The 53,509-nt window shown below is 69.2% G+C and carries 63 protein-coding genes (2 of these 63 only partly in view); 40 read left to right on the plus strand and 23 right to left on the minus strand.

From position 1 onward, the window contains the following. The 3 genes in view from ACTIEW_RS01125 to ACTIEW_RS01135 are tightly spaced (each overlapping or abutting the next) and all read left to right on the plus strand, a layout consistent with a single transcriptional unit that may run on beyond the window. Positions 1-167 carry the end of a S1/P1 Nuclease gene (locus tag ACTIEW_RS01125; protein WP_439476065.1) on the plus strand. Its footprint begins 865 nt before the window's first position, so only the last 167 of its 1,032 coding nucleotides appear in the window; the start codon falls outside the window, past its left edge; its stop codon occupies positions 165-167. Then, positions 168-1,622 carry a tetratricopeptide repeat-containing sulfotransferase family protein gene (locus tag ACTIEW_RS01130; protein ID WP_439476066.1) on the plus strand — a complete coding sequence of 485 codons (1,455 nt, stop codon included), beginning with the start codon at positions 168-170 and terminating at the stop codon, positions 1,620-1,622. After that, positions 1,619-2,395, plus strand: a complete 777-nt coding sequence (locus tag ACTIEW_RS01135; protein ID WP_439476067.1) for an RNA methyltransferase — start codon at positions 1,619-1,621, stop codon at positions 2,393-2,395. Before ACTIEW_RS01130 ends, ACTIEW_RS01135 begins: the two co-directional genes overlap by 4 nt. A 172-nt stretch (positions 2,396-2,567) precedes the next feature. On the opposite strand, the gene ACTIEW_RS01140 is transcribed toward ACTIEW_RS01135, so the two are convergent. Further along, a complete protein-coding gene (locus ACTIEW_RS01140) occupies positions 2,568-3,281 on the minus strand; it encodes an NAD-dependent deacylase (protein WP_439476068.1) in 714 nt (237 codons plus the stop codon). Between the two features lie 195 nt (positions 3,282-3,476). Here ACTIEW_RS01140 and ACTIEW_RS01145 point away from each other — a divergent pair, with 195 nt between their 5' ends. From ACTIEW_RS01145 to ACTIEW_RS01180, 8 genes are all read left to right on the plus strand, one after another. Next, positions 3,477-4,583 carry an S-(hydroxymethyl)glutathione dehydrogenase/class III alcohol dehydrogenase gene (locus ACTIEW_RS01145; protein ID WP_439476069.1) on the plus strand — a complete coding sequence of 369 codons (1,107 nt, stop codon included), beginning with the start codon at positions 3,477-3,479 and terminating at the stop codon, positions 4,581-4,583. Between the two features lie 60 nt (positions 4,584-4,643). Then, entirely contained in the window at positions 4,644-5,027 is a 384-nt protein-coding gene (locus ACTIEW_RS01150; RefSeq protein WP_439476070.1) for a VOC family protein, read from the plus strand. 149 nt (positions 5,028-5,176) lie between these two features. After that, positions 5,177-6,010, plus strand: a complete 834-nt coding sequence (gene fghA / locus ACTIEW_RS01155) for an S-formylglutathione hydrolase (RefSeq protein ID WP_439476071.1) — start codon at positions 5,177-5,179, stop codon at positions 6,008-6,010. 4 nt (positions 6,011-6,014) lie between these two features. Next, a complete protein-coding gene (locus ACTIEW_RS01160; protein WP_439476072.1) occupies positions 6,015-6,287 on the plus strand; it encodes a hypothetical protein in 273 nt (90 codons plus the stop codon). 155 nt (positions 6,288-6,442) lie between these two features. Beyond that, complete coding sequence (locus ACTIEW_RS01165) at positions 6,443-7,057, plus strand: superoxide dismutase (protein ID WP_439476073.1); 615 nt, start codon at positions 6,443-6,445, stop codon at positions 7,055-7,057. 116 nt (positions 7,058-7,173) lie between these two features. Next, the gene (locus ACTIEW_RS01170) at positions 7,174-8,121 is read left to right on the plus strand and encodes an MBL fold metallo-hydrolase (RefSeq protein WP_439476074.1); all 948 of its coding nucleotides are present in this window, start codon (positions 7,174-7,176) and stop codon (positions 8,119-8,121) included. A gap of 148 nt (positions 8,122-8,269) precedes the next feature. After that, positions 8,270-8,887, plus strand: coding sequence for a 30S ribosomal protein S4 (rpsD, locus tag ACTIEW_RS01175; protein ID WP_305306341.1), 618 nt, complete (start codon positions 8,270-8,272; stop codon positions 8,885-8,887). A 173-nt stretch (positions 8,888-9,060) separates the two neighbouring features. Continuing rightward, positions 9,061-9,444, plus strand: coding sequence for a hypothetical protein (locus ACTIEW_RS01180; RefSeq protein WP_439476075.1), 384 nt, complete (start codon positions 9,061-9,063; stop codon positions 9,442-9,444). 2 nt (positions 9,445-9,446) lie between these two features. Here ACTIEW_RS01180 and ACTIEW_RS01185 read toward each other — a convergent pair whose 3' ends face one another. Next, positions 9,447-10,517 carry a sensor histidine kinase gene (locus ACTIEW_RS01185; protein WP_439476076.1) on the minus strand — a complete coding sequence of 357 codons (1,071 nt, stop codon included), beginning with the start codon at positions 10,515-10,517 and terminating at the stop codon, positions 9,447-9,449. 151 nt (positions 10,518-10,668) lie between these two features. On the opposite strand from ACTIEW_RS01185, the gene ACTIEW_RS01190 reads away from it, so the two are divergent. Further along, on the plus strand, positions 10,669-10,911 hold the full coding sequence (locus tag ACTIEW_RS01190; protein ID WP_439476077.1) for a hypothetical protein: 243 nt from the start codon (positions 10,669-10,671) through the stop codon (positions 10,909-10,911). Here ACTIEW_RS01190 and ACTIEW_RS01195 read toward each other — a convergent pair. The 8 genes from ACTIEW_RS01195 to map form a co-directional block, all read right to left on the minus strand. Continuing rightward, entirely contained in the window at positions 10,886-11,311 is a 426-nt protein-coding gene (locus tag ACTIEW_RS01195; protein WP_439476078.1) for an acyl-CoA thioesterase, read from the minus strand. The genes ACTIEW_RS01190 and ACTIEW_RS01195 overlap by 26 nt on opposite strands. Beyond that, entirely contained in the window at positions 11,311-11,670 is a 360-nt protein-coding gene (gene grxD / locus ACTIEW_RS01200; protein WP_439476079.1) for a Grx4 family monothiol glutaredoxin, read from the minus strand. Before grxD ends, ACTIEW_RS01195 begins: the two co-directional genes overlap by 1 nt. 69 nt (positions 11,671-11,739) lie before the next feature. Beyond that, positions 11,740-12,663, minus strand: a complete 924-nt coding sequence (locus ACTIEW_RS01205; RefSeq protein WP_439476080.1) for an aldo/keto reductase — start codon at positions 12,661-12,663, stop codon at positions 11,740-11,742. Positions 12,664-12,667: 4 nt separating this feature from the next. Continuing rightward, the gene (locus ACTIEW_RS01210; RefSeq protein ID WP_439476081.1) at positions 12,668-12,922 is read right to left on the minus strand and encodes a BolA/IbaG family iron-sulfur metabolism protein; all 255 of its coding nucleotides are present in this window, start codon (positions 12,920-12,922) and stop codon (positions 12,668-12,670) included. Positions 12,923-12,992: 70 nt separating this feature from the next. Then, complete coding sequence (locus tag ACTIEW_RS01215; protein WP_439476082.1) at positions 12,993-13,508, minus strand: GNAT family N-acetyltransferase; 516 nt, start codon at positions 13,506-13,508, stop codon at positions 12,993-12,995. Then, positions 13,505-14,503, minus strand: a complete 999-nt coding sequence (locus ACTIEW_RS01220; protein ID WP_439476083.1) for a N(4)-(beta-N-acetylglucosaminyl)-L-asparaginase — start codon at positions 14,501-14,503, stop codon at positions 13,505-13,507. Before ACTIEW_RS01220 ends, ACTIEW_RS01215 begins: the two co-directional genes overlap by 4 nt. Continuing rightward, positions 14,500-15,225 carry a RadC family protein gene (gene radC, locus ACTIEW_RS01225; protein WP_439476084.1) on the minus strand — a complete coding sequence of 242 codons (726 nt, stop codon included), beginning with the start codon at positions 15,223-15,225 and terminating at the stop codon, positions 14,500-14,502. Before radC ends, ACTIEW_RS01220 begins: the two co-directional genes overlap by 4 nt. 29 nt (positions 15,226-15,254) lie before the next feature. Further along, positions 15,255-16,079, minus strand: coding sequence for a type I methionyl aminopeptidase (gene map / locus ACTIEW_RS01230; RefSeq protein ID WP_439476085.1), 825 nt, complete (start codon positions 16,077-16,079; stop codon positions 15,255-15,257). Positions 16,080-16,191: 112 nt separating this feature from the next. Here map and ACTIEW_RS01235 point away from each other — a divergent pair, with 112 nt between their 5' ends. Then, positions 16,192-16,944: a competence/damage-inducible protein A gene (locus ACTIEW_RS01235; RefSeq protein ID WP_439476086.1), complete on the plus strand. Its 753-nt coding sequence runs from the start codon at positions 16,192-16,194 to the stop codon at positions 16,942-16,944. Between the two features lie 30 nt (positions 16,945-16,974). Here ACTIEW_RS01235 and ACTIEW_RS01240 read toward each other — a convergent pair whose 3' ends face one another. The 4 genes from ACTIEW_RS01240 to ACTIEW_RS01255 form a co-directional block, all read right to left on the minus strand. Continuing rightward, positions 16,975-18,057 (minus strand): endo-1,4-beta-xylanase, encoded by a 1,083-nt coding sequence (locus ACTIEW_RS01240; RefSeq protein WP_439476087.1) that lies wholly within the window; start codon positions 18,055-18,057, stop codon positions 16,975-16,977. Continuing rightward, complete coding sequence (locus ACTIEW_RS01245) at positions 18,047-18,457, minus strand: flagellar export protein FliJ (protein WP_439476088.1); 411 nt, start codon at positions 18,455-18,457, stop codon at positions 18,047-18,049. Before ACTIEW_RS01245 ends, ACTIEW_RS01240 begins: the two co-directional genes overlap by 11 nt. 25 nt (positions 18,458-18,482) lie before the next feature. Further along, positions 18,483-19,823: a flagellar protein export ATPase FliI gene (fliI, locus tag ACTIEW_RS01250; RefSeq protein ID WP_439476089.1), complete on the minus strand. Its 1,341-nt coding sequence runs from the start codon at positions 19,821-19,823 to the stop codon at positions 18,483-18,485. A gap of 74 nt (positions 19,824-19,897) precedes the next feature. Continuing rightward, on the minus strand, positions 19,898-20,824 hold the full coding sequence (locus tag ACTIEW_RS01255; protein WP_439476090.1) for an alpha/beta hydrolase family protein: 927 nt from the start codon (positions 20,822-20,824) through the stop codon (positions 19,898-19,900). Between the two features lie 223 nt (positions 20,825-21,047). On the opposite strand from ACTIEW_RS01255, the gene cysK reads away from it, so the two are divergent. From cysK to ACTIEW_RS01270, 3 genes are all read left to right on the plus strand, one after another. Beyond that, positions 21,048-22,028, plus strand: a complete 981-nt coding sequence (cysK, locus tag ACTIEW_RS01260) for a cysteine synthase A (protein ID WP_439476091.1) — start codon at positions 21,048-21,050, stop codon at positions 22,026-22,028. 44 nt (positions 22,029-22,072) lie between these two features. Next, a complete protein-coding gene (locus ACTIEW_RS01265) occupies positions 22,073-23,290 on the plus strand; it encodes a DUF2336 domain-containing protein (RefSeq protein ID WP_439476092.1) in 1,218 nt (405 codons plus the stop codon). Between the two features lie 165 nt (positions 23,291-23,455). Beyond that, positions 23,456-23,890, plus strand: coding sequence for a MucR family transcriptional regulator (locus ACTIEW_RS01270; RefSeq protein WP_439476093.1), 435 nt, complete (start codon positions 23,456-23,458; stop codon positions 23,888-23,890). Positions 23,891-24,059: 169 nt separating this feature from the next. On the opposite strand, the gene ACTIEW_RS01275 is transcribed toward ACTIEW_RS01270, so the two are convergent. From ACTIEW_RS01275 to ACTIEW_RS01305, 7 genes are all read right to left on the minus strand, one after another. Continuing rightward, positions 24,060-25,109 (minus strand): DUF2336 domain-containing protein, encoded by a 1,050-nt coding sequence (locus tag ACTIEW_RS01275; protein ID WP_439476302.1) that lies wholly within the window; start codon positions 25,107-25,109, stop codon positions 24,060-24,062. Positions 25,110-25,150: 41 nt separating this feature from the next. Next, positions 25,151-26,083, minus strand: coding sequence for a hypothetical protein (locus tag ACTIEW_RS01280; protein ID WP_439476094.1), 933 nt, complete (start codon positions 26,081-26,083; stop codon positions 25,151-25,153). A gap of 94 nt (positions 26,084-26,177) precedes the next feature. Next, a complete protein-coding gene (locus ACTIEW_RS01285; RefSeq protein WP_439476095.1) occupies positions 26,178-26,930 on the minus strand; it encodes an ABC transporter permease in 753 nt (250 codons plus the stop codon). Next, positions 26,927-27,703, minus strand: a complete 777-nt coding sequence (locus tag ACTIEW_RS01290; RefSeq protein WP_439476096.1) for an ABC transporter ATP-binding protein — start codon at positions 27,701-27,703, stop codon at positions 26,927-26,929. Before ACTIEW_RS01290 ends, ACTIEW_RS01285 begins: the two co-directional genes overlap by 4 nt. Then, positions 27,696-28,751 carry an ABC transporter substrate-binding protein gene (locus tag ACTIEW_RS01295; protein WP_439476097.1) on the minus strand — a complete coding sequence of 352 codons (1,056 nt, stop codon included), beginning with the start codon at positions 28,749-28,751 and terminating at the stop codon, positions 27,696-27,698. The genes ACTIEW_RS01290 and ACTIEW_RS01295 overlap by 8 nt, the downstream gene beginning before the upstream one ends. Before the next feature lie 772 nt (positions 28,752-29,523). Beyond that, the gene (locus ACTIEW_RS01300; protein WP_439476098.1) at positions 29,524-30,513 is read right to left on the minus strand and encodes an alpha/beta hydrolase; all 990 of its coding nucleotides are present in this window, start codon (positions 30,511-30,513) and stop codon (positions 29,524-29,526) included. 44 nt (positions 30,514-30,557) lie between these two features. Then, entirely contained in the window at positions 30,558-32,387 is a 1,830-nt protein-coding gene (locus ACTIEW_RS01305) for an ABC-F family ATP-binding cassette domain-containing protein (RefSeq protein WP_439476099.1), read from the minus strand. A gap of 181 nt (positions 32,388-32,568) precedes the next feature. On the opposite strand from ACTIEW_RS01305, the gene ACTIEW_RS01310 reads away from it, so the two are divergent. From ACTIEW_RS01310 to ACTIEW_RS01355, 10 genes are all read left to right on the plus strand, one after another. Then, complete coding sequence (locus ACTIEW_RS01310; protein ID WP_439476100.1) at positions 32,569-33,552, plus strand: hypothetical protein; 984 nt, start codon at positions 32,569-32,571, stop codon at positions 33,550-33,552. A gap of 51 nt (positions 33,553-33,603) precedes the next feature. Continuing rightward, entirely contained in the window at positions 33,604-34,062 is a 459-nt protein-coding gene (locus ACTIEW_RS01315) for a YcgN family cysteine cluster protein (protein ID WP_439476101.1), read from the plus strand. Positions 34,063-34,227: 165 nt separating this feature from the next. Continuing rightward, entirely contained in the window at positions 34,228-36,552 is a 2,325-nt protein-coding gene (locus ACTIEW_RS01320) for an ATP-binding protein (RefSeq protein WP_439476102.1), read from the plus strand. A gap of 210 nt (positions 36,553-36,762) precedes the next feature. Beyond that, entirely contained in the window at positions 36,763-37,107 is a 345-nt protein-coding gene (locus ACTIEW_RS01325) for a hypothetical protein (RefSeq protein ID WP_439476103.1), read from the plus strand. Beyond that, positions 37,046-37,411 carry a terminase large subunit domain-containing protein gene (locus ACTIEW_RS01330; RefSeq protein ID WP_439476104.1) on the plus strand — a complete coding sequence of 122 codons (366 nt, stop codon included), beginning with the start codon at positions 37,046-37,048 and terminating at the stop codon, positions 37,409-37,411. Before ACTIEW_RS01325 ends, ACTIEW_RS01330 begins: the two co-directional genes overlap by 62 nt. Further along, the gene (locus tag ACTIEW_RS01335) at positions 37,408-38,271 is read left to right on the plus strand and encodes a terminase large subunit domain-containing protein (protein WP_439476105.1); all 864 of its coding nucleotides are present in this window, start codon (positions 37,408-37,410) and stop codon (positions 38,269-38,271) included. The genes ACTIEW_RS01330 and ACTIEW_RS01335 overlap by 4 nt, the downstream gene beginning before the upstream one ends. Positions 38,272-38,295: 24 nt before the next feature. Continuing rightward, positions 38,296-39,471 carry a phage portal protein gene (locus ACTIEW_RS01340; RefSeq protein WP_439476106.1) on the plus strand — a complete coding sequence of 392 codons (1,176 nt, stop codon included), beginning with the start codon at positions 38,296-38,298 and terminating at the stop codon, positions 39,469-39,471. An 8-nt stretch (positions 39,472-39,479) separates the two neighbouring features. Next, a complete protein-coding gene (locus tag ACTIEW_RS01345) occupies positions 39,480-39,698 on the plus strand; it encodes a hypothetical protein (RefSeq protein WP_439476107.1) in 219 nt (72 codons plus the stop codon). 56 nt (positions 39,699-39,754) lie between these two features. Beyond that, a complete protein-coding gene (locus ACTIEW_RS01350; RefSeq protein WP_439476303.1) occupies positions 39,755-40,171 on the plus strand; it encodes an HK97 family phage prohead protease in 417 nt (138 codons plus the stop codon). A gap of 128 nt (positions 40,172-40,299) precedes the next feature. Then, a complete protein-coding gene (locus ACTIEW_RS01355; RefSeq protein ID WP_439476108.1) occupies positions 40,300-41,295 on the plus strand; it encodes a FecR family protein in 996 nt (331 codons plus the stop codon). A 10-nt stretch (positions 41,296-41,305) separates the two neighbouring features. Here the strand turns inward: ACTIEW_RS01355 and ACTIEW_RS01360 are convergent, their stop codons facing one another. After that, positions 41,306-41,851: a hypothetical protein gene (locus ACTIEW_RS01360; RefSeq protein ID WP_439476109.1), complete on the minus strand. Its 546-nt coding sequence runs from the start codon at positions 41,849-41,851 to the stop codon at positions 41,306-41,308. 302 nt (positions 41,852-42,153) lie between these two features. On the opposite strand from ACTIEW_RS01360, the gene ACTIEW_RS01365 reads away from it, so the two are divergent. The 8 genes from ACTIEW_RS01365 to ACTIEW_RS01400 all read left to right on the plus strand — a co-directional run bounded on the left by ACTIEW_RS01365 (position 42,154) and on the right by ACTIEW_RS01400 (position 45,929). Next, positions 42,154-43,407, plus strand: coding sequence for a phage major capsid protein (locus ACTIEW_RS01365; RefSeq protein WP_439476110.1), 1,254 nt, complete (start codon positions 42,154-42,156; stop codon positions 43,405-43,407). A 150-nt stretch (positions 43,408-43,557) separates the two neighbouring features. Beyond that, a complete protein-coding gene (locus ACTIEW_RS01370) occupies positions 43,558-43,824 on the plus strand; it encodes a head-tail connector protein (RefSeq protein WP_439476111.1) in 267 nt (88 codons plus the stop codon). A 5-nt stretch (positions 43,825-43,829) separates the two neighbouring features. Then, positions 43,830-44,123, plus strand: a complete 294-nt coding sequence (locus ACTIEW_RS01375; RefSeq protein WP_439476112.1) for a phage head-tail adapter protein — start codon at positions 43,830-43,832, stop codon at positions 44,121-44,123. After that, a complete protein-coding gene (locus ACTIEW_RS01380; RefSeq protein ID WP_439476113.1) occupies positions 44,120-44,533 on the plus strand; it encodes a DUF3168 domain-containing protein in 414 nt (137 codons plus the stop codon). Before ACTIEW_RS01375 ends, ACTIEW_RS01380 begins: the two co-directional genes overlap by 4 nt. Next, positions 44,530-44,940: a phage major tail protein, TP901-1 family gene (locus ACTIEW_RS01385; protein ID WP_439476114.1), complete on the plus strand. Its 411-nt coding sequence runs from the start codon at positions 44,530-44,532 to the stop codon at positions 44,938-44,940. The genes ACTIEW_RS01380 and ACTIEW_RS01385 overlap by 4 nt, the downstream gene beginning before the upstream one ends. Then, on the plus strand, positions 44,940-45,236 hold the full coding sequence (locus ACTIEW_RS01390; RefSeq protein ID WP_439476115.1) for a GTA-gp10 family protein: 297 nt from the start codon (positions 44,940-44,942) through the stop codon (positions 45,234-45,236). Before ACTIEW_RS01385 ends, ACTIEW_RS01390 begins: the two co-directional genes overlap by 1 nt. Further along, entirely contained in the window at positions 45,233-45,406 is a 174-nt protein-coding gene (locus ACTIEW_RS01395) for a phage tail assembly chaperone (protein ID WP_439476116.1), read from the plus strand. Before ACTIEW_RS01390 ends, ACTIEW_RS01395 begins: the two co-directional genes overlap by 4 nt. Continuing rightward, entirely contained in the window at positions 45,399-45,929 is a 531-nt protein-coding gene (locus ACTIEW_RS01400) for a phage tail tape measure protein (protein ID WP_439476117.1), read from the plus strand. Before ACTIEW_RS01395 ends, ACTIEW_RS01400 begins: the two co-directional genes overlap by 8 nt. 4 nt (positions 45,930-45,933) lie before the next feature. Here ACTIEW_RS01400 and ACTIEW_RS01405 read toward each other — a convergent pair whose 3' ends face one another. Then, the gene (locus ACTIEW_RS01405; protein WP_439476118.1) at positions 45,934-46,482 is read right to left on the minus strand and encodes an SHOCT domain-containing protein; all 549 of its coding nucleotides are present in this window, start codon (positions 46,480-46,482) and stop codon (positions 45,934-45,936) included. Positions 46,483-46,771: 289 nt separating this feature from the next. On the opposite strand from ACTIEW_RS01405, the gene ACTIEW_RS01410 reads away from it, so the two are divergent. The 6 genes from ACTIEW_RS01410 to ACTIEW_RS01435 form a co-directional block, all read left to right on the plus strand. Then, positions 46,772-47,401 (plus strand): phage distal tail protein, Rcc01695 family, encoded by a 630-nt coding sequence (locus ACTIEW_RS01410; protein ID WP_439476119.1) that lies wholly within the window; start codon positions 46,772-46,774, stop codon positions 47,399-47,401. A gap of 3 nt (positions 47,402-47,404) precedes the next feature. Continuing rightward, a complete protein-coding gene (locus ACTIEW_RS01415; protein WP_439476120.1) occupies positions 47,405-48,058 on the plus strand; it encodes a baseplate hub domain-containing protein in 654 nt (217 codons plus the stop codon). Continuing rightward, entirely contained in the window at positions 48,055-48,507 is a 453-nt protein-coding gene (locus ACTIEW_RS01420; protein WP_439476121.1) for an NlpC/P60 family protein, read from the plus strand. Before ACTIEW_RS01415 ends, ACTIEW_RS01420 begins: the two co-directional genes overlap by 4 nt. 2 nt (positions 48,508-48,509) lie before the next feature. Next, complete coding sequence (locus ACTIEW_RS01425; RefSeq protein ID WP_439476122.1) at positions 48,510-52,229, plus strand: baseplate multidomain protein megatron; 3,720 nt, start codon at positions 48,510-48,512, stop codon at positions 52,227-52,229. A 77-nt stretch (positions 52,230-52,306) separates the two neighbouring features. Further along, complete coding sequence (locus tag ACTIEW_RS01430) at positions 52,307-53,233, plus strand: DnaJ C-terminal domain-containing protein (protein ID WP_439476123.1); 927 nt, start codon at positions 52,307-52,309, stop codon at positions 53,231-53,233. Beyond that, positions 53,233-53,509 carry the start of a phosphoserine transaminase gene (locus ACTIEW_RS01435; RefSeq protein WP_439476124.1) on the plus strand. The gene runs 875 nt beyond the window's last position, so 277 of the gene's 1,152 nt are visible here — the first part of the coding sequence; its start codon is at positions 53,233-53,235; the stop codon falls past the right edge of the window. The genes ACTIEW_RS01430 and ACTIEW_RS01435 overlap by 1 nt, the downstream gene beginning before the upstream one ends.

Genomic DNA, 53,509 nt, shown 5'->3' on the forward strand with positions numbered 1-53,509 from the left:
CCTTCGTGACGGCGCGGCTGGCGGCGGGGGCGTCGGAGCTGCGCGACCTGTTCGTGCTGGCCTGGCGGGACTCGGCCGATGACTCGATCGGCTGGCCCACGGTCAAGGTGAATGAGGTCGAGGCGGGGACCGCGGATCCGTGGCTGGCCATGTACGGCGAGGACTGATTGGCCGAGCCCGCCGAAGCCCTGATGGCCCTGGCCTCGCGGCTGCGCGCGGCGGGGCGGGCGGACGAGGCGGCGCAGGCCTATCGCCGGCTGCTGGCGATCCGGCCCGACCTGCCCGACAGCTGGTTCAACCTTGCCCTGATGGAGCGCCAGTGCGGGCGGTTCGAGGCGGCGCTGAAGGCCTATGACGAGGCCCTGCGGCGCGGCGTATCAGGGCCGGAGGAGGCGTGGCTGAACCGCGGCGTGATCCACGCCGACGATCTGGGGCGACCCGATCTGGCGCAGAAGGATCTGGAGGCGGCGCTGGCGGTTGCGCCCGACTGGCTGCCGGCGTTGCTGAACCTGGGAAACCTGCACGAGGACATGGGGCGGCGCGAGGCGGCGGCGGCGGCCTATGCGCGGGCTCTGGCCGTGGCGCCGGGGCATCCGGTCGCGCTGGCGCGGTCGGCGGGTCTGGCGCGGCTGACGGGGCCGGATGATCTGGTGATCACGGAGCTTCGGGCGGCGGTGGGACAGCCGGGCCTGCATGTCGGCGACCGGGCGGAGCTGGGCTTTGCGCTGGGACGGGCGCTGGATCAGGTGGCCGCGTATGACGACGCCTTCGCCGCCTATGCCGGCGCCAACGCCGCCAGCCGCGCGACGGACCCTGAGGGCGCGCGTTACGACCGGGCGGCGCACGAGCGGTTCATCGACAGCCTGATCGCGGTGTTTCCCGAACCGGCCGCGCCGGTCGCGGAGGCCGGCGAGCCGCCGATCTTCATCTGCGGCCTGTTCCGGTCGGGCTCAACCCTGACGGAACAGATCATGGCCGGGCACAGCCGGGTCACGGGCGGCGGAGAGCTGGGGCTGGTTCCCGGTCTGGCGCGGGCGGTGGTCGGCTATCCGCAGGCGCTCGCGGGCGCGGGGCCGGACGTGTTCGAGCGGTTGAGGGAGCTCTATCTCGGCGGGCTGAAGACGGCGCGGCCGGATGCGGATGTGGTCACCGACAAGCGGCCCGACAATTTCCTGCATATCGGCCTGATCAAGGCGATGTTCCCGGATGCTCGCATCGTCCACACGGTGCGCGAGCCGCTGGATGTGATCCTGTCCAACTGGTTCCTGCACCTCGACCGGTCGATGGGCCATGCGCTGGACCTTGAGGACCTCGCGCACTGGCATGGGCAGTATGTCCGGCTGATGCGGCACTGGAAGGCGCTGTATCCCGACATTCTCGACCTCGACTACGACGCGCTCGTCACCGAGCCGCGCCCGGCCGTTGAGCGGCTGCTGGCGCATTGCGGGCTGGACTGGGAGGAGGGTGTGCTGGACTTCCACAAGGCCGCGGCGCCCGTACGCACCGCCAGCGTCTGGCAGGTGCGCGAGCCTCTGTACCAGCGGTCATCGGGGCGGTGGCGGAACTATGCGAAGCATCTGGACGGGGTGCGGGCGGCGCTGGGCCGGGATGAGCGGAATTGAGTGAACTAGCCCCCCCGGTTGTGATTCTGGACAAGTCCCAGATGGCCGAGAACATCGGCGCGGTGGCGCGGGTGATGGCCAATTTCGGCCTGTCGGAGCTGAGGCTCGTGGCCCCGCGCGACGGCTGGCCGCAGGAACGGGCCTGGGCCATGGCCTCGGGGGCGGACTGGGTGCTGGAGGGGGTCCGGGTGTTCGACAGCGTGGCTGAGGCCGTCGCCGATCTGAACACCGTCTTCGCCACCACGGCCCGGCCGCGCGAGACCCGCCAGCCGGTGCGCACGCCGCGCGAGGCGGCGCGGGTGCTGTACGACGACCGGGCGTCGGGGCTCGGCGTCGGCCTGCTGTTCGGCGGCGAGCGGGCGGGGCTGGAGACCTCGGACATCGCCCTGTGCCAGGGCATCGTCACCATCCCCATCGACCCGCGCCACCAGAGCCTGAACCTGGCCCAGGCGGTGGCGCTGAACGCCTATGAGTGGCGGACGCTGGTTCTGGACGCCCCGCCGCCGAATTTCCGCGAGGGCGAGCCGCCGGCGTCGGGGGCGCTGATGCTGGGCATGTACGAGCATCTGGAGAAGGAGCTGGACGCCGCCGGCTTCTTCCATCCGCCCGAGAAATTCCGCTCCATGAGCCAGAACCTGCGGGTGATGCTGGGCCGGGCCGCCTTCACGGCGCAGGAGGTCGCGACCTTCCGGGGGGTGATCACGGCGCTGTCCAGGGGGCGGGGACGGGTGCTGGCGCGGCTGGCCAGGAAGGCGGCGGGGGAACTCAAATAGCTTTCGTCATCCTCCGGCGAGCGTAGCGAGACCGGGGGACCCAGCGGCGCCGAAGGCGACCTTTTCACGCCCTGTGGGTCGGGCAGATGTGTCGGTGACAGGGTCGCGCTCTCGCGCGCCGCTGGGTCCCCCGGTCGGCCTTCGGCCGCCGGAGGATGACGAAAGGAAGGGGTTACCAGGTCAGCAGGGTCTCCACGAAGGCCGGCACGACCTCCGTCGCCGGGCCGTAGAGGCCTTCGTCGAAGCGGCCCGGAGTCGGGGCCAGATTGAGTTCGATCGTCCGCGCGCCCGCGCGCCGGGCCAGTTGCACAAACCCCGCGGCGGGCCAGACGGCGCCGGAGGTGCCGATGGCGACGAACAGGTCGCACCGCGCCAGCGCGGCCTCGATGCGGTCCATCTGCAGCGGCATCTCGCCGAACCAGACGATGTGCGGGCGCAGGCGGCCTTGCGGATGGTGCGGCGACGGCTCGTGCGTCGCCAGATCGCCGGGCCAGTCGCAGACTTGGCCGGTGCGGGTGCAGTGGGCCTTCAGCAGTTCGCCGTGCATGTGGATCAGGTCGAAGCCGGACGCGGACGGGGTCGCCGCGTGAGCCCGGTCGTGCAGGTCGTCGACGTTCTGGGTGACCAGCAGGAAGTCGCCCTCCCAGCGAGCCGCGAGCGCGGCCAGGGCATGGTGGGCGGCGTTGGGAGGCACGGTCGGCAGCTGGCGGCGGCGGCGGTTGTAGAAGTCCTGAACCAGCGCCGGGTCGCGGGCGAAGGCCTCGGGCGTGGCCACGTCCTCGAGCCGATGGCCCATCCACAGACCGTCGTCGGCGCGGAAGGTGGGGACGCCGGACTCGGCGGAAACGCCGGCGCCGGTGAGGATGACGAGGTTTTGGTGCGCCATGCGGTCTTATCGCCCTTCTCCCCTTGCGGGAGAAGGTGGCCGAGCGGAGCGAGGTCGGATGAGGGGTCGCGCCGGCGGTGGGTGGGTCTTGAAACTCACCGCGACCGGTGCGACCCCTCACCCGTCAGTCCGGGCATCGCCCGGCCTGCCACCCTCTCCCGCAAGGGGAGAGGGAAAGAGAACGGAGACCCGCCCATGAAAACCCGCGCCGCCGTCGCCTTTGAGGCCAAACGTCCGCTGGAGATCGTCGAGGTCGATCTGGAGGGGCCGCGGGTGGGCGAGGTGCTGGTCGAGATCAAGGCGACGGGGATCTGCCACACCGACGCCTATACGCTGGACGGGCTGGATTCGGAGGGGATCTTCCCGTCGATCCTCGGCCATGAGGGCGCCGGGGTGGTGGTCGAGGTGGGGCCGGGGGTGACGAGCGTGGCGGTCGGGGACCATGTGATCCCGCTGTACACGCCCGAGTGCCGGCAATGTAAAAGCTGCCTCAGCCGCAAGACCAATCTGTGCACCGCCATCCGCGCCACGCAGGGCAAGGGCCTGATGCCCGACGGCACCTCGCGCTTCAGCTACAAGGGGCAGGCGATCGCCCACTATATGGGCTGTTCGACCTTCTCGAATTTCACCGTCTTGCCCGAGATCGCCTTGGCCAAGATCCGCAAGGACGCGCCGTTCACGAGCGCCTGCTACGTCGGCTGCGGCGTGACCACCGGCGTGGGCGCGGTGGTCAATACGGCGAAGGTGGAGCCGGGGGCCAACTGCGTCGTGTTCGGGCTCGGCGGGATCGGGCTGAACGTCATCCAGGGGCTGAAGATGGTCGGGGCCGACATGATCGTCGGCGTCGACATCAACGACAGCAAGGAGGAGTGGGGCCGGCGCTTCGGCATGACGCATTTCGTCAATCCGAAGGGCGTGCCGGACGTGGTGGCGCATCTGGTCGAGCTGACCGGGGGCGGGGCCGACTACACCTTCGACTGCACCGGCAACACCACGGTGATGCGTCAGGCGCTGGAGGCCTGCCATCGCGGCTGGGGTGAGAGCATCGTCATCGGCGTGGCCGAGGCCGGCAAGGAAATCGCCACCCGCCCGTTCCAGCTGGTCACCGGCCGGGTGTGGCGCGGCTCGGCCTTCGGCGGGGCGCGGGGACGGACGGATACGCCGAAGATCGTCGACTGGTACATGGACGGCAAGATCGAGATCGATCCGATGATCACCCACACCCTGCCGCTGGAGCGGATCAATGAGGCGTTCGACCTGATGCATGCGGGGGAGAGCATCCGATCAGTGGTGGTGTTCTAGAGGCTTGCGTCGCCGGGATAGTAGTTTAAAAAAACTATCTGAAGCAGGGAGAGGGCCGCCATGTTCACCCACATCACCGTCGGCGCGAATGACGTCGAGGCGTCGCGGAAATTCTATGATGCGGCGCTCGGCGCCCTCGGCCACGAGCCGGGCAGCGGGCCGGACGCCAAGGGGCGGTACTGGTGGCGCACGCGCATGGGCGCCTTCGCGGTCGGCAAGCCGATCGACGGGGAGCCGGCCTGCCACGCCAACGGCGGCACCATCGGTTTCGGGGCCAGGGACGGCGAGATGGTCCAGGCTTTTCATGATGCAGGGGTGGCGGCCGGCGGGACGGCCATCGAAGACCCGCCCGGCGAGCGCACCGGCGCGTTCGGGACCCTGAACCTGGCCTATCTGCGCGACCCGTCGGGGAACAAGGTGTGCGCTGTGCACCGGGCGGGGTGAGCGCGCCCTGACGAACCCCTCTCCCATGGGGAGAGGGGCAGGGGTGAGGGGGTACGGTGCATCCCGTCATCCACCGAAACCCCTCACCCTCCCACCGCTTCGCGGCGGGTCCCTCCCTCTCCCTATGGGAGAGGGTTCAAGGAGGCGGAATGGAAACGGTCAAGCAACACCAGGTCCACGGCGGGACGCTGCGCTACCTGACGCACGACAGCGCGACGACCGGCACGCCGATGACCCTTTCGGTCTTCGTTCCGGGCGGCGAGGGGCCGTTTCCGGTGCTGATCTGGCTGTCCGGCCTGACCTGCACCGAGGACAATTTCACCACCAAGGCGGGGGCCTATGCGGCGGCGGCGGCGCATGGGGTGATCATCGTTGCGCCGGACACCTCGCCGCGCGGCGAGGGTGTCGCGGATGACCCGGCGTACGATCTGGGGCAGGGAGCGGGCTTCTATGTCGACGCCACAGAGGCGCCGTGGGCGAAGCATTTCCGGATGGAGACCTATGTCGTCGAGGAGCTGATCGGGCTGGTCGATGCCGAATTCCCGACGACGAAGGCGCGGTCGATCAGCGGCCATTCGATGGGCGGGCACGGGGCGCTGACCCTGGCGCTGCGGCATCCGCACCTGTTCCGGTCGGTCTCGGCCTTCGCGCCGATTTCATCGCCGACGCGGTGTCCGTGGGGGGAGAAGGCGTTCGGGGCCTATCTGGGTCCGGACCGCGCGACGTGGGAGGCGCACGATGCGGCGCGGCTGATCGAAGGCGGCGTGGGGGCGGGCTGCTATGACGACATCCTGATCGACCAGGGCGACGCCGATCCCTTCCTCGTCGAACAGTTGAAGCCGGAGCTGCTGGTCGCGGCGGGCGCGGCGGCGGGGCAGGCGATCACCGTGCGGATGCAGCCGGGCTACGACCACTCCTATTTTTTCATGGCCAGTTTCATCGCCGACCATGTAGCCTTCCACGCCAGAAGGCTTATGGCCTGATCGTATGACCGATAGCGCCGCCCACGCCGATATGTTCGCCGCCCTGTGTCGGGAGGTCGGCTTCTGCCTGCATCCCAAGGGCGAGAAGCGGGTGCTGGAGGCCCTGCCCAACGGTCTGGACGCGGCGGTCCGGGCGGTGTTCGACGCCGAGGGCGTGGACTTCGCCTCGGCCACGGGCGATCTGCGGCGGGCGGTGCGCGACTGTCTGAAGGCCAATCTCGCCATTCCTCACCCGCAGGGGGAGGGGGACCGCCCGAAGGGTGGTGGAGGGGGCTGACCGCATCCGCTGGTGTTTGGAGCCGGCCCCTCCACCGCTACGCGGTCCCCCTCCCCCAAAGGGGGAGGAAAGGAACGAAATCAGTCCGCCCGGCTTGGGTTGGGCGAACGGGCGCCTAGATTGGACTTGCCCGATACGATCGAAGGAGCCGTCCGATGGCCTTTACGCTTCCGCCCCTCCCGTACGCCCATGACGCGCTGGAGCCCGCCATCGACCGGGAGACGATGAAGTTCCACCACGGCAAGCACCATCAGGCCTATGTCGACAATCTGAACAAGGCGGTCGACACCGATCCGGCCCTGCGCGGCAAGTCGATGGAGGAGATGTTTGCGATCATCTCGACCCTGCCCAAGGCCATACGCAACAACGGCGGAGGGCACTGGAACCACAGCCTGTTCTGGAAGCTGATGGCGCCCACCAGCAAGACCGGGCGGCCGTCCCCCGAACTGGCCGCCGCCATCGACCGCGATCTGGGCGGGATGGACGCGTTCAAGGCGGCCTTCAACGCCGCCGGGGCGGGGCAGTTCGGTTCGGGCTGGGCCTGGCTGATCGTGCAGGACGGCGTGCTCAAGGTCACATCGACGCCGAACCAGGACAATCCGCTGATGGATCTGGTCGAGGAAAAGGGCGTGGTGGTCCTGACCGCCGACGTCTGGGAACACGCCTATTATCTGAAATACCAGAACCGCCGGGCCGACTATCTGAAGGCCTTCTGGTCGGTGGTGAATTGGAACAAGGTCAATGAGTTGTTCGCCGCCGCCACGGCCTGACGGCGCGGGACGGCAGGTACAAAAACTTCATGTGCGCGGGCTGGCGTGCGCCGGCCCGCAACCTATGTCAGCGTGAGCGTGACGGGGGCTGTTCCCGATCGCAGGGAGGCTGAACGATGAAGTCGCAGATGAAACTCGCCGCCGCGAGCCTGATGCTCGCCACCCTCATGGGCGCGGCAGCCTGCTCCCCCGACGCGAGCGGCAGCGATCCGGTCGCCGCAGAGGCTCCGACGGCTAGCCCCGATGTGCACCCGTTCAAGGTGGGCGCGCTTGACTTGATCGCCCTGCGCGACGGCGGCATGAGCGGCGTGCCAAACAACAACACCGTGCTGGGCGTCGGCCGCACACCGGCCGAGGTCGCGTCCGTGCTGACCGCCAACGGCCTGCCGGGCGAAAGCTTCAGCCTCAGCGTCCAGCCCCTGCTGGTGCGCGACGGCGCGCACGTCGTCCTGCTGGACGCCGGCGCGGGGAACAGCTTCGGTCCCGGCGCGGGCAAGCTGCCCGCCTCGCTGTCCGCCGCCGGCGTGCAGCTGGACCAGGTCACGGACGTCCTGATTTCGCACAGCCACGGTGACCATGTGATCGGTCTGGTCAACGCTTCGGGCACCCTGACCTTCCCCAACGCCACGATCCGCATGGCCGCAGCGGAATGGGAGTTCCTCAAGGCCAATGCCCAGATGAATGCGCTGGTCGCAACGATCACGCCCAAGGTCCAGACCTTCCAGCCCGGTGCCGCGGCCCTGACCCCGTCCATCTCTTCGGTCGCGATCAACGGCCACACACCCGGTCACATGGGCTATGAGATCAAGTCCGGCACCGACAGCCTGCTCTACATCGGCGACACCTTGCACCACTCGGTGATCTCGGTTCAGCGGCCAGAATGGCAGATCGCCTTCGACAATGACGCCCCGACCGCGACGGCCAGCCGCGCGGCCCTGCTGGAAAGGGCCGCGTCACAGAACCTTCGAGTCCATGCCGTCCACTTCCCCTTCCCGGGCCTCGGCCGGTTCCAGCGCCGCGACGACGGCTTCGTCTGGGTTCTGGAAACCGCCGCCCAGCCTTGACGGATGGGCCCGGCCCCGTCATAAGCGCGCCCTTCACGCCGTCGGGCTCGCCCGCTTGCGCGAACCACTACGGACGATGCGTGGACCGCCGTTGAGATCGTCTCTCCAGTTGGGGAGGGACCGGGCCGCATCACGAAGAGAGATACCAATGTCCAAGCGCCATAGCGCCAAGTACAAACTCGACCGGGTCATGGGTGAAAACCTGTGGGGTCGCGCCAAATCCCCCGTCAACAAACGCTCCTACGGCCCCGGCCAGCACGGCCAGCGCCGCAAGCAGAAGGTTTCTGACTTCGGCCTGCAGCTGAAGGCCAAGCAGAAGCTGAAGGGTTACTACGGCAACATCACCGAGAAGCAGTTCTCGGCGACGTATGAAGAAGCCTCGCGCCGCAAGGGCAACAGCTCGGAAAACCTGATCGGCCTGCTGGAGTCGCGCCTCGACGCCCTGGTCTATCGCGCCAAATTCACGCCGACCGTCTGGTCCGCGCGTCAGTTCGTCAGCCACGGCCACGTCACGGTCAACGGCAAGAAGGTCGACATCGCGTCTTACCGTCTGAAGGTCGGCGACGTCGTCGAGGTCAAGGAAAAGTCCCGCAACATGGCGCTGGTGCTCGAAGCCCAGCAGTCGTCGGAGCGCGACATCCCGGACTACATCGAAATCGGCGACCGCGGCTTCTCGGTCCGCTTCGTTCGCGTGCCGGAACTGGCCGACGTGCCGTTCCCGGTGAAGATGGAGCCGAACCTGGTCGTGGAATACTACTCGTCTTAAGGGCGCTAACGCTCGCCGCGCGGCGGCTCAGTGCTTGAGCGCGGAACGCGAAACAGTGAAAAGGCCCCGGAGCGATCCGGGGCCTTTTTCATATCTGCGGCCCGACCGCCTTCCCCTGCGGGGCGAACAGGCGCATTTTCCGGGGATCAGGGTTCGGCGCGGAGGCTGGGGAGATGAAACGGATCGCTACGCTGGCCGCCTTGGCCCTGACCGTGCTCCTGCCGGGCTGCAGCGCCGTGCAGCAGATGGCGGGCCGGTTCCAGACGCCGCGCGAAGAGCTGCCCGGCGAGGTCGAACCCGTCCATGCCGCGGCCATCGCGCGCGATGAGGCGGTGTTCTGGGTCACCTCGAACGGCTGCACGGCCAAGGAAGACATCACGCCGGTGGTGCGGTCGTCGAGCGACGGGCCGATCATCACCCTGCGCCGGATCAAGGAAGACCGCTGCCGCGAGACCCTGCCCGAGGGGACCGAGGTGCGCTGGTCGTTCGAGGAGCTGGGGCTGGCCCCTGGTTCACGCCTGTCAGTCGAGAGTCCGTACCAGCTGCCGCCGACCTGAGGTCAGACGGCTTGGCCGCCGGTCATGGCGTCGGCGTCGACGGCGCTGATCTGGCTATGCACGATCGACACTGTCGTACCCGGATGGCCGCCGATTACCTGGACGCGGGCGTTGAGCTGTTTGGCGAGGGCCTCGACGATACTGGTGCCCAGACCCGGCGTGGCGCTTTCGGCGTCCTTGGGCATGCCCACGCCGTCGTCGGCGACCGCCAGGGTCCAGTTGGGCCCGTGGGCCGTGTAGCTGACGGTGATGAGGCCCTTGCGGCCGCCGGGGAAGGCGTGTTTCAGCGAGTTGATCACCAGTTCGGTGACGATCAGGCCCAGGCTGACCGAGATGTCGGCGCCGACTACGCTGTCGTCGCAGTCGACGTGCAGCGACAGCTGGTCGTGGTCGCGGATCATCGAGGCGGCGACGCTGACGCACAGCTGATCGAAATAGGGCTTCAGCACGACCTCGCCGAGGTGCGACACGGCCAGCTGCTGCTGCAGGGCGGCGACCGACATGACGCGGCTGTGAGCGTCGGTCAGATAGGTGCGGGTCTCGTCGGACTGGGACTTGCGGGCGCTCTGCAGGATGACGCTGGCGATGATCTGCAGGCTGTTGGCGACGCGGTGCTGGACCTCCTGCAACAGGATGGCCTTTTCGCGCAGCAGGTCGTCCTTCAGCTTCTCGCTGGCCTTGGCGTCGGTGACGTCCGACATCCCCAGCAGCATCCGCACTTCGGAGCCGTCGCCATAGGCGAGCAGGTGAGCGTTCAGCAGCAGGCAGCGGGCGCCCCCCAGACGTTTGCTTTTCAGATCCATCTCATAGGCGTCGACGTCGGCGGCGCCGGACAGAGTGGCGGTCAGCAGGGACCGCAGCCGGGGCAGGTTCCACTCGCCGTCGCCAAGGCCGAGGAAGGACTCGCCAACGGCCCCCGCGGGGTCGATCTGGAAGGCGGTGAAGAAGGAGGCGCTGGCCGCAATGACGTTCAGGTCGCCGTCCAGCAGCACCAGGGGCGCGGTCGATGACCCCACCACAGCGAGCGCCAGGGCGATAGAACCGTCGGAATGTAGCGGCGTGGGGACAGCCAAGGCTGGCCCTCCAAACAGTTACCGGAGACTCGCGAAGCGAAAGCCCTACCCGTCTCAGATTGTCAGTAAACAAAGGCGAACCGGATCTTGTCCGGACGGCACTCACAATAATTCATAGCATGTATTGGTTCGTCCGCTCCCATGAATTCGGTTGACTGAATTCATTGAGCGGGCGCAACCAATCCCCGACAACCCGGTTCGGGCAACGATGTTTACGGTCGCGCAGTGCCTGGCCAAGGCAGTGGAGCTGGAACAGCGGGCAGCGGAGCCGCACCCGCCGGACATCCGCGCCGAGTTCGCAGGAATGGCGCTGCAATGGCGCGGTCTGGCCGCCCGGGCCGAGATTCATGACCGCCGAGCCGCCGCCGCTATCGCTCGAATGCAGCAAGCATAGTCGCAGGAATGCGGTGGGGCCGCATGGTCGTCGCATCGACCAGCACCCATTCAGATACGCCCTGGGCGCAGACGCGGCCTTCGCCGTCCTCGATGCGGACATAGCGGTTGAAGCGCGGCCCCTGCGGATCGCCGACCCATGTGCGGGCCGCGACGCCCCGGGCCTCGGGCGGCAGGGGGCGGAAATAGTCGACCTCGTGCCGGGTGGCGACCCAGGACCAGCGGGCGCGGGTCTCGTCGTCGAAGCGGGCGTTCCAGTGGGCCGTGCCGGCGTCCTGCAGCCAGCCGACATAGACGACATTGTTGACGTGGCCGTTGTCGTCGATGTGCTCGGGGCGGACCTCCAGCGGGACGACGAATATCTCGCGGTCGACGCGGGGTTCGACGACCGCGCGCGCCATCAGGCCTCGGCTGGCTCGCCGAGGGCGACGCCCTTCTCGGCCATCAGGGTCTGGAGCTCGCCGGCGTTGAACATCTCGCGCACGATGTCAGAGCCGCCGACGAATTCGCCCTTTACGTACAGCTGGGGGATGGTCGGCCAGTCGCTGAAGGTCTTGACGCCCTCGCGCAGGGCCTCGTCCTGCAGCACGTCCACGCCGACGAAATCGGCGCCGATATGGTCGAGGATCTGCACAGCCAGCGAGGAGAAGCCGCAGCGCGGCGCGTCAGGCGAGCCCTTCATGAACAGGACCACCGCATGGTCCTTCAAAGTGTCGGTGATGAAAGCGTGGATGGGGTCGGCTTGGACTTGATCGGTCACGGACGCTGGCCTTTCAGTGAAGGGCGTCAGGTATGGACCGCGCGCGCGCCGGTCAAGGGCGGCACAGTGTCAGGCCGCCCTGGCGCCCGCGACCCGGGCCATTTCGATCTGGGCCCCCAGCCCGGGCGGCATGTCCCGGTCCGGCACCTGGGACAGGGTGTTGAGCCGCTCGATGTCGCTGGCCTCGATCATCACGCTGGACACCGACGGATCGGTCAGGGCGTAGGCCAGACAGATGGCCTCGGCCGACCAGTTGTTGGTGCGGTGCAGGAAGGCGAAGGTGCCGGCGTGGGCCAGCGGCCCCTCCTTCGGCCTGGGTCCGCCGCCAAGCCCGAACAGGCCGCGCTTCTTCTCGACATGAACCGTGGCCGCCTTTTTCGCCGTGTTCAGGCTATCGGGGAAGTAGCCGTAGACGAATATGGCCATGTCGCTTTCACGCGCCGCGCGCAGGCGCGAGCGGACCTGCCATGTGGCATTGACGTGGAAGGGCGTCGCCAGGACGTCGAAGGCGCCGGTCGAGACATAGGTGTCCATCACCTCGCCGTCGCCCGAGATACCCAGCAGCCGCACCCGCTCGGTGGCGCGCAGGGCCTTCAGGGCGTTGAGCGTGGACTGCGGCAGTTCGTGATCGCCCGGCTCGTCGAGGATGGCCAGGTCGAAATAGCCCAGGCCGGAGGCGTGCAGGGCCTTGTCGATGGCCGAAGTGATGCCCTGGGCGGAGAAATCGCGGTCCGAGCCGCGACGGCCGTCGCCGGCGCCGAGGGTCAGGGATACCTGCACCAGCTTGCGGTCGACATGTTTCAGCGCCTGGCCCAGGACCTCGGCCAGGACCGGGTCGGCGTTCTCGAGCCGGTAGGAGTTGATGCCGGCTTCCAGCGCCGAATAGATCAACTCGCGGCCGGCCTCGGGACCACCGCCGATGTCGCGGGCGCCGAGGCTGAGGGTCAGACAGGAGACGGCCTGTCCGGTCAGGCCAAAGGGACGATAACGCATCGGGTCAGTCTCCCGCCAAGGACGAAGGGGGTGGCGCTGAGGTTTCCAGCGCCAGCGCATGCAATTCGCCGCCCATCTTGCCCTTCAGCGCGGCATAGACGAGCTGGTGCTGGCGCACGCGCGGCAGGCCTGCGAAGGCCGCGGCCACGATGCGCGCGCGATAGTGATCGCCGTCGCCGGCCAGATCGTCGATGACGATCTCGGCGTCGGGAAAGGCTTCGGTCAGATGGCCGCGAAGCGTTTCGACAGGCATGGGCATGAAACAGGCGGTCTCCGGGCTCGCCGGAGATGATGGCGCGTAAACCTTAATGGGGGGCTACATTCCCGCGTTACCGGGATGGCCGCTCCAGCAGTACGACGGCCCCGCCCTTGTAGGTCGTCTCGACATAGGGGGTATAGCCCGCCCGCGCGGCCAGGGCATGGGACGGCCCGTTGTCGGGCGAGATCATGCAGACGGTGCGCGGGGCGTTCAGCGTGTCGTCGCACCAGGCCAGGGCGGCCGACACGGCCTCGAAGGCGATGCCCTGCCCCTGGAAGCGCGGGGCGACGCCCCAGCCCAGTTCGGGCGCGTCGAAGGCGGGGACGAGGATGCGGCGATAGTCCAGCACGCCGACGCTGCCGACATAGTCGCCGGTCGTCGTCTCGCGGATCGACCAATTGCCGTGGCCGAGGACCTCCCAGTGACCGATGTCGCGCAACATGCGGAACCAGACGTCCTCGGACGACAGGGGCGTCGGGAAGATGGTGGCGGCGAAGACCGGGTCGCCCCACAGGGCGCACAGGTCGGGGAAGTCGGAGGACTCGACCGGGGTCAGGGTCAGGCGGTCGGTGATGAGGATGGTCATGAGGCCTCGAACAGGGCGCCGGCGCGTTCGATCCGGGTCTGGCCGGCGGCGTCGGTGACAGCATAGGTAAAGCCGGGCTGAAGCGCGAAGCCTCCGGCCCGGCCCTGTTTGTCCAGCGCCAGCAGGGCGACCTGGGAGCCCGCCACCTTCGTCCCGCGTAGCCGCGCCAGACGCTCGATTACACTGCGGCAGGCCGCGGCAGGGTCCATGCCGTGGCGCATGGCCTCGACGACGGAGTGGGCGCCGGCGACGCGGACCACGTCCTCGCCGACGCCGGTGGCGGTGGCGCCGCCGACCTCGTCATCGACATAGAGGCCGGCGCCGATGATCGGGCTGTCGCCGACACGGCCGCGCATCTTGAAGGCCATGCCCGAGGTGGTGCAGGCCCCGGCCATGCGCTGGTCCGCGCCGATCGCGAGCAGGCCGATGGTGTCGTGGTTGTCTGGCCCGCCGGGCATGGACCCCCAGTCGGCGTTCTCGCTGTTGGGGCGGGGGGCGTAGTCGGCGGTCCTGAGCCATTCGCGCCACGCCGCCTCGGCGCGGGGCGTCAGCAGATTCTGCGTCTGGAAGCCGTGCTCGACTGCGAACGTGCGAGCGCCCTCGCCAACCAGCATGGTGTGGGGCGTCCGCTCCATCACCCGGCGGGCGACGGAGACGGCGTGGACGATGTCCTCCAGCGCACAGACAGCGCCGATGTCGCCGTTCCAGCCCATGATGCAGGCGTCCAGGGTCACCCGCCCGTCGCGGTCGGGCAGGCCGCCGAGCCCGACCGAGGAGTTGCTCTCGTCCGCCTCGGCTGTGCGGCCGCCGGCCTCGACCATGTCCAGCGCCGAGCCGCCGTTCGCCCGCGCCGTGATGCCGGCGGCGTTGGCCGAGGCGCCGAAATCCCAGGTCGAGACCATGACGGCGGGCGCGGCGGGCTGTGCGGCAGCGGCGCCGGCGAGGGCGGCGACAGGGCCGGCGGCCAGCAGGGTCCTGCGCGACGGGCCGCTCACAGCAGGCCGAGCTGTTTGAAGCTGGCCACGCCATCGCGGCCGACGATCAGGTGGTCGTGCACCGACAGGTCCAGTGCGCGGGCGGCCTCGATGATCTGGCGCGTCATGTCGATGTCGGGCCGGGACGGGGTCGGGTCGCCGGACGGGTGGTTGTGTACGATGATCATCGACTTGGCCGACAGCTCCAGCGCCCGGCGCACGACCTCGCGCGGATAGACCGGGGCGTGGTCGACCGTGCCGCGATTCTGGATTTCGTCGAGGATCAACTGGTTCCGGTTGTCCAGATAGAGCACCCGGAATTGCTCCCGCGCCTCATGCTGCAGGGACAGGCGGACATAGGCGACCAGGGCGGTCCAGGACGAGATGACCGTGCGTTTGTTGGCTTCTTCCTTGATGACCCGGCGCGCGACCTCGTGCAGGGCAGCGAGGTCGAGGGCGGTTTCGGCGCCGATGCCCTTCGTTCGACCCTTTGTATCCTCGGCCTTGACCATGCTCAGGTCCTCGACCGGGGCGGCGAGGACCGCCGCCAGCGAGCCGAACCGGGCCAGCAGCGCCTTGGCGATCGGCTTGACGTCGCCCTGCGGCTGGCTGCGGAACAGGAACAGCTCCAGCAGCTCATAGTCGGGCAAGTGGTGGATGCCGGCCCCGCGCGCCCGCTCACGCAGACGCTCGCGGTGGCCGGCGTGGTGAGGCTTCGGCTTGTCCGGCGACTGATCGAGCATGCTCTCCCCTCGGGAGAGCACAGCCTATCCTAGAATTTCGGCCGGAACAGCCCTGCCGGGCTGGCGCTGAACAGCTCCACGCCGGTTTCGGTGACGCCGCAGCTGTGTTCGCACTGGGCCGAGAGGGATTTGTCGCGGGTCACAGCGGTCCAGCCGTCGGACAGAACCTTCACGTGCGGCTTGCCGAGGTTCACCATCGGCTCGACGGTGAAGAACATGCCGGCCTTCAGCGTCGCGCCCTCGCCGCGGCGGCCATAGTGCAGGACGTTGGGGCTGTCGTGGAACAGCCGGCCGATGCCGTGGCCGCAGAAGTCGCGCACCACTGACATGCGGTTGGCCTCGACCACCTGCTGGATAGCGTAGCCGATGTCGCCGAAGGTGTTGCCGGGCTTGATCTGGGCCAGACCGGCCTCGAGCGAGTCATAGGTGACGTCGATCAGTTTGCGGGCCCGGGCGTTGATCTCGCCGACCACATACATGCGGCTGGAATCGCCGTGCCAGCCATCGACGATGACGGTGTGGTCGATGTTGACGATGTCGCCGTCCTTGAGCACCCGGTCGCCGGGAATGCCGTGACAGACGACGTGGTTGATCGAGGTGCAGACCGTCTTCTCATAGCCCTTGTAGCCGAGGCAGGCGGGCAGGGCGCCGTTGTCGAGGGTGAACTCGCGAATGCGGTCGTCGATCTCGCCCGTGGTCACGCCGGGGACCACGAAGGGAGTGATCATGTCGAGGGCCTCGGCCACCAGACGGCCGGCCGCGCGCATCCCCTCCCAGGCCTCGTCGCCCTCATGGACGCGAATCTCGTGGGTACGGACGAAGGCGTCGCTGTCCAGTTCGGGGGTCTCGTACATCAGGTTCGGCTTTCGCGCGGGGAGGCGCAGGCGGGGGTTCAGATGGTTATCATAACACAGATGCTCAAGGCCGCACGATGACCGGGCGGGGGCGGCAGTCTAACGTGCAGACATGACCGAATCCTCTCCTACCGCCGCCGTCCTGATCATCGGCGACGAGGTGCTGTCCGGTCGGACCCCGGACACCAATCTGAACACTATCGCCCGGTTTCTGGCGGCCCTGGGGATCGACCTTGGGGAGGCGCGGATCATCGGCGACCGCAAGGACCAGATCGTCGACAGTCTGAATGCCCTGCGGGCCACCCACGACTATGTCTTCACCACCGGCGGCATCGGGCCGACCCATGACGACATCACCGCCGACGCGGTCGCCACGGCATTCGGAGTCGCCTTGCCCGAGCACCCCGACGCGGTCGCTATTCTGGAGCGGCGCTATGGCGACGACTTCAATGCGGCGCGGCGGCGGATGGCGCGGATTCCCGAGGGCGGGACCCTGATCGCCAATCCGGTGACGGACGCGCCGGGGTTCCAGATCGGCAATGTCTTCGTCATGGCGGGCGTGCCGAAAATCATGACGGCGATGCTGGAGGATGTGGCGCCCCGGCTGCGCACCGGGGCGGTGGTGCATGCGAGGACCATCCGGGTCACGGGCGTGGGCGAGGGGGATGTGGCGGAGATGCTGACGGCGGCGGCGCGGGCGGAGCGCGAGATCAGCTTCGGCAGCTATCCGTTCGGCCACGGCTCGGTCGGGGAGACGGGGACCCATCTGGTGGTGCGAGGCCGGGATGCGGCGAAGGTGGAGGCCGCAGTGGAGGGCTTGCTGGCCGAATTGGCGGGGGCGGGGATCAACGCGGTCTCGACTTAAGTTCCGTCTCCCCTCGAGGGAGAAGGAAAACTATTTGGAGAAAGCCTCAACCACGGCGTGGTACGCCGGATTGGCGCGGCCATCGGCGTCCAGCAGCAGGGGGCTGTCGTCCTTCCAGCCCTTGCCTTCGTCGCGCAGCAGCCAGCTGTCGCTGTCGCGCAAGCCCCAGGTCGTGAAGGCGAAGCGCTGGCGGGCGGGCAGTTCCATGAAGGCCTCGGCCAGTTCGCCGACGCGGGCGACCTGCAGGGCGCGTTTCTGGCTCATGGAGCGGGTGTCGACGGGGCCGTCACTGCGCATCGAGAAGTCGAGCTCGGAGACATGGATGGGCAGGCCGAGTGACCCGGCGTCGCGAAAGAATTCGCGGATCCGTCCGGGCGGGATGTCGATGTCGAGGTGGGACTGGGTGCCGATGCCGCCGATGGGCGCGCCCTGCGCCAGCAGCCGCTCGAGCAGCCGCAGGAAGGTCACGCCCTTCCGCGGATTGTTCTCGAGATTGTAGTCGTTGAGGAACAGGACGGCGTCCGGATCCGCGGCGCGAGCCTGTTCGAAGGCGCGGACGATATAGGCCTCCGGACCCAGCTTGCGGGCGTAGACGCAGTCGCGCAGGCCGTCGCCGTCCTCGGCCACCGCTTCGTTGACGACGTCCCAGCCAACCATACGGCCGCGGTAGCGGCCGGCGACGGTGGAGACATAGCGGTCGAACTCGGCGGCGAAGCGCGCGGTCGGCAGGGCGTCTGTGAACTGGTCCAGCCCCTGCGAATACCAGACGAGGCAGTGGCCGAAGACGCGCAGCCCCTGCTCATGGCCCCAGTCAACTATCCGGTCCGAGGCGGAGAAGTCGTACGCAAAGGCCGGCTGCAGGATGCGTTCGGGCTTGAGTTCCCATTCGGGGGTGATCTGGCTGACGTGGCGGCGCATGGCGGCGGCCCAGACGGGGTCGTCGAGCTGGCCGGTCATGCCGGTGGCGCCGATGGGGAAGTCCGCGAGGGATTTCAGGGACGCGGCGAGCGGACCCGCCGGGGTCTGGGCTGAGGCGAAGCGTTCGCAGGCCGCGAGGGCGAGCGGCGCGGCGAGAAGGGCGCGGCGGTTCAGTCCGGGCGGATCAGCCCGCACGCCGCCTCAGCCCCAGTTCGTCGAAGGCGGCCGTCTCGCGCTTGCCGGCGGCGATCATGGCGTTCAGGCGGGTCATTTCGGCCACGTGTTCGAACTTCTTCAGTTCCTCGAACGCGCCGGACAGGGCGTCGCGGGCGCCTTCCTCCTCGGCGTCGATGACGACGACGTCGGCCTCGGCCGCGCCCTTGCGCAGCTTCCAGCCGTTCAGATAGGCCTGCAGCATCATGGCGGCCTCGGCGTCGTCGCGGGCGCGGTCCTGTTCGATCTCGGCCTCGGCCGCGAGCACGGCGATGCGCATTTCGGCGGAGACGCGGCGGGCGGTGATCTCGGCCAGACGCTTCTGCAGCGTCTCGACCTCGTAGTTGGAGATTCGGATCAGCGATTGGGCCCAGTTGCTCATGCGTACACGCTCCAGAGAGTCAGGGTCACTGAACCATGCCCTGATTCAGAATTGCTTCCAGCCGGGTAAAGGAATCGGAAAGACCGGTGTGGTCGTCCTTGTTTTGACCGAGGAAGGCCTCCAGCGCCGGGTTCAGGGCAATGGCCCGGTCGACCATGGGATCGGCCCCGGTGCGATAGGCGCCGATGCGGATCAGTTCTTCCATATTGGCGTAGGCCGACAGGCACTGGCGGGCTCGCTTGTTCAACTCGCGCTCGGGCGGTGTCTGGCAGGCGGGCAGGGTGCGGCTGACGGATTTCAGCACGTCGATGGCCGGGAAGCGGCCGCGCTCGGCGATCTTGCGCTCCATGACGATGTGGCCGTCGAGAATGCCTCGCACGGCGTCGGCGATGGGTTCGTCATGATCGCCGCCGTCGACCAGGACGGTGAACATGGCGGTGATCGGGCCCGCCGTGGTGCCGTCGGGCCGCACCGGGCCGGGTCCGGCGCGCTCCAGCAGCTTGGGCAGTTCGGTGAAGACGGTGGGGGTGTAGCCCTTGGTGGTCGGCGGCTCGCCCGCGGCCAGACCGATCTCGCGCTGGGCCATGGCGAAGCGGGTGACCGAGTCCATCAGGCACAGGACCTCGAGGTCCTGATCTCGGAGGTATTCCGAGATCGCCATGGTCATGTAGGCGGCCTGGCGGCGTTTCAGGGCCGGTTCGTCACTGGTGGCGACCACGACGATGGCGCGACGCAGGCCTTCCTCGCCAAGCGTCTCCTCGATGAATTCGCGCACCTCCCGGCCCCGTTCGCCGATCAGGCCGACGACGACGACGTCGCAGGTGGCCTGGCGCGCCAGCATGGACAGCAGCACCGACTTGCCGACGCCGGAGCCCGCGAAGATACCGAGACGCTGGCCGCGGCAGGTGGTGGTGAAGACGTCCATGGCGCGGACGCCGAGATCGAGCCGCTCGCCGACCCGACCGCGCGAATGGGCCGGGGGCGGGGGCGCGCGCAGGGGATAGGCGGCGGGACCGACGGGGAGCGGTCCCTTGCCGTCGATCGGCTGGCCGAAGGCGTCGATGACCCGGCCCAGCCAGGCGGTGGTCGGCCGCACGCTGGCGGCGGCGGAGACGATGCGGATGTCGGCGCCCGGCGCCACGCCCTCGACCGGGCCGAACGGCATCAGCAGGGCCTTGGCGTCGCGAAAGCCGACGACCTCGGCGGGCAGGGGCGACAGGTGACGGCGCTCGATCTCGGCCCGGGCCCCGACCGACAGGCGCGATAGCCCGCCCCTGGACTCGATCAGCAGGCCGTTCACGCCCGCGACCTTGCCGGTCACGACCAGCGGATCGATCGCTTCAACGGCGGCGGTGAGAGCGTGCAAGTGAAAGCCCCGGAACAGGGCTTCAGGGATGCGCCGTCGTGGTTAACGGGGGGTGAATTCGGGCCGCTGTCGCCTCAGAGCGTCAGTTCAAAAAAGCGCACCACCTCGCGGTTGAAAGTCTCGTGAAACGCCGCGCGGTCAAAACCCGGCTGCGAGCGGCAAAGCTGGGGTATCGCCGCCGCCAGGTCCGCCGTGCAGACCGGCAGGAAATCGTGGTGCAGGGCTTTGTCGACGCGATGGTATTCCGGCGGGCGGCCCAGGGCGTCGCGGATCGGCTCGGCGTGGAAGGGCGCGATCAGGATTTCGTCGTCGCCTGCCTGCCACATCTGGATCGGAATCCGCACCTCCGCGAGGCTGTCCGTTGCGAAGGTCATCCCGAAAGCCGCACCAGCGATAACGGCGGCCTTGACCCGCGGGTCATGACCGCGCGGCCGCCAGGTCGCGACCTCGATCGGCTGGCGCTCCAGCAGGGTGCACAGGAACTGTTCCGGGTGGGCCTCGCAGTGCCGCAGCAGGGGCGCGGGGTCGCTCACGCCTCCGGCGAGGACGGTGACTGTGAAGGCGCCCGCCGAGAAACCAAAGGCGCCGATGCGTTCGGGATCGATCGTCACGGGACCGGTCCAGTCCTGCGTCATATGATCAATCAGCAGGCTGACGTGGCGCGGGCGGTCCGAGACCTGGATCGACCGGCTGGGGTCGCGCCAGTTGTCACCGGGATGGGTCAGGGAGGCGACCACGAAGCCGGCATCCGCCAGGGCTTCAGCGGTGTCGTAGTGGCCCTGGAATGAGCCGAGATTGCCGTGCGAGATGACGACGAGGGCGCGCGCGCCATCTGCGGCAGTGTCAGGCAGCCAGACCCCGCCCTCGATTTCGCCGCCTTCGGGATCTGTGAAGCGGATGAGTTGGTCGGGCTGCTGCGCCAGGACCGGCGTGGCCAAGGCCAGAGATGCACTCACGATGAGCGCGGCGAGCCGGGCGACAGTGTTGGCGAGAACGGACATGAGGCCTCCGGGAGGCGAAAAGGTGCGCGTCCACGATACCATGAAGACGCCGCCGTTATGGTCAAGCCAGAACGAGCGAGCAAGGACCGGCAATTTGCGCTTCTGCGACAGGTCCCGTGGTCGCGCAGGTGCAAGGACGACGCCGCCGACGACCGGACGTTTCTCCTTTGATGCGCTGGCGAAGCGGCTATGTTTCCCCGAAATCCGCCGACCGGAGACCCCCATGTCCGACGCCCCTTATGACGCCTCCCGCCACCTGAAAGCCGGGCGGGGCAAGGTCTTCGCCTCGATCCTCGACACCATAGGCGACACGCCGCTGGTCGGCCTGCCGCGGCTGTCGGCCGAGTACGCACCCAAGGCCACCGTGCTGGCCAAGCTGGAGTTCTTCAACCCGATGGCCTCGGTCAAGGATCGGATCGGGGTGGCCATGATCGAGGCGCTGGAACAGGCCGGCCAGATTGGCCCCGACACCGTCCTGATCGAGCCGACCAGCGGCAACACCGGCATCGCCCTGGCCTTTGTGGCGGCGGCCAAGGGCTACCGGCTGATCCTGGTCATGCCCGAGAGCATGTCGATCGAACGACGCAAGATGCTGGCCCTGCTGGGCGCCGAACTGGTGCTGACCCCGGCCGAGAAGGGGATGAAGGGGGCCATCGCCATGGCCCTGGAGCTGAAGGAGCGGACACCCGGCGCCGTCATTCCGGCTCAGTTCGACAACCCCGCCAACCCGGCCATCCACCGCGTCTCGACGGCCGAGGAGATCTGGAACGACACGGCCGGGGACGTAGATATCATCATCTCGGGGGTCGGCACCGGCGGCACCATCACCGGCGTCGGTCAGGTGCTGAAGGCGCGCAAGCCCTCGCTGCGCATGATCGCGGTCGAGCCGACCGCCTCGCCGGTGCTGTCGGGCGGCGAGCCGGGCCCGCACAAGATACAGGGCATCGGGGCGGGCTTCATCCCGTCGATCGTCGACCGCTCGGTCATCGACGGCGTCGAACAGGTGTCCAACGAGGACGCCTTCGATATGGCCCGCAAGGCCGCGCGGGTGGAGGGGATTCCGGTCGGCATCTCGTCGGGGGCCGCCCTGGTCGCGGCCTTCCGCCAGGCCGCGCTGGACGAGAACGCCGGCAAGACCATCGTCGCCATCATCCCCAGCTTCGCCGAACGTTATCTCTCGACGGCGCTGTTCGAGGGGCTTTGACCGTCACAGCCGGTTAACCCGTGCGGTCCTAGGATTCGCGGGATATGTCCGAGACCGCGATCAACCCTGAGGAGGCCGCCCAGGAAGGCAGCTTCCGCGCGCGTCATGCGCTGCTGAAGCGCCTGGCCGATGTGGTGTCCCTGCCCGCCAGCCGGATCAACGCCTTCGAACGCGCCGTCACCGGTGATCTGCTGGTCGAAATGCTGCGGCTGGCCTCGCCCGAGGAACGCCGGCGGGTGGCTGCCCGGCTGGCGCCCCTGGCCGAACTGCCCAACGCCCTGACGCGTATGCTGCTGCGCGACGATCCGGAGATCGCCGGCCTGTTGATCGAACAGTGCGCGTCGCTGTCGGACGCCGATCTGGTGGCGTGCGCGCGGGACGCCACGACCGAGCACCGCTTCCTGATGGCGAGCCGACGCAGCCTGTCGGAAGTGGTCACCGAAACCCTGATGAGCTTCGGCGAGACGCATGTCATCGAGGCGGTGCTGCGCAACGGCACGGCGCGGCTGAGCCAGACCGCGGTCGAGGGCGTCGTCAGTCTGAGCCGTCAAGAGCCACAGCTGTGCAACCCCATCCTCAAGCGACCCGAGCTACGCCCGTCGGGCGCCTATGTGATGTTCTGGTGGTGCGGGGCAGAGGACCGCCGGACCATCCTGCAGCGGTTCGCCGTGTCGCGCGAAGTGATGCAGGAGGTGTCGGAAGACGTCTTCGCCATGGCCGCGGCCGAGAATTGGCAGGATCCCGTGTCACGCAAGGCGCTTCAGTTCATCGAGCGTCGCCAGAGGAACCGGGCGGCCATCGCCAAGAGCCCCTACGGCGGGCTGGAAGAGGCTGTGGCGGCGGCGGCTCAGCGCGGCCTCAACCGCGAGGTGGCGACCGAGATCGCCTATCTGTCGGGCGTCAAGCCGGTCACCGGAGCCAAGATACTGGGCGATCCGGGCGGCGAGCCCCTGGCGATCCTGTGCAAGGCGACGGGGCTGGGCAAGGGCGACCTGACCAATCTGTGGCGCTCGATGCGCCGGCCCGAGACAACGGTTGACGGCTCGGTCCATCCCGCCTGGGAGCGGGTGCAGGTCACCTATGATATGCTGGCGGTCGACCGGGCGCAGACCGTGCTGCGCTACTGGAACTGGTCGCTGTCTTCGGCCCTGACGCCGGCGCTTCTCAGGGCTATTCGCGATGGCGAGGAGGATGGCATGGACAACTACTCGGCGCCCGAACGCGCGGCCATGCTGGCGCTGGCGGAAAATTTCGGCCGTTAGGACACGAACACGGTTCGGCCAACCTGTTTATAGTGAACCTTGAAGCACTTCGCGCGCGCTGCCGTGAGCATGGAACCCGATGTTGCTTTCACAGGGGAACAAATCTATTGATCTCGCCGACGGCTGATTCAGTCGAAGAATAATCGAACAAGGTGAGGCCGACCCATGGAAGATAACGCCCAAATCCTCGAAATGACTGCGGACATCGTGTCGGCCTATGTCGGCAACAACAATGTGCAGGCGGTCGAAGTGCCGGGCCTGATCTCCAGCATCCATGCCGCCCTGACCCAGGTCTCGAGCGGCGCCGTCGAGCCGGAGCCCGAGGTCAAGGAACCGGCTGTGCCCGTGCGCAAGTCGATCACGCCCGATTTCCTGATCTGCCTGGAAGATGGCCGCAAGTTCAAATCGCTGAAGCGGCACCTGCGCACCAAGTACAATATGAGCCCCGAGGAATACCGGGCGAAATGGGGTCTCGCGAAAGACTATCCAATGGTCGCTCCGAACTATGCCAAGGCGCGTTCGGACCTGGCCAAGCAGATGGGTCTGGGCCAGGGCGGCCGCAAACCCGCCCGCGCCGCCGCAGGCCGCGCCAAGAAGTAATCCGGCCTTGTCCGGGAAGCGCCCGCCTCCAGCAATGGGGCGGGCGTTTTGCTGTTCGGGATTGGCCCGGGTGGTTAGTGACTAGTGAGTAGTGATTACTGGTTGTCCAGCGGCAGACCTGGGGGCGAGATCCGCCCCACTGAATCCAGCCACTGGTTCCAGCCACCCATCAGGCCGCGACGGCTCCGCGGCGCATCCGCCAGAAGCGCAGCGTCCTGAGCGCGGCGTCCTTCGTGAGTTCGGCGTACAACCGGGCGTAGGAATGGGCCTTGGCCATGGCGTCGCCGTCGTCGTTCAGCAGCACCACGGCATAGGTCAGGAACAGGGCGCGATCGAGATCGGCGGACTTGCAGACCACGGCCAGGGCGTCCAGTTCGCGGCGCTCGACAATCTGGCGGGCGGTGTGGAAGTCGATGTCGGACAACTGGGCGAGAGCGATCAGGAAGGAGGTCGTGCCGCCCGAGCGCAGGAACCGCGCCAGCATCTGTGGCGACAGCTGACCGGCGGCCTTGAGCTCCTCGACATAGGCCGAGCATTCGGCGTAGTCGGCGGGCAGGGCGCCGTCGTCGGTGGCGATCCGGGCGCGGCCGGCAGCCAGGGCGCTTTCCAGCAGAGCCGGGTCCATGCGGGCGTTCTGTTCGAGGATCCGCGTCCGCAGCCGCGCCTCGACGACGAAATACATTTCGTTGAGCAGGTCGGCCGGCAGGCCGGCGCGCGACACCGCGGCCTCGTGCAGCGCCGGATTGACCCGGGCGCGTTCGACCGCAACCTCTGACGACTTGCGCGACAAACGGGCGCCGTCGTTGCGCAGCAGGGTTCCAAGGGTCTCGTCATCGCCCCGCTCCACGATGACGTCGGAAACCGCCTCGGACACGGACAGGCGGGCCGAGACGGCGCGCAAATGATCCTGGCCATGGTTGCGGACCACGCCCAGCAGGTCTTCGTCCGTCAGGACCGGAGAGGTGGTCAGCACAGATTCCGCGACGGCGGCTTCGTCATTGGCCAGTCGGCGGATCAGGGCATGGGGCGCATTCGGCGCATTCGCGAACCGGGCTGACAGTTCGGCGAGGACGGCGCTCTCCATCTCGTCGGCCAGGGTGGCGAGAACGGATCCGTAGAGCGCGTCCTCGGTGGCGCTGTGCGCCGAGGCGCCGAAGAAATGCTCGGTCAGCTCCCGCAGCAGGGCGCGTCGCTTCTCGCTCGACCCCTCCTCAGCCATGGCGATCAGCTCGGGCAGGCGGGAGGGAATCGACGCTGCTGTCACTGATGGTCCCCGTCGGAGGCGGCGGGGGCGGGGCGCGTCCGGCCCTGGGCGTCGCGGATCAGGGTCGGTCCCTGTTCGGGCGCGGCGAGATCCTGGGAGGCGATGGTCTCGGGCATGGTCACGACCAGGGCGTCGACATAGTTCGGCTCGGGCATCTCGAGCGGGTCGGGCTGGCGACCGTTCTGGCGATGGACCGAATAGTAGCGACCGCCCTGGGTCGGCGGGCGTTCGCCGCTGTTGCTCACTTCAGCGACACGACGCGGCTGGGGCGCGGCAGGGGGAGCCGCCGCGGCGGGGTGGACGACCGGGGGGGCGGCGGCCGGGGCGGGGGCGGGCGCGTCCTGCTGCATTCGGAAGATTGGCGCGTCGCGTCGCGGGGCCATGGGATCAAACGGCTCGCTCTGAACCGGCGGGGCCTGGGAGGGGGCCGGCGCATAGATCATCTCAGCCGGCACGGCCTGACCACGGCCGCCGGGATCGGGCAGATAGTCGGGGGTCGAGCGGGGTTGGTGCGGGGCGGTCGTGGCGGGAGCAGGGCGGGGGGCGACTGGCGGCGCCATCGCGGGTTCGGCCCTCACCGGTTCTGGTGGCGGCGCGACGGGATGCATCCAGGCGTTGGCAGGGGTCAGGGTGCGGCGTGCGCCGGGAGCGGGCGTCAGGCCGGGTCGCGTCGGAGCCGGTGCGGCCGCTGTGAGCCCGCCGTGCGGAATGACAGTATTGGGACGCCTCAGGTCGCGCCTTCCTGCAGCGGAAGGGGCGGCGGCGGGCGCCGAGGGGCTGGCCTCGCCGCGGCTGGGCCAGGACATATAGCGCAGGCCGCGGGCCTCACCGGCCGGGGCGCCGGCGCTCTGGGCGGAAGCGCCGCCGGCGAACAGCACCACGCCAGCGGCGGCGAGCAGGGCGGTCGTCAGGATCGGGGGGCGGCGCAAGAGAGCGTCTCCAGACGCAGGAGTGGAGCCTCACGCTAGTCATGCGTCGCTTAACCCGCTGCTAACGCCGGGGAGTTCAGCGCCAGGGCCAGGTTCAGGAGAGACTGCGCCGCACCGCCCGTTCCAGCAGGCCGACGACGGCGTTGAGCAACAGGCCCATGACCATCAGACAGGCGAGGGCGGCGAGCATGTCGGCTGTCCGCAGCCGGTTTCCGGCCTCCAACAACCGCCACGCCAGCCCCTGGGTCGCGCCTGAGCCCGAGACGAACTCGGCCACCACGGCCCCGATCACGGCCAGCCCGGCGGCGACCCGCAGCCCCTCCAGCACGAAGGGCAGTGCAGCGGGCAGGCGCAGGCGGATCAGGCGCTGGACCGGCGCGGCGCCGTAGAGGTCGAACAGCCGCTCGAGGTCGGGGTCGGCGGACTTCAGCCCGGTCAGGACGCCCGAGAACAGGGGGAAGAAGGCGACGGTCGCCGCGAGCGCCACCACCGCCCGGTCGGCGTGGTCCAGCCCGGCCCAGATCATCACCAACGGGGCGATAGCGACCACGGGCGTGACCTGCAGGGCGACGGCGAGGGGTCGGACCGCCTGTTCCGCCGGTCGGCTGAGCGACACGGCGAGGGCCAGCCCGCCGCCGAGCAGGGCGGCGACGAGCAGCGCCTGCAGCGCCATCCAGAAGGTGGCGGCGGCGGAGGCGGCGAGGAGGGGCGCGCGCTCGATCAGGGCGGCAGCCACGGCGCTCGGCGGGGGCAGGAACCAGGGCGGGACGTGGAGCAGACGGCAGGCGAGTTCCCAGACGGCGAGGAGCAGGACGGCGAGGAGCAGGGGCGGGAGGAAGCGGGTCATGCGCCGGCCTCGACCGGCAGGGGCGACATGGTCTCGGCCAGGGCGGCGGCCAGCGCCTCCACCGCCGCGCGATAACCGGCGTCGGCGCGCCATTCCCGAGGCCTCGGCAGGGCCCCGGGCGACCGGAGCCCGGTCGCCACCCGGCCCGTCGTCGCGTCGAGCACTACGGCCCGGTCGGCGAGATAGACGGCCTCCTCGACATCATGGGTGACGAAGACGATGGCCGGCCGCGGGGTGCGGGTGGACCAGAGGCGGTGCAGGTCCTCGATCAACCGGCGGCGGGTGACGCTGTCGAGGGCGGCGAAGGGTTCGTCGAGCAGGAGGAGGTCGGGTGCTGTGACCAGCGCCCGGGCGAGGGCGACGCGCATGGCCATGCCGCCGGACAGCTGGCGCGGTCTGGCGTCGAGCCGGTCGCCGAGACCAACGGCGGTCAGGGCTTCGGCGGCGCGGGCGCGGGCCTCGGGGCGGGCCACGCCGGCCAGTTCCAGCGGCAGGGCGACATTGGCGAGGGCGTCGGCCCAGGGCATCAGGGTGGCGGACTGGAAGACAAAGCCGGTGCGCCCCTCCGCCCGGCCTACGACGCCTTCGGACGGCGGCTCCAGTCCCGCCAGCAGGCGCAGGAGGGTGGACTTGCCGGCCCCCGACGCGCCAACGACGGCGACGATCTCGCCAGGGGCGATGGTCATGTCGATGGGGCCGAGCGGCGCGCGGCCGGGAAAGCGGACGAGGACGCCGTCCAGGGACGCCGCGGCGTCCACCGTCTCCTCAGCCACGACCGGGCAGATACTGGGTGGTGAAGGCCTGACGCCAGTCCAGATTGGGCGGATAGACGCCGGCCTCGGAGGTGACCTCGAAGAAGGCCTGCCAGCGTTCGGCGGTCATGGCGCCGAGGCCATAGAGGGCGGCGTCGCCGCCGTCGACGATGCCGTTGGCCTTCAGCCGGGCGCGCGCCTGGTCGAGGATGGCCTTGGTCATCTCGGGATTGGCCTTGCGGATCAGGGCGTCGGCGGCCCGATTCTGAGGCGTCTGGCCGTCGCCCTGGATATAGTCGCGCCAGCCCTCGACCGAGGCGGCGATGAAGCTGCGCAGGGCGGCGGCGTTGTCGCGGGCGAAGGCGTTGGGGGCCAGGACCATGGCGGCGTAGGAGGGGTAGCCTTCGTCGGCCAGCAGGAAGACTCGGGGCGCAAAACCCGCCGCCTGTTCGATGCTGTACGGTTCGCTGGTCAGATAGCCCTGCTGCACCGCCCGCTCGTCGGCGAGGAAGGGCGCGGGGTTGAAATTGTAGGTGCGGACCTGATCGTCGGTGAAGCCGTATTTGGCCTTGAGCCAGACCCAGAAGGCGTCGCGCGAGGCGGTGGCGAGCAGGATGGGCCGGCCGGCCAGATCGGCGATGGTCTCGAGCGCCGGGTCGGGGTGGGCGATGAGAACCTGGGGGTCCTTCTGGAAGAAGGCGGCGACGGCCTTCACCGGCGCGCCCTCGGCGACGAGGTTCATGGGGATGAAACTGTTGGAGCCCATGCCCAGCTCGACCGCGCCGGAGGCCAGTAGCTGGGGCACGTTCACGCTCGGGCCGCCCTGGATGATCTCGACGTTCAACCCGCGCTTGGCATAGGCCCCCGAGGCGAGGGCCTGGTAGAAGCCGCCGTGCTCGGCCTGGGCGCGCCAGTCGGTGGCGAAGCGCAGGCGGACGCGGCCCTCCTCGTCGACAGGGGCCTCGGCGCGTTGGCAGCCGACGAGCGCCGCCGTGGCCGCGAGCGCGCCGGCGCCGACGAGAAGGGCGCGGCGGTCGGGCGATGAGGGACGATTCCCGCGCAAGGTCATGACCGTGGTGTACGGCTCGGGCGGATGGAAGGGAAGGGCGTGGGGAAGCCGGGAGGACAGCGCTTGCCCTGCCCCCTCCGTCACGGCGCGAAGCCGCGCCGCGCCACCTCCCCCAAGAGGGGGAGGAGACGGCTTGGGCGCTCAAGCAGCGAGCGGCCGCGCAGCGAGCGTTAGCGCCCACCAGAATTGAGCGAGGGGACGAAGATCCCCGGCGAACCGGTTTTCCTCGTCCCCTCGCCAAGTCCGGGTTGGACTTGGCCATTGAGGTTCAGAACCCTGGCTTCAGCATCCGCGAGGCGAACCCCGAAGATGGTCAGCTGTATCCTGTCGCGCTCCTGGTCTCCGGCGTTCCACGAGGTCGAGCCCCGCGCCGTCCATCGATCCTGATCCGGTTCCCGCCGGGTTTTCTCCGGCCGAAGCCTTTGAAAAGTCCTTTGGGCCTTGATCCTGTCTCCCGTCCGTTAAGGTCGAAACCCCCCGGTGCGTTCGATCAGAGAGCCGGGCCGGTCCGCTTTGATCCCCGGGTCTCCCCGGTTTTCCGCGCCGCCGTGTCCCTCGGCCTGATCAAGCTCGCTCCGATCCGTGGATGTGGCAAGCGGTCCGGAACGAGCGTCTGTGGATGGCCTTGGGGATAAATCGTGCAGGGCGCTCGCGTCTTTGTGGTGTTCTTCGAATTTTCTTCGACATGTGAAGATCTTGTGACTTCTACACAGACTCGCGAAAAGGGCCCGAAATTCGTTCCGACCGGGCTGATTTTGGGCGCGGGAGGGGTTCAGGCGGCCTCGAGGACGGCCAGACGCGCCTCCAGCCAGGCCCGGATCTCCGCCTGGGACCGGGCCGCGAGGGGGCCGCCGAAATGGATGAAGCCGTGCGGAGCCAGCGGAACCTCCAGCAGATCGGCGTCACCCGGCCAGGCCTCGGCCATCAGACGGCTGTCGTCGCGCAGGGGGTCGAGGTCGCCGGCGATGAACAGGGCCGGGGGCAGGTCGTGGAGATCGGCGTAGAGGGGGGAGATGTCGGGGCTGCGGCGGCCGGACTCGTCGCGGTCGGGCGTCAGGCGGCCGAGGTCGGCGGCCAGGGTCGGACCGTTCAGGATCAGGGTCTCGGGTCCGGCGGCGCGGGCCGAGGGCGTGCCCGACAGGTCATAGACGCCATAGACCAGCACACAGCCGCGGAAGTCGCCGAACCGGCTCTCGTCACGCAGCGCCAGCCCCGTCAGGGCGGCGAGGTGGGCGCCGGCCGACTGGCCCGCGAGGAACAGCCGTTCCGTGCCGAAACGGTCAGAGGCGTTGTCGGCCAGCCACCGTCCGGCGGCCATGCAGTCGGACAGGGCGTGCTGCATGAGGACGCCGCGCGGCTCGCTGAGCAGGCGGTAGTCGACCGAGACGACAGCCAGACCGGCCTCGGCGGCGAGGTCGGCGTTGAGGTGGTCGTTGAGGCCGGCGCTGCCGACCACCCAGCCGCCGCCATGTATGTCGAGGATAACGCCCCGCGCCGGTCCGGGCGGGTTGAGGATGCGGACGGAGACGCCGCCGTCTTCCGACGGGATGCGCAGAGCCTCGACGCGCACGCCGCGCCGCGACAGCTGGACGGCGGTGACGCGCTCGGCAAGCTGGCCGAAACGGCTGCTGAGCCACTGGCCGGCCGTCAGTCGCCAGCCGTCGGCCTTGAGCCGCGGGATCAGGGCCAGGGCGGCATTGGTCCGCTCGGCGGTCCGGCGTTCGGCGGGCGTCAGGTCCAGTCGGCGAACGCGGGCGGTCATGGGCGGCAGGCTAGACCGAGGCGGGAAGGGACGCGATGCGGCGTTCAAGCGCTGGCGAGGGCTTCCCGCTTCGCCTCAAGCTCGAGCCATTCCTCTTCCGCCGCCGCCAGCAGGGCGCGGGCGCGGTCGGCGTTGGCGGTGGCGCGATCGAAAGCCTTGCGGTCACGGGCGTAGAGGCCGGGATCGGACAGGGTCGCGTCGTGGCGGGCGATGTCGTCCGGGAGGCTGGCGAGCAGTCCTTCCAGTTCCTTCAGGCGGTGCGTGTCCTTGAAGGTCAGCTTGCCGGGTTTCCTGACCGTGAGCGCGATCGAGGCGGGCGCCGGGGCCGCCGCCGCGCGTTGGGCCGCGTCCTTGTCCTGCGGGCGGGGGTTGGCGCCGGGCTGGAGGAAGCCGGGGTTCTGGCGGATGAAATCGGTCCAGCCGCCGGGCGTCTCGACGATGTCGCCGCGGCCGTTCATGGCGATGGTCGAGGTGGCCAGCCGATCGACGAAGTCGCGGTCGTGGCTGACCAGGATCAGGGTGCCGTCATAGGTCTCGAGCAGCTCTTCCAGCTTGTCGAGCGTGTCCATGTCGAGGTCGTTGGTCGGTTCGTCGAGAACCAGCATGTTGGCGGGTTTGGCCAGGGCCCGGGCCAGCAGCAGGCGGTTGCGTTCGCCGCCCGAGAGGGTCGAGATCGGCTGGCGCAGCTGGCCTTCCTGGAACAGGAAGTCCTTGGCGTAGGCGGCGACGTGTTTGGACACGCCGCGCACCAGCACGCTGTCGCCGCCGCCGGGGGTCAGGGCGTCCCACAGGGTCATGTCGCTGCGCAGGCCCTCGCGCGACTGGTCGAGATAGACCGGCTCCAGATTGGCCCCGAGGCGGACCGTACCGGTATCGGGCTTGAGCTGGCCCAGCAGGATCTTGACCAGGGTGGTCTTGCCGGCGCCGTTGGGGCCGACGATGGCCAGCCGGTCGCCGCGGATGACGCGGGTGCTGAACGGCTTGATCACCGTGCGGTCGCCGAAGGATTTGGTGACGCCCTTGAGCTCGGCCACCAGCTTGCCCGACAGGCCGCCGGAATCGACGCCGAGGTTCAGTTCGCGGGGGATGTCCTTGACCCGTTCGGCGCGGTCCTCGCGCATGGCGTTGAGGGCCCGGGCGCGGCCCTCGTTGCGGGTGCGCTGGGCGGTGATGGAGCGGTAGAAGGTGTAGGTCTCGCGCTCGATGGCCTTGTTCAGGCGGCGCAGGGACTCGGCCTCCTCATCCATGACCTTGTCGGCCCACTCGTCGAAGGCGGCGAAGCCCTTGTTGAGGGTGCGGACGCGGCGGCCTTCCAGCCAGTGGCAGGACTGGGTGACGCGGTTAAGGAAGGCGCGGTCGTGGCTGACGACCAGGACCGAAAACCGGGCCTGTAGCAGTTCCTCCTCCAGCAGTTCGATGGCCAGGATGTCGAGGTGGTTGGTCGGCTCGTCGAGCAGCAGCAGGTCGGGTTCTTCGGCGAAGGCCTTGGCCAGGGCGGCGCGGCGGATCTCGCCGCCGGACAGGTTCACGGCGGGCTTGGCGGGATCGAGGCCGAAGGTCGCCAGCCACGCCTCGGCCGTCCAATGGTCGGCGCCGCCGGACTCGGCGTAGTCCGCCAACGTCTCGCCGGTGATGACCGGTTCCTGGGGCACATAGGCGAAGCGCGTGCCAGCCTGGACGGAGCGGTCGCCGGCGTCGGGCTCGATCAGGCCCATGACCATCTTCATCAGGGTCGATTTACCGGCCCCGTTGCGGCCGACGAGGGCGGCGCGGGTGCGCGGCTCGACGGCGATATCGACCCCGTCGAACAGCGGGCGCTGGCCGTCCTGCAGGCGGACGTTCTTGAGGGCGACGAGAGGAGGACGGGGAGCCATGCAAACCTTGGACGCGCGCGCTTGGGAATGGGGGCGGCGGGGAGGCCGCGCGGTCGAAGGCGGGCATATAGGCGGTGCAGGGCGTTGTGGCCACCGGCTGCGGCCTTCGCCTCTTGAGGGATTTGCGGCGGCGGGACGCGGAACGGTGTTAATCTGAGGCTGAACGTCCGGGGGGATGGGGATGAGCGATCAGGATCGGGAGGCCGCGCCGTCCGCGCGCCAGAAGCGGGGGTTCGGCTGGGGCGAACTGCTGGGCGGGATCGTGCTGGCTCTGACGCCGGTGGCGGGCACGCTGGTCTATGACAGCGTCTCGCGGCCGTCGGGCGAGGTAACAGCGGCGGCGGACATACTGACCCAGACTGCGCCGCATATCGACGCCTATCGCCGCCAGTCCGACCTGTTCGACGTCAACAGCCGCCGCGTCGCCAACGCCATGCTGCGGGGCGGATCGCAGGAGGCGGCGCAGGCGCGGTATGACGACTTCACCCTGGTGTGGAGCGACTATCAGACCACCTATTCGGACCTCAGGGACCTGATCCTGCCGGCCGACAACACGGCCGCGCCGGAACTGCGCGATCTGGTGTCCTACATGGACGGGGCGATGGCGGCGTCGAACCGGATCGACCTGTGTCTGCAATCGGCGCTGGGCAGCTATGACGCAGGGGCGCCGGACCGGATGGCGGCGAGGGCCCGGAGCCGGACCGGCATCGACGAGGCGGCGGCCGGGGCTGAAACCGCGGCGCGGACGCAGGATGAGGAACTGCGCTGTCTGTCGGGCGACGAATATTTCGTGGTCAGCGAGCGGATGCAGAGGCTGGGCGGCTGTAACTACGCCCTTCGCAAGGCCATGATGGGATCGGTCGCGAACCTCCGCCGCACGCGGGACGACGGGCCGGTGGCGCGGCTGGGCGACCGGCTGACGGGCCGGTCGGCGCCGGGGACGGCGGACCAGAGACCGGAATTCTGGGGGCCGCTGCTGGATCGGGTGAAGGCGGAGTTTTCCCGCGAGCGGCTGAGGCCGAGCCGGGGCGATGCGCCGCCAGCCAACCGGCTGAACATCTGGCAAAGGGTGGACGCCGTGGCGCCGGCGCCGGTCCTCGGACCGGTACCGGCCATGCCGCTGATGGGCCCGGTGGTCGCGGCGCCCGAACCGCCCGCGACCTGATCCCGCCGAAGAGCGGAGACAGCCCGAAGCGATCCGCGTAAGAGGCCGCCGATGGATCGGCCCTTCTGGCAAACCAAGCGCCTGGAACAGATGTCCCGCGAGGAGTGGGAAAGCCTGTGCGACGGCTGCGGCCTGTGCTGTCTGGTCCGGTTCGAGGACGAGAACACCGGCGAGGTGGTGCCAACGCGGGTGCACTGCAAACTGTTCGACAGCGACCAATGCACCTGTGTCGACTACGCCAACCGGCGCGCGCAGGTGCCGGACTGCATCAAGCTGACGCCGTGGAACATCGAACAGCTGGGGTGGATGCCGAAGTCGTGCGGCTATCGGCGGATCCATGAGGGGCGGGGACTGGCGGATTGGCACCCGCTGATTTCGGGCGATCCGGAGAGCGTGCACGCGGCGGGAGTTTCGGTGCGGCGGCAGACGGTTTCGGAGCTGGCCCTGACGGAGGCCGAGGATGCGCTGGATTTCGAAGCGCCCGAGTGGAATCTTGAGCGGGGCAGGTGAAACCGCCGACGGCTTCGAAAGTCCAGTTTGCTAACTGAAATTTCGTTGTTCGCTCGATATGTTGGGCGGATGGGAGCGAAACGTCCACAAACGTCGCTCAAAGCGACGACGGTCAATCTGAACCTGGACAGCCCCTTCGAGCGGCTGACGGCTTTGGCCTGCGCTATGTTCGACACACCGCACGCCATGGTCGGCGTGGTCGACGGCGACCGGACACTGTTCCGGGCCAATGTCGGGCTGGACGAGACCGGAATGCCGCGCGAGATGACCGCGACCCATCTGATGGTGTCCATGGGCCCGGGGGCTGTGATGGTCGTCGAGGACGGACTGACCGATGCCCGGGTTCGAAACCATCCCATGGTGACCGGTGCGCCGGGGCTGCGCTTTTTTGCGGGAGCGACCATCGCGAACGCCGCCGGCGAGGCTGTGGGCTCCATCGGCGTGATGGACGTCAAGCCCCGCGCCCGACCGAGCGACGCCGAGATGGAGAATCTGACAGTGCTGGCCCGGATGGCCGGCGAACTGGTCGATCAGGCCGAAACCGAACGGCGGCAGTCGGAGCGGCTGAAGTTGCTGAAGCTGGCCGAGGAGATGGCCGGAGTCGGCCAGTGGAGGCTCGATCTTTCCAGTGGGAAAGTCGCCTGGTCGGATGCGGTCTATCGCATCTTTGGTTACGAGCCGGAAACCGCGGATCCCACAGCGATCTACGCCGCCGGACCCTTTCACCCCGATGACAATGCGATGCTGGCGGGGCTGGTCGAGCGCGCCGCGAAGACGGGTGAGGGTTATGAGTGCCGGCTGCGACTGACCCGACCTGATGGCGAGGAGCGGATAACGGCGGCCAAAGCCGCGTGCGAGCTGGACGAGCATGGCCGGACGACCGCGGTTTTCGGCGTTTTCCAGGACGTCACCGAGGCGGACCAGGCTGGCCGAAGGATCGCCGAGAGCGAACAGCGGCACCGGCTGCTGGCCGACCGGGCGACGGACATCATCATCACCTACGGTGTGAACGGGCTGGTGACCTATGTGTCGCCCTCGATCGAACGTGTGAGCGGACACCTGCCGCAGGATGTTCTCGGCCGGCCGGTGACGGACCTGATCCATCCGGATGATGTGCCCGGTCTGGCCGTGAGTTTCCGGGAATTCGTCAAGGCGCCGCCGGAATGGTCGCAGCGGGGCGTGACCTATCGCGGTCTGGTCAAGGGGGGCGGCTACCTCTGGTTTGAGGCGCGGACCTCGATTATCCGCGACGAGAACGGCCGGGTCGTCGAATTCCAGGATCTGGTTCGCGACGTCACCGAGACCAAGCGGCTGGAGGAGGCCCTGATCGAGGCGCGCGACCGGGCCGAGGCCGGGGCGCGGGCGAAGTCGGAATTCCTCGCCAATATGAGCCACGAGCTGAGAACGCCGCTGACCAGCGTGATCGGCTTCTCGGGTCTGCTGCAGCAGAGCGCGTCCCTGCCGGAGACCGAGCGGCGCTATGCCGACCGGATTGGCACGGCCAGCGAGGCCCTGCTTGGCGTCATTAACGACATCCTCGACTATTCCAAGCTGGAAGCCGGGGCGGTGGAAATGGAGGCGCGGGCCTTCGATCCGCGAGCACTGACACAGGCGGTGGCCGCGATGGTCGAGGGCCAGTGCGAGGTTAAAGGCCTGACGCTGGCCGTGGTGGTCGACCCTGACCTTCCGGCGGCGCTGACGGGCGACGAAGGACGGCTGCGGCAGGTAATGCTGAACTTCCTCGCCAATGCGGCGAAATTCACCGCGAAAGGCTGCTTGACGCTGGAGGCGTCATGGACGGGAGACCGGTTGAGGATAGCGGTGACGGACACCGGCATCGGCATCCCCGCCGAGAAGATCGACACCCTGTTCGAACGCTTCAGCCAGGCCGACAGTTCGACGACGCGCGTCTATGGAGGGACGGGGCTGGGACTTTCGATCTCGCGCCGGCTGGTCGAGATGATGGGCGGCGAGATCGGGGCGGAGAGCCGGATCGGCGAGGGTTCGACCTTCTGGTTCGAGGTTCCCCTGACGCCGGCCGAGGCGATGGCGTCCGAGGAACAGGCGGACGGCGAGACGGCGAGCCCGGAAGGGTTGCGCATCCTCATGGCCGATGACGCCGCCGCCAACCGGGAGTTGGTGGTGGCGATCCTGGGCGGTATGGGCGTCGCGCTGGAGACCGTCGAGGACGGCGCCCAGGCGGTCGAGGCGGCCAGGGACGGCGGCTATGACCTGATCCTGATGGATGTGCATATGCCGGTCATGGACGGGTTGGACGCGACCCGCGCTATCCGGACGCTGGCCGGGGAGGCGGGCCGGGTTCCGATCATCGCCCTGACCGCCAATGTCCAGCCCGAGCAGGTGCTGCGCTGCCGGGAGGCGGGCATGGACGATCACGTCGGCAAGCCGATCCAGGTGGCGGATCTGCTGCGCGTGATTGCGGCGCGGCTGGAGCAACGGGCGAGCCTGAAGGCGTCCGAGGCCGCCTGAGCCGCCCTCCGCAGCGTGACGCTGTGCTGACAGTTCGCGAATCTATAGTCGGGTTGGCGCGAAAAGATCGCCAGAAATCAATCACTTGTGATTTTGTAACTGCGACTTTCCCGCCGAGGTGCGCTGGTCGCCTATCCTTTGGGCATGACGGGAAATCAGGACAGGGCGGCGCGGGCGGCGGCATGGGCCGGCGACCTGCAGGAGCAATTGATGCCGATCATCGACCGGGGCGTCAGGGTTCTGGCGGATGAGATTCCGGGACCCGGCGACGTGGCCGGCATCGAGCGGCAGGCGCGGACCGTGGGCGTGATCGCCCGGTCGGCCAGGGCCGTGGTGGCGCTGACGCCCGCGCCAGCGGGCCCGAGAGACCCAGAGGCTAAAGAGGACGAGATGAAACACCGTGACGACAGCCCCGAAAACCTCGAGCGAATGCGGGCCGAACTGGAGACCCGTCTCGATCGCCTCAACGCGGTCCTGGAAGCGAAAGGCATCGTTGTCGAACCTGGATGCTGGCCAACTGCACGCGCTGATCGGGAGCCAGTTCACACTGCATGAGCATCAGGCGCCGGGAGCTACCACAGACTGGCGGACCTGGGTGCTGCTGGGCGGGCGAGGGGCGGGCAAGACCTTCGCCGGGGCCTGGTGGATCAACCATCTGGCCGAGATTGAGGGCCGACGGTTCGCCCTGGTTGGCCCGACGCTGCACGATGTGCGCGAGGTGATGGTCGAAGGGCCGTCAGGATTGAAGGCCCTACCGGAGCGGGCAAACCGGCCGCGCTGGGAAGCGGGTCGGCGGCGTCTGGTTTGGCCGAACGGCAGCGAGGCGCACGCCTTCTCGCCGAAGACCCGGACAGTTTGAGGGGGCCGCAGTTTCATCACGCCTGGGCCGATGAGTTCTGCGCCTGGCGCAGGCCGGAGGCGGTGCTGAGCAACCTGCGGCTGGGGTTGAGGCTGGGCGCCGATCCGCGGCTGATGGTGACCACCACGCCGCGACCGATTCCGGCGCTGCGGCGGTTGCTGGCGGAAGCGGGCGTGGTCATCGATCGGGCCGGGACCCAGGCCAACGCACACCATCTGTCGCCGGGATTCCTGGCGCATCTGAAGACGCTCTACGCCGGGACCCGGCTGGAGGCGCAGGAGTTGGACGGGCTGGTGGTCGAGGCCGAGGGCGCGCTGTTCCGGGCCGAGGATCTGGCGCGAGCGCGCGGGAACCGGCCAGCGACATTGGAGCGGATCGTGGTGGCGGTGGATCCGCCGGCGAGCGCGGGCGGCGACGCCTGCGGGATCGTGGTCGTGGGCCGCAAGGACGGCCGGGCCTATGTGCTGGCTGACCGGTCGAGAGGCGGGGAGTCGCCGCAGGGCTGGGCCACGATTGTGGCGCAGACGGCGCGGGAGTTCGGGGCGCGGGAGATCGTGGCGGAGAAGAACCAGGGCGGCGAGATGGTGCGGACCGTGCTGGCCCACGGCGGCTGCGAGACCGCGATCAGACTGGTCCACGCCAGCCGGGGCAAGGCGGCGCGGGCCGAGCCGGTGGCGGCGCTGTACGAACAGGGACGGGTCGTCCACTGCGGGGCGTTTCCGGCTCTGGAAGAGGAACTGATGGCGCTGGGGTCGGCGGAAGGCGGCGGGCGCAGTCCTGACCGAGCCGACGCCCTGGTGTGGGCGGTGACGCATCTGCTGCCGGCCCCGAGTGCGGGGCCGCGCGTACGGGTTCTCTGAGACAGACCGACAGGAAGGATGAGGATGGCGAAGCTGCGCTGGCCGATGGGCCGCCGTGGGCGCAACTCCGTGGAAACGGGGCGTGCGCCCGAGATCAAGGACAGCCGGGTCGGACCGCTGATCGCGCTGACGTCCGGCGGACGGGCGCGGTGGACGCCGCGGGACTACGCCCATCTGGCCGAGGAAGGGTTTGCCAAGAAGGCCGTGGCCTATCGCTGCGTGAGGATGATCGCGGAGGCGGCGGCGTCGACGCCGCTGGTGGTGTTCGCGGACGGGGTGCGGCGGGACGATCATCCGCTGGCTATTCTGCTGGCGCGGCCAAACCCGGAGCAGTCGGGGGCGGAGTGGCTGGAGGCGCTGTACGGCGCGCTGCAGACGGCGGGGAACGCCTATGCCGAGGCGATCGGCGATGAGACGCCCGAGGAGCTTTGGACGCTGCGGCCCGATCGGGTGAAGGTGGTGCCAGGAAGGGCGGGCTGGCCGGAGGCGTGGGAATATTCCGTCGATGGGCGGTCGATCCGGATCGGACGGGCGGCGGATGGCTGGTCGCCGGTAATGCAGTTGAAGCTGTTTCACCCGACCGACGACCATTACGGATTCTCGCCGCTGGAGGCGGCGGCGTTCGCGATCGATGTGCACAACGCCTCGGGGGCCTGGAACAAGGCGCTGCTGGACAATGCGGCGCGGCCGTCGGGGGCGCTGGTCTATGGGGCGAAGGACGGCGAGCGGCTGACAGCCGAACAGTTCGAGGGGCTGAGGGCCCAGGTGGAGGAGAGCCACTCCGGGACGATGAACGCCGGGCGGCCGATGATCCTGGAAGGCGGGCTGGACTGGAAGCCGATGAGCTGGACGCCGGCGGATATGGACTTCATCGCCGGCAAGCATGCGGCGGCGCGCGAGATCGCCCTGGCGTTCGGGGTGCCGCCTCAGCTGCTGGGGATTCCGGGGGACGCGACCTACGCCAACTATCGCGAGGCCAACGCGGCCTTCTGGCGGGGGACGGTGGTTCCGCTGGCGCGCAAGACGGCGGCGGCGCTGACGGGGTGGCTGGGCGGACGGTTCGCCGGGGTGCGGATCGAGGCGGATCTGGAGTCGTTGCCGGCGCTGCAGCCCGAGCGGGACGCGCTATGGGCAAGGCTGACGGCGGCGACCTTCCTGACGGATGAGGAGCGGCGGCGGATGGCGGGAGTCGGGGACTGATGGACGCGATGCGGAAGATCCCCGTCGCCGTGATCGTGGCGCTGGCGGTGCAGACGGTCGGCGGGCTGATCTGGGCCGGAGGGGCGGCGGCGCGGATCGCCACCCTCGAGGAACGGGTCGGCGAGCAGCGGCTGGTGGCCGAGCGGCTGGCGCGGCTGGAGGAGCAGAGCCTGGCGACGCGGGCGGCGGTGGAGCGGGTGGAGATGAGGCTGGAGGGTGCGAAGTGAGGGGCGAGGGGTCATGGGCGAGGGGCGAGGAAGGCGAGGGCGGGCTTTCCCCCCTCATCCCTCGACCCTCGTCGCTACACATTCATGGCTACGCCTCGCTCTGGGGCGTGGCGGATCTGAACGGGGATGTGGTGGCGAAAGGCGCGTTTGCGGCCAGTCTGGCGAAGACGGGGCCTAGTGGCGTGCGGATGCTGCATCAGCATGAGGGCCGGGCGGTGGTCGGGGTCTGGGACCGGATGGTCGAGGACGAGCGCGGGCTTTTCGTCACCGGACGGGTCATGGACTGGTCAGCCGAGGGGCGGTTCGCCCAGGCGCTGTCGCGGGCCCGGGCGCTGGACGGGCTGTCGATCGGTTTCCGCAGCAGCCGGGCGCGCCGGGAGGGGCGGTTGAGAGTGCTGGTCGAGGTCGAGCTGTGGGAGGTGTCGCTGGTGACGTTTCCGATGCTGCCGGGCGCGCGGTTTCGACAAAGTTGAGCGTCAGCCGCCGGGCGGCAGATGCTGCGTCGGATCGGCGAATCCAGGGGGCCGCGTCCGAATAGGTTTTCCGCCCGTATCCACATGGTATGTGGGTCAAGAGACCATGGTTCCTCTGGGGTGGCTGAATGAAGCGCTGTTTCCTGATCATTGTGGGCCTGGTGGCGGTGCTGGCAGGACCGGTCGCGGCGCAGACGCCGGTGGGCGTCAACGCCACGGTCGAGAACAGTGTGCAGACCCGAAGCGTCGGCGAGAGCGGCTGGCGACCCTCGATCGTTGACGGGACGGTGCGGCTGGCCGACGCCATCGTCACCGGGGCCGATAGCCGGTTGTTGATCCGGCTGAGGGACCAGTCGGTGCTGACGGTCGGGGCGAATGCGGCGCTGAACGTGGACCGGTTCGTGATCGACGCCGAGGCCGATCCGGCTGGAGTCCTGTTTTCCATGGTGCGAGGTGCCTTCCGCTTCGTCTCGGGCAGCCGGAGTGCGGAACGGGAGCGGGTGGCCTTCCGGACGCCGACGGCGACGATCGGGATACGCGGTACGGTCATCGAGGCCGCGGTCGGGACAGACGCTCTGGAGCTGCTGGACGGCGAGGCGGGAACACCGGGCTTGGCTGACGATCCGGATCTGGCGGCGGTGATCGTGCTGGTCGAGGGCGAGATCGAGATCGAAGTCGACGGCGTGCGCCGCATCATAAGTGAGCCCGGACAGGCTGTGGCCGTGTCGGGCCGGCGCGTGTCCGAACCGTTCCGCCTGTCCCCCGAGGCCGGGCGGCGCCTGGCGGATCGACTGCCGCCCCGCGAGCCGGGCGGACCGGGAGCCGGCCCGCAGGGGCAGAGACCTGAGGGTCAGGGACCCGGAGGTCAGCCGCCGCAGGGACAGCCGTCCCAGGGGCAAGGCGCGCAAGGTTCGGGTCCGCAGGGACAGGGGCAGGCTCCGCAAGGCCAGGCGCCTCAAGGCCAGACCCCGCAAAGCGAGGCCTCCAAGGGTCAAACGCCTCAGGGACAGGCGCCGCAGGGTCGAGGGCCTCGCGGTCAGGGTGACAGGGGTGCGACGACGCGACCCGGGTCCGCAGGATCGGGCCAATCGCCGGGCCCGGGCGCTGGCCCCCGGCCGGGATAGGCCGGCCGTTTCAGTCGGCGCCGGCGCCCCGGCAGTCGATCCAGTTGAGGGCGGCCGTCATCCCCATCAGGGAAAAATAGGCCTCCGCCGGACCGTCGAGGGACTGATAGTTCCAACGGGCGATCCGCTGACGGCGAAGGCCCGAGACCAGAGACCGGGTCAGGATCGGATCGCTGACGCGGAACTCATTGGATCCCGGAGACGTCGGGACCAGCCAGGGGCCGGGATCGACGGTCTGGCCGGGCGTGGTGAAATTCATCGCGCCGGTCACGGGCATGGGGTCGGCCGCGGCCAGCTCGACCAGATAGTCCGCGCCGGGGCTGGGCCGGGCGACGCGCAGCTGCTGACGCCAGGCGGCGTGGCCGGACGGATCGGGCAGGGCGACGACGACCGAACAATAGCCGTCGGGACGGCAGGCGGCGAGCGTGTCGCCGAAATAGGCCCGGGTCTCGCCGAAACGCATATGGGTTGTGGCCCCGCAGCGGTCGGCGGCCTGGACGGCGCCGGCGGACAGGAGGGCGGCGACCGTGGCGGTCGCGGTGAGAAGTCTGGACATAGTCGTAGTCCCAAGCTTGACCATGATTTACGGAGATCACGCCGTTCCGTGAGTGTCAATCGCGCGCAACTTCAAGGGGTTCACCGCTGGGGCGGGCGATAATCTCACTGGTTTGAATGGACGGGGCGAGGAGCGGGCTCTTCCTCCCCTTCATGGGCCGGGACGATCGGCGACAGACGATCCGGGTGGGGCACGAAAAAGCACAACGATCGAAGCGGCGGCCGCCTTCCCCACCCGGGCTCGGCTCCGCCTCGCCGTCCCTCCCCATGAAGGGGAGGGAGAAACAGAAAACCGGAGACACCATGAAAGAAACCAAACAGGCCCCGGGCACCCCGGAGGCGCGCGCCGCCATGCATGAGATGATGGCGGCGTTCGAGGCGTTCAAAGGGGCCAATGACGCCCGGCTGGACGAGATCGAGCGGAAGAGCTCGGCGGATGCGCTGCTGGAGGAGAAGGTGGCGCGGATCGACCAGGCGGTCGGGGCGGCGCAGGCGCGGCTGGACCGGGTGGTGAGCGAGGGAAGGCGGCCGGGGATCGAGTCCGGAGCGAGCGGCCCCTCCACCGCTTCGCGGTCCCCCTCCCCATTGCATGGGGAGGAGACGAAAGCCGCGTTCGACGGCTATCTGAAGACGGGTCTGTCGTTCGGGCTGGAGCTGAAGGCGGGGCTGTCGACGGCGTCGAATTCGGCGGGCTATGTGGTGCCCGAGCAGACCGAGCGGGCCATCGAGCGGCGGCTGATGGCCGGTTCGCCGATGCGGGAGATCGCCACGGTGCGGACGGTCGGCGCCGGTGTGTTCAGAAAGCCGGTGTCGACGGCGGGCGTGGCCTCGGGCTGGGTGGCCGAGACGGCGGCGCGGCCCGAGACGGATCCGGCCACCCTGGCCCTGCTGGAGTTCCCGTCAGCCGATCTGTACGCCAATCCGGCGGCGACCCAGTCGCTGCTGGACGACGCCCTGATTGACCTGGACGAATGGCTGGCGGCCGAGGTCGAGGACGCCTTCGCGGCGCAGGAGACCGCGGCCTTCGTCACCGGCGACGGGGTCAACAAGCCCCGGGGCTTTCTGAACTATGACATCGTCGCTGAGGCCGACCATGAGTGGGGCGAGATCGGCTATGTCGCCTCGGGCGCGGCGGGGGCGTTCGCCTCGACCAGTCCGACCGACCGGCTGATCGACCTGGTCTACGCACCCAAGGCCCAGTACCGGCCGAACGGGCGGTTCGTGATGAACCGCAAGACGGTCTCGGCCGTGCGCAAATTCAAGGACGCCGACGGCGCCTACATCTGGCAGCCGGCGCAGCGGGCGGGGGAGACGGCGTCCTTGCTCGGCTATCGCGTGACCGAGATCGAGACCATGCCGGACATCGCCGCCAACAGCGCGGCCATCGCCTTCGGCGATTTCCAGCGCGGCTATCTGATCGTCGACCGCGCCGGGGTGAGGGTGCTGCGGGACCCGTATTCGGCCAAGCCCTATGTGCTCTTCTACACCACCAAGCGGGTCGGCGGCGGGGTGCAGAACTTTGATGCAGTCAAGGTGATGAAGTTCAGCGCGACGTAGTCGCGAGGGTCGAGGGATGAGGGGCGAGGGGCGAGGAATTCGCCGCTCGCTCCGACGTCCTCCGTGAAGTTGGCGGCGGTTGAGAATGAGACATGGGTTTCGACCCTCGTCCCTCGCCCCTCGCCCCTATCGAGCAAAGCGAGATTCAAAATGACCGCACCCGTCTCACTGGCGGAAGCGAAGCTGTTCCTGCGCGTAGAGCATGAGGCGGAGGACGGGCTGATCCAGACGTTGATCGATGCGGCCCGGGCGCGGGTCGAGGGGGATGTCGGCCTGACGCTGACCTCGACCTCGCCGGCGCCGTTGCGGCTGGCGATCCTGATGCTGGCCTTGCGGGCCTATGAGCGGGGTGATCCGGAGATGACGGTCGCACCGGTCGAGGGTTGGATCGCGCCGTACCGCGTGGTGCGGCTGTGAGCGGGATGAAGGTGTTCGCCGAACTGTTCGAAGGCGTCGAGAGCGAGACGCCGTACGGCGGTCGAGCCGTCAGTTGGGAGCCGCTGGGTTCGGCCTGGCTGAAGCTGGGTGCGCGACGGCGGCGCGAGAAGAACGAACCGGGCGGGGCGCGGGCCGTCGAGACGGTCACGGCGGAGACCCGGTCGGACGGGCGGCTGGCTACGGGGCGGGTGCTGAGATTTGGCGGTGGCGACTGGCGGATCGTCTCGGGCGAGACGGTCGGCGGCAGGGCGATACTGAACCTGGAGCGGATGCGATGAGCGGGCATGAGCTGGCGCTACAGAAGGCGTTGATCGCGCATCTGAAGGCGGATGCGGCGGTGCAGGTGCTGCTGGGAGAGCCGGCGCGGATCCGGGACGCGGCGTCGCCGGACACGGAGTTTCCGCAGCTGTTGATCGGGCGGTGCGAGAGTCGGCCGGTGGGGGCGGATGGAGGCGGGGTCGAGCAGGCGCTGACCTTGACGGTCGTGTCGCGGTTTCGCGGAACCGAAGAGGCCAAGGCGGTGCTGGCGGCGGTGCGGCTGGCGTTGAACGACGCCGCGCTTGAGGCCGACGGGGTGCGGGCGGTGAGCCTGGGGCTCCCGTTCGCGGATGTGTTTCCCAGCGCGGATGGCGCGCGGACATTTGCGGTGCTGCGGGTGCGCGCCGTCACGGAGGAGGTGGAGACATGAGCGCACAACGGGGCAAGGACATCCTGCTGAAGATCGAGGGTGCGCCGGGCGTGTTCACGACGGTGGCGGGGCTGAGGGCCAGAACCATCTCGCTGAATGCGCGGACGGTCGATGCGACCGACGGCGACAGCGCCGGCCGCTGGCGCGAACTGCTGGGCGGGGCGGGGGTCAAATCGGCGGCTGTGGCGGGGCAGGGGATCTTCCGCGACACCGCCTCCGACGCCCTGATCCGCGAGGCTTTCTTTTCCCAGGCGCCGAGTGTGTGGCGGTTGATCGTGCCGGACTTTGGCGTGCTGGAGGGGCCGTTCCTTGTGGCGGCGCTGGAATACGCCGGCGAGCACGAGGGGGAGGCGACGTTCGCCATCAGCCTGGCGAGCGCGGGTGAAATCTCGTTCGAGGCGCTGTGATGGCTGCCAACGGCGCGCGGGGCGAGGTGGTCGCCCTGCTGGCGGGCGCGGAACGGCGGTTGTGCCTGACGCTGGGGGCCCTGGCGGAGATAGAGACGGGACTGGGGCTGGAGGGGCTGTCCGATTTGGCGAAGCGGATGCGGGCGCTGTCGGCGCTGGATCTGATGACGGTGCTGGCGGCCCTGTTGCGGGGCGGGGGCGACCGGGCCCTGGCGGATGAGCTGGACCGGGCCGGCGTCGATCCGCGAGAAGCGGCGGAGGCGGTGGCCAAGGCCTTCGCAGCCGCAGCGGGATGACTCCCTGGGACGAGATGATGCGGACCGCGGCGCGGCTGGGCGTGGTGCCCGAGGGGTTCTGGCGGCTGTCGCTGCGGGAGTGGCGGATGCTGACGGGGCGGCCGGGCGGCGGGGCGCCGATGGGGCGCGAAGACCTGATGCGGATGGCGGAGGCTTGGCCGGATGAGTGACAGTTCTGAACCAACGGGGCTGGACGGCGTCCCGCGCAAGGCGGCCGAAGCGGCGGTGGCGCTGGAGGCGTTGCGGGAGCCGGCGGAGCGGGCCGCGGCCGCGATCGAGGACGCCTTCGGCCGGGCCGGCGAAGGGCTGGTCCGGTCGCTGGCGCGGGCCGCGGCGGACGGAGAAATCAGTCTGGCCGAGCTGGCGCGGGCGGTGCTGGCGGCGGTGAATGCAACGTCGGGAGCGGGGGGCGGGGGCGGACTGGGCGAGGCAATCGCCCAGGCGGTGCAGACGGTGTTCTCAGGCTCTCGCGCCGACGGCGGCGCGGTGCTGGGCGGCGGCGCCTATCTGGTCGGCGAGCGGGGTCCGGAGGTGTTCCGGCCCACAGGCGTGGGCGTCATCGAGCCGGCCGGCGGCGGGGGCGTCACTGTCAATGTGCGGGTGGACGGCGGCGCACAGGCGTTGCTGCGTTCCGAGGCGCAGATCGCCCAGATGCTGGCGCGCGCCGTATCGCTTGGCGCGCGCCGACTTTGAGAAGTTACTGTGACGCCAAGATGCGCGCCTTCATGTCCTTGTACTCGCCGTCATCGATCGCGCCGCTGTCGAGCAGCGATTTTGCCTCTGAAAGCCGCTCTGCCAAAGAACGCTCTTCGGATTGGGGTTGGGGGGGTGGTGTTGCCGCCGGGGCCACGGAAGTCGGCGCATCGCCGAATACGGCTTCTCGAACAGCACGGACAAAGGACTCAGCTTCGCCCTTCTGCCATGGCCATCCGGCCGCTGGACGCATATCGCCTCCAGAGGTGTTCACCATCACCGTCGGCGCGCCCCAAAGGATAAGAGCGGCGGCAGCGAGCAGAAGCAAGCCCACCAAAATTCCCGCGTCGCCGCTCGCAAAAGCGAAAAGGCCGGCCAGAACAAGGACAACACCTAAGAACCAGTTCCTCCGCGTTTCAAGCCGGATCATTGTTACGTGGCGCGTTGGCAGATCCTCCACAACTCCGCCACTGAACCAATTCTTGTTGGCGAAGTAGGTGATCCGATCTTTTTTTACACTTCCGAATACGGTCTCGGTGTTCTGCGCGGTCATGTCGCCCCCAAAAGGTGGTTCATACATGCAATGGTTGAGCGTGTGAGGATTCACAAAACAGCAATCATCGAACAAAAGTCAAGCTATCGATTTCGGATGGCCCAACGGCGGAGGACTAACGCTAGTTCAGGTTCTGACAATGGTCCGAGCCTCTTGTAGCAGGGCTCGCTCGCGCTATTGCCCGACTTGCTTCCGGTCATTCGAACGCCGCTGCGGTGCCTGGTTGAATTCAAGCCACAGGCCGAGCGAGCTTAGCGCCGCTCGGCCGAAAATCGAAAAGGACACGTCCATGGCCTTTCACGAGGTGAGGCTGCCCGCGCGGTTGGCGTTCGGATCGACCGGCGGCGTGGAGCGCCGGACGGAGATCGTGACGCTGGGGTCCGGCTTCGAGCAGCGGTCGACGCCATGGGCCCAGGGACGGCGGCGCTATCTGATCGGGGCCAACCTGCGGTCGCTGGACGACATGGCCGCGCTGACGGGGTTCTTCGAGGCGCGGCGCGGGCGGCTCTACGGCTTCCGGTTCCGGGACTTCGCGGACTGCAAGTCCTGCGTGCCGGGGGCGGCGGTCGGGCCGCTCGATCAGGCGCTGGGCGAGGGTGACGGGACGCGGACGGTGTTCTCACTGGTCAAACGATATGGCGACGGCGAGGACGCACTGGAGCGACGGATCGCCAAGCCGATTGAAGAGACGATCCGGCTCGCCATCGACGGGGTCGAACTGGCGGCGTCGTCGTTCGCGGTCGATGTGGCGACGGGGGTGGTGACGCTGGATATCGCGCCAGACGCGGGCGCGGCGGTGACCTCCGGCTTCGAGTTCGATACGCCGGTGCGGTTCGACGCTGACCGGATCGAGGTCACACTGGAGAGCTTCGACGCCGGACGGATGGCGGCCGTGCCGCTGATCGAGGTGCGGGTCTGAACCATGAGAACCATACCGGAAGAGATGACCGCCCGCATCGAGAGCGGGGCGGCGAGGCTGTGTCATGCCTGGGTGCTGAGACGGGCGGACGGGGCCGAGCTGGGGTTCACCGATCACGACCGCGACCTGATCGTCGAAGGCGTGACGTGCCAGGCGAGGAGCGGCTGGACGGCGGGGGCGGCGGAGAGCGCCGCTGGGCTCGGCGGCGGGTCGGCGGCGATAGCGGGCGGGCTGGACGATGCGGCGATCACCGAGGCGGACGTCGGGGCCGGGCTCTACGACGGGGCGTCGGTCGCGCTGTGGCGTGTGGACTGGGACCAGCCGGATCTGAGGGTGCGGTTGTGGACGGCGACGCTGGCGCGGATCCGGCGCGAGGGCGCGGGGTTCACGGCCGAGCTGGAAGGGCCGCTGGCGAAGCTGGAGCGAGTTGTCGGCCGGACCTATGGGCGCGACTGCGACGCGATGCTGGGAGACGGACGCTGCCGGGTCAACCGCGAGGCGTTTCCGGGCGCGGTCTGCGACAAGCGATGGGCGACCTGCTTCGGGACGTTCGCCAACGGCGTAAATTTCCAGGGCTTTCCGGACATACCGGGCGATGACTTCCTGACCGCGGCGCCGGTCGAGGGCAGGCGTCATGACGGCGGGAGCCGGCGATGAGGGCGGCGGTTGTCGAAGCCGCGCGCGGCTGGTTGGGCACGCCCTATCGGCATCAGGCCAGCGTGCGGGGCGAGGGGGCGGACTGCCTGGGCCTGATCCGCGGGGTGTGGCGCGAATTGGTCGGGGTTGAGCCCGAGGCTCCGCCGCCCTACCGGCCGGACTGGGCCGAGGTCGGGGTCGAGGAAACCCTGCTTGGCGCGGCGCGACGGTGGCTGGCGGAGATACCGGTCGAGGCGGCGGCCGTCGGCGATGTCGTGCTGTTCCGCATGGCCCCCGGATGTCCGGCCAAACACTGCGCGATCCTGAGCGACATGACCGGCGCCGAGCCGCGAATGATCCACGCCTACTGGGGTCGGACGGTGGTGGAGAGCTGGATGGGGTCATGGTGGCGTCGGCGGCTGGTGGCGGCGTTCCGCTGGCCTGGCGTTGAACAAATCGGAGAGGCCTGAGCATGGCGCAGATGATCCTGGGCGGCGTCGGCCAGGCGATCGGGGGGCCGATCGGGGCGGTAATTGGCGCGACCCTCGGCCGGGCGGCCGACCAGCGAGTGGTTTCCGGTCTTGAGCGGGCGCGGCAGCGGGGACCGCGGCTGGAGACGCTGAAGGTTCAGGGCACGGCCGAGGGCGCGCCGATGGCCTGTGTGTTCGGGCGGGCGCGGGTGACCGGTCAGGTGATCTGGGCCGCGCGGTTCCTGGAAGGGCGCAACACCTCGTCCGGCGGCAAGGGCGGGCCGCGGACGGTGGAGTACGACTATTCGCTAAGCTTCGCCGTGGCGCTGTGCGAGGGCGAGATCGACGGGATCGGGCGGGTCTGGGCCGACGGGCGGCCGATGGACCTGTCGGGCGTAACGATGCGGATGCATCGCGGCGGGGCGGAACAGACGCCCGATCCCCTGATCGAGGCGGTCGAGGGGGCGGCGCCGGCGTACCGGGGTACGGCCTATGTGGTGTTCGAGGACCTGCCGCTGGGGCCGTACGGCAACCGGCCGCCGCAGCTGGGCTTCGAGGTGTTCCGCCGGGCGCGGGGAGACGCGCCGAGGCTGGAGGATCGACTGGAAGGGGTATGCCTGATCCCCGGGGCCGGCGAGTTCGTGCTGGCGACCGAGGCGGTGATGCGGCGCGACGGGCTGACCCGGACGACGGCGGAGAACCTGCACGCGGGCGACGGGCGGCCGGACCTGACGGTGTCGCTGGACCAACTTCAGGCGCAATGTCCGAACCTGAAGCGGGTCAGTCTGGTGGTCGGCTGGTTCGGCGACGACCTGAGGGCCGGGCACTGCGCCGTCCGGCCCGGCGTCGAGCGGGCGGACAAGGCGACGGAGCCGCTAAGCTGGTCGGTCGCCGGGTTGGGGCGGGCGGAAGCGCATCTGATCTCCCGGAGCGGCGGGGGACCGGCCTATGGCGGCACGCCCTCGGACCAGAGTGTGCGTCAAGCGGTGGCGGCGCTGAAGGCGCGGGGACTTGAGGTGACGCTGTATCCGTTCGTGCTGATGGATGTGGCGGCGGGGAACGGTCTGCCCGATCCCTATGGAGAGTCCGAACAGGCGGCCTATCCGTGGCGTGGTCGGGTGAAGGGCGAAGGCGGCGCCGGCGCGGCGGCGGAGGTCGCCGCGATGTTCGGAACAGCGGACGGCTGGGGGCTGCGGCGGATGGCGCTGCACTATGCGGCGCTGGTGGTGGAGACGGGGGCGGACGGGCTGCTGATCGGCTCGGAGATGCGGGGGCTGACGACGACGCGGGATGCGGCCGGCGGGTTTCCGGCGGTCGAGGTGCTGCGGGCGCTGGCCGCCGAGTGCCGGGCGGTGGTTGGGCCGGACGTGGCGATCAGCTATGCGGCCGACTGGTCGGAGTATGCGGGGGTGCGTGGCGGGGGCGATGTCCTGTTCCACCTCGACCCACTGTGGGCGGACGTCGACATCGATTACGTCGGCATCGACTGGTATCCGCCGTTGGGCGATTGGCGTGCGGGCGACGGCGGGAGGGACGGCGAGGGGTTCGAGGGACCGGCTGACGCGGCCTATCTGACGGCCCAGATCGCGGGCGGCGAGGGGTTCGACTGGTTCTACGCCTCGGACGCCGACCGGGCGGCGCAGGCGCGGACGCCGATCATCGACGCCGCGCACGGAGAAGACTGGGTGTTCCGGGTCAAGGACCTGAAGGGATGGTGGTCGAACCCGCACCATGACCGGCCCGGCGGCGCGAGGAGCGGTTCGCCGACAGCCTGGGTCGCGGGGATGAAGCCGGTCCGGCTGACGGAGTTCGGCTGTGCGGCCGTTGATCGGGGCGGCAATGCGCCGAACCTGTTTCAGGATCCGAAGAGCGCGGAGAACGCCCTCCCGCCGTTCTCGACCGGCGCGCGCGACGACCGCATGCAGCGGCGGGCGCTGGAGGCGGTGCTGGAGCATTTTGCGGTGGAGGCGAACAACCCCGTCTCGGCGGTCTATGGCGGCTCGATGGTCGAGGCGGCGGACGCCTGGTGCTGGGACGCGCGGCCGTATCCGGCATTTCCAGGACGGGAGGATGTCTGGGCGGATGTGGGCTCCTGGAGGACGGGGCACTGGCTAAACGGGCGGCTGGCGGGGGAGACCCGGGATCTGATCGCGGCCATTCTGAAGCGCGGCGGTCTGGCCGAGGGCGATTTCGAGATCGGCGGCTTCGCGGGCGAGGTGCAGGGCTATGTCATCGACCGGCCGATGCGCACCCGCGATGCGCTGGAGCCCTTGCTGGCGGGCTTGGGCCTGGTCGCGGCGGAGCGGGGCGGACGGGTAGCGGTGATCGGGGATGAGGCGCCGGTCGCGTCGCTGACGCTGGAGGCGATGGCGTTGCCGGACGAGGGCGCGAGCCTGAAGGCGGAGCGGGTGCTGGAGCTGCGGCCGGGCGTGGCGCGGGTGCGCTATATCGACGGGGAGGCCGGGTATCAGACCGGATCGGCGGTCGTGCGGTCGGCGGACGAGGGCGGCGGGGTCGATCTGGACCTGCCGGCGGTTTGTTCCGGGGCGCTGGCGCGGGCGGCGGCGGAGCGGGCGCTGGACGCCGGGGGCGGCGACCGGCTGACGGCGATGCTGGGGCCGGTGGAGGCGCTGGCGCTGGAGCCGGGCGACACGGTGTCGGTCGAAGGCCGGAGCGGCGGCTGGCGGGTCATGCGTCTGGACATGGATGAGACTCCGTCGGCGGTGCTGGAACCTGTCTCGACGGTCAGCGTCGGGGAGGATGACGGGTGGCCGATGGCGGGCGAGGCGTCGGGTGTTTCGGGCGCGCCCTTCTTTCGGATGATCGAACTGCCGCCGCTGATCGGGGCTGAGGACGACGGGCGGTCGATCGCGGTGGTGGCGTCGGATCCCTGGCGTCCGATGCGGGTGTTCGCCGGGGCGGACGCCGGATCCCTGACGGCAAGGGGCGATGTGGCGCAGCCGGCGACCGTGGGGGTGTTGGTCGAGGCGCTGGCGGCCGGCGTGCGGCATCGTTGGGACGAGGCTAACACCCTGCTGGTCCGGATCGAGGGGCGGGCGCCGGAGAGTCGTTCGCAAGCCGCAGTGTTCGCGGGCGGCAATTCGGTGGCGATCGAGAGCGCCACGGGCTGGGAGTTGACGCAGTTCCGGTCGGCGTCGTTGGTGGGGGTTGGAGTCTGGCGGCTGACTGGCCTGTTGCGGGGGCAGCAGGGGACGGAGGCTCTCGGCGCGCCGAGCGGCGCTGTCGCCGTGTTCCTGGATCAGACTCCCTCTCGGGCGCACTCACCGCGGGCCGAGCGCGGTCTGCCGCTGACCTGGCGAGCGGGGCCGGCGGGCGGACCCGCCGGGGGCGCGGGGGTGAGCGAGGTCGGGTTCGTGGCGTCGGGTGTACATGAGCGGCCTTGGTCGCCCGCTCATCTGCGGGCCGTGGCGCGGTCGGACGGCGGTTTCGATCTGGGCTGGATCGCGCGGGCCAGAATCGATGGTGACCGGTGGGATGGCGAGGCGGCCGGGTCCGGGTCTCCGAGGGTCCGGGTGCGAGTCCTGGACGGCGCGACCGAGAGACGGGCGTTCGAGGTTGAGGGGAACACTGCGACCTGTGCCGCGGCCGATCTGGCCGCGGATTTTCCGGGCGGACTGGACACGGACTCGCGCATCGCAGTGGCCCAGTGGGGCGACGGGTACGGCTGGGGAATTGAGGCGTTCGTCGCCCTGACGGTTTGATTTGCGCCACCTCCCTTTGCGCGGAGCGCGCGATGGCCTAACTGACGCTCTCGGCTTTCGATGGAGCGGCATTCGACGTGGCGGGCGATCCCTATAAGGAACTGGGCGTTTCGAGGGGCGCAAGCGCGGACGAAATCAAAAAGGCGTTCCGCAAGCTCGCCAAGGAACTGCACCCCGACAAGAACCCCGGCAATACGGTCGCCGACGAGCGGTTCAAGCGGATCACCGCGGCCTTCGACCTGCTGGGCGACAAGGACAAGCGGGCGAAGTTCGATCGGGGCGAGATTGACGCGGACGGGCGCGAGCAGTTCCGCGGCTTCGGCGGCGGCGGGCCGGGTGGCGCGCGAGGTGGTCCCGCCGGCAATCCCTTCGGCCAAGGCGGGACGAGGCAGCAGGGCTTCGAGAACATCGACCTGGATGAACTGTTCGGCGGCATGTTCGGCGGCGCGGCGCGGCCGGGCGGCGCGCGGGCTGGCGGATTTGCCCCAAAGGGTCAGGACGTCAAGGCGACGCTGGAGATCAGCCTCGAGGATTCGATTTCCGGCGCGACGCGGCGGATCCAGTTTTCGGACGGGCGGATGCTGGACGTGGCGATCCCGAAGGGGGCGGCCGACGGGCAGACGATACGGCTGAAGGGTCAGGGCGCGCCCGGGCGAGGAGGACCCGCCGGCGACGCCCTGATTGAGTTGAAGGTGGCGAAACATCCGGTCTTTACGCGCGAGGGCGCCGATCTGACGATGGATCAGCCGGTGGCCCTGTACGATGCGGTGCTTGGCGGCAAGGTTCCGGTGCAGACGCCCGAGGGCACGGTCAGCATGACCATTCCGGCCGGCTCCAGCTCAGGCAAGGTCCTGAGGCTGAAAGGCCGGGGCGCGTTCGCGGACGGCAAGCGCGGCGACCTGCTGGCAAAGCTCATGATCACCCTGCCGGAGGACAGCGCCGAGCTGACGAAGCTGGCGCAGGCCGTGCGCGACAAGGGGCCCATGCGGCCGTTCCGCGACTGATGGCGAACCGGCCAAACCTCAAGCCGGAGCGGCCGTGGTTCTCGTCCGGGCCGACGGCGAAACGGCCTGGATGGTCGTCGGAGGCGATTCCACATGAGCTGCTGGGGCGTGGCATCCGCGCACCGGAGGTGGTGGAGCGGTTCGCCCACGGACTGAAGCTGACCCGGGAGTTGTTGCAGGTCCCTGCGGACTGGCTGCTGGTCTATGTGCCGGGGTCCGACACCGGGGCGGTCGAGGCCGCTATGTGGTCGATGCTGGGCGAACGGCCGGTGCAGG

Origin of the sequence: Brevundimonas sp., from assembly GCF_051860745.1 — a bacterium.
Lineage (GTDB): Bacteria > Pseudomonadota > Alphaproteobacteria > Caulobacterales > Caulobacteraceae > Brevundimonas.

What these genes read in the sequence shown, in the direction of transcription:
- ACTIEW_RS01265 (WP_439476092.1), top strand. Translation starts at nt 22,073, where the DNA reads ATGTCCGAGACCGCGATCAACCCTGAGGAGGCCGCCCAGGAAGGCAGC.
- ACTIEW_RS01415 (WP_439476120.1), top strand. Translation starts at nt 47,405, where the DNA reads ATGAGAACCATACCGGAAGAGATGACCGCCCGCATCGAGAGCGGGGCG.
- rpsD (WP_305306341.1), top strand. Translation starts at nt 8,270, where the DNA reads ATGTCCAAGCGCCATAGCGCCAAGTACAAACTCGACCGGGTCATGGGT.
- ACTIEW_RS01255 (WP_439476090.1), bottom strand. Translation starts at nt 20,824, where the DNA reads ATGTCCGTTCTCGCCAACACTGTCGCCCGGCTCGCCGCGCTCATCGTG.
- ACTIEW_RS01410 (WP_439476119.1), top strand. Translation starts at nt 46,772, where the DNA reads ATGGCCTTTCACGAGGTGAGGCTGCCCGCGCGGTTGGCGTTCGGATCG.
- ACTIEW_RS01210 (WP_439476081.1), bottom strand. Translation starts at nt 12,922, where the DNA reads ATGCCCATGCCTGTCGAAACGCTTCGCGGCCATCTGACCGAAGCCTTT.
- ACTIEW_RS01375 (WP_439476112.1), top strand. Translation starts at nt 43,830, where the DNA reads ATGAAGGTGTTCGCCGAACTGTTCGAAGGCGTCGAGAGCGAGACGCCG.
- ACTIEW_RS01165 (WP_439476073.1), top strand. Translation starts at nt 6,443, where the DNA reads ATGGCCTTTACGCTTCCGCCCCTCCCGTACGCCCATGACGCGCTGGAG.
- ACTIEW_RS01395 (WP_439476116.1), top strand. Translation starts at nt 45,233, where the DNA reads ATGACTCCCTGGGACGAGATGATGCGGACCGCGGCGCGGCTGGGCGTG.
- ACTIEW_RS01195 (WP_439476078.1), bottom strand. Translation starts at nt 11,311, where the DNA reads ATGGCGCGCGCGGTCGTCGAACCCCGCGTCGACCGCGAGATATTCGTC.
- map (WP_439476085.1), bottom strand. Translation starts at nt 16,079, where the DNA reads ATGTACGAGACCCCCGAACTGGACAGCGACGCCTTCGTCCGTACCCAC.
- fghA (WP_439476071.1), top strand. Translation starts at nt 5,177, where the DNA reads ATGGAAACGGTCAAGCAACACCAGGTCCACGGCGGGACGCTGCGCTAC.
- ACTIEW_RS01320 (WP_439476102.1), top strand. Translation starts at nt 34,228, where the DNA reads ATGTTCGACACACCGCACGCCATGGTCGGCGTGGTCGACGGCGACCGG.
- ACTIEW_RS01145 (WP_439476069.1), top strand. Translation starts at nt 3,477, where the DNA reads ATGAAAACCCGCGCCGCCGTCGCCTTTGAGGCCAAACGTCCGCTGGAG.
- cysK (WP_439476091.1), top strand. Translation starts at nt 21,048, where the DNA reads ATGTCCGACGCCCCTTATGACGCCTCCCGCCACCTGAAAGCCGGGCGG.
- ACTIEW_RS01340 (WP_439476106.1), top strand. Translation starts at nt 38,296, where the DNA reads ATGGCGAAGCTGCGCTGGCCGATGGGCCGCCGTGGGCGCAACTCCGTG.
- ACTIEW_RS01305 (WP_439476099.1), bottom strand. Translation starts at nt 32,387, where the DNA reads ATGGCTCCCCGTCCTCCTCTCGTCGCCCTCAAGAACGTCCGCCTGCAG.
- ACTIEW_RS01310 (WP_439476100.1), top strand. Translation starts at nt 32,569, where the DNA reads ATGAGCGATCAGGATCGGGAGGCCGCGCCGTCCGCGCGCCAGAAGCGG.
- ACTIEW_RS01150 (WP_439476070.1), top strand. Translation starts at nt 4,644, where the DNA reads ATGTTCACCCACATCACCGTCGGCGCGAATGACGTCGAGGCGTCGCGG.
- ACTIEW_RS01270 (WP_439476093.1), top strand. Translation starts at nt 23,456, where the DNA reads ATGGAAGATAACGCCCAAATCCTCGAAATGACTGCGGACATCGTGTCG.
- ACTIEW_RS01275 (WP_439476302.1), bottom strand. Translation starts at nt 25,109, where the DNA reads ATGGCTGAGGAGGGGTCGAGCGAGAAGCGACGCGCCCTGCTGCGGGAG.
- ACTIEW_RS01360 (WP_439476109.1), bottom strand. Translation starts at nt 41,851, where the DNA reads ATGTCCAGACTTCTCACCGCGACCGCCACGGTCGCCGCCCTCCTGTCC.
- ACTIEW_RS01245 (WP_439476088.1), bottom strand. Translation starts at nt 18,457, where the DNA reads ATGAGCAACTGGGCCCAATCGCTGATCCGAATCTCCAACTACGAGGTC.
- ACTIEW_RS01205 (WP_439476080.1), bottom strand. Translation starts at nt 12,663, where the DNA reads ATGCGTTATCGTCCCTTTGGCCTGACCGGACAGGCCGTCTCCTGTCTG.
- ACTIEW_RS01315 (WP_439476101.1), top strand. Translation starts at nt 33,604, where the DNA reads ATGGATCGGCCCTTCTGGCAAACCAAGCGCCTGGAACAGATGTCCCGC.
- ACTIEW_RS01365 (WP_439476110.1), top strand. Translation starts at nt 42,154, where the DNA reads ATGAAAGAAACCAAACAGGCCCCGGGCACCCCGGAGGCGCGCGCCGCC.
- ACTIEW_RS01405 (WP_439476118.1), bottom strand. Translation starts at nt 46,482, where the DNA reads ATGACCGCGCAGAACACCGAGACCGTATTCGGAAGTGTAAAAAAAGAT.
- ACTIEW_RS01160 (WP_439476072.1), top strand. Translation starts at nt 6,015, where the DNA reads ATGACCGATAGCGCCGCCCACGCCGATATGTTCGCCGCCCTGTGTCGG.
- ACTIEW_RS01385 (WP_439476114.1), top strand. Translation starts at nt 44,530, where the DNA reads ATGAGCGCACAACGGGGCAAGGACATCCTGCTGAAGATCGAGGGTGCG.
- ACTIEW_RS01390 (WP_439476115.1), top strand. Translation starts at nt 44,940, where the DNA reads ATGGCTGCCAACGGCGCGCGGGGCGAGGTGGTCGCCCTGCTGGCGGGC.
- ACTIEW_RS01355 (WP_439476108.1), top strand. Translation starts at nt 40,300, where the DNA reads ATGAAGCGCTGTTTCCTGATCATTGTGGGCCTGGTGGCGGTGCTGGCA.
- ACTIEW_RS01325 (WP_439476103.1), top strand. Translation starts at nt 36,763, where the DNA reads ATGCCGATCATCGACCGGGGCGTCAGGGTTCTGGCGGATGAGATTCCG.
- ACTIEW_RS01215 (WP_439476082.1), bottom strand. Translation starts at nt 13,508, where the DNA reads ATGACCATCCTCATCACCGACCGCCTGACCCTGACCCCGGTCGAGTCC.
- ACTIEW_RS01285 (WP_439476095.1), bottom strand. Translation starts at nt 26,930, where the DNA reads ATGACCCGCTTCCTCCCGCCCCTGCTCCTCGCCGTCCTGCTCCTCGCC.
- ACTIEW_RS01345 (WP_439476107.1), top strand. Translation starts at nt 39,480, where the DNA reads ATGCGGAAGATCCCCGTCGCCGTGATCGTGGCGCTGGCGGTGCAGACG.
- ACTIEW_RS01300 (WP_439476098.1), bottom strand. Translation starts at nt 30,513, where the DNA reads ATGACCGCCCGCGTTCGCCGACTGGACCTGACGCCCGCCGAACGCCGG.
- ACTIEW_RS01370 (WP_439476111.1), top strand. Translation starts at nt 43,558, where the DNA reads ATGACCGCACCCGTCTCACTGGCGGAAGCGAAGCTGTTCCTGCGCGTA.
- ACTIEW_RS01235 (WP_439476086.1), top strand. Translation starts at nt 16,192, where the DNA reads ATGACCGAATCCTCTCCTACCGCCGCCGTCCTGATCATCGGCGACGAG.
- ACTIEW_RS01295 (WP_439476097.1), bottom strand. Translation starts at nt 28,751, where the DNA reads ATGACCTTGCGCGGGAATCGTCCCTCATCGCCCGACCGCCGCGCCCTT.
- ACTIEW_RS01380 (WP_439476113.1), top strand. Translation starts at nt 44,120, where the DNA reads ATGAGCGGGCATGAGCTGGCGCTACAGAAGGCGTTGATCGCGCATCTG.
- ACTIEW_RS01180 (WP_439476075.1), top strand. Translation starts at nt 9,061, where the DNA reads ATGAAACGGATCGCTACGCTGGCCGCCTTGGCCCTGACCGTGCTCCTG.
- ACTIEW_RS01425 (WP_439476122.1), top strand. Translation starts at nt 48,510, where the DNA reads ATGGCGCAGATGATCCTGGGCGGCGTCGGCCAGGCGATCGGGGGGCCG.
- ACTIEW_RS01400 (WP_439476117.1), top strand. Translation starts at nt 45,399, where the DNA reads ATGAGTGACAGTTCTGAACCAACGGGGCTGGACGGCGTCCCGCGCAAG.
- ACTIEW_RS01420 (WP_439476121.1), top strand. Translation starts at nt 48,055, where the DNA reads ATGAGGGCGGCGGTTGTCGAAGCCGCGCGCGGCTGGTTGGGCACGCCC.
- ACTIEW_RS01170 (WP_439476074.1), top strand. Translation starts at nt 7,174, where the DNA reads ATGAAGTCGCAGATGAAACTCGCCGCCGCGAGCCTGATGCTCGCCACC.
- ACTIEW_RS01140 (WP_439476068.1), bottom strand. Translation starts at nt 3,281, where the DNA reads ATGGCGCACCAAAACCTCGTCATCCTCACCGGCGCCGGCGTTTCCGCC.
- radC (WP_439476084.1), bottom strand. Translation starts at nt 15,225, where the DNA reads ATGCTCGATCAGTCGCCGGACAAGCCGAAGCCTCACCACGCCGGCCAC.